Below are 55,881 nucleotides of genomic sequence, written 5' to 3'. Positions count from 1 at the left end.
TCACGGTGACCGCCGCGGTCCACGCCACCGCCCCCGCCTTCGCGGCCGACCTGGCCGATGCCGTCGCCGCCACTCGCGCCAAGGGCCCGGTCGAACTGCCCCCACTCCCGCCCCTGACCCCGGAAACGATCACCCCGGCCCTGATCGCCTCGCTGGCCGAGGGCCTGGGTCTGAGAGGCGGCGACTTCACCCGGATGGCCGCCGTGAACTCGGTCCTGAACGCGGCTCCGCCAGCCCTCCGCGAGGCCCTCCTGACCGGCTTCCTCAGCCTCCTCCAGCGCCCATGACCGGTCCTCTGTGTCACGGGTGATGCGCCTGGGCCGAGAATCGAGTCATGTGTGACGCGAGGCCCTGTACATTAGACAAGTGCTCTTTCCGCTTCCCGAACTGACCGATGCCGACCGGGAGGTCCTGGCCGGCATCGACGAGATGCGTCGGGAATTGCGCTATCAGGTCCAGGACAGGCCCACCAAATGGACATCTGGGCTGAGGAAGTTTCTGACGGCCGACGCTGTCGCGGCGTCGAACTCCATCGAGGGTTTCCGGGTCTCCACCGCCGATGTTCAAGATTTGATGGACGGCGAGCAGGATGTCGATGTCTCGACCGAGAATCGCCAGGAGACCCTCGCTTACCTGGTGTCGATCCACCCGTGGGCCGACGGCAACGGCCGGATGTCCCGCTCGCTGCAGACCTTGATGATCGCGCGGGAGGGAGTGCTCGCGCCCGAGTTCTCGTCGATCGAGGCGTGGCTGGGTCGTCCCGGCAACACCTGGGAGTACTACCGGGAGTTGGAACGGCGCGGCCCGGTTTCTCACCCTGACCAGGATGTCTCCCGTTGGATCAGGTTCAATCTCACGGCGTACCACCAACAGGCGCAGACGGTGCGAGGGCGAATGTCCCGCTCGGCTGCGGTGTGGACGTCGCTCATGTCGTTCGCCGACTCCGCCGGCCTGGACGAGCGGGTCGTGTCCGCGCTGCATGACGTCGCGCTGGTCGGGCGAATCCGCCGGAATCGCTATGAGCAGGCTGAAGGACTGACTCGGCAGCAGTCACAGCGCGACCTGCGGGACCTCACCGCCGCAGGCCTGCTCGAAACGGTCGGCCGCACCCGCGCGCGCTATTACACCGCGGGCCCCCGGTTCCCGGAGGGGGTTCTCGAAGTGGCGCGTACGCCGATGACTTTGAGTCAGCCGTACGCCGATGCGTTAGGTTGACCGGATGGCCGGTCTGCCAGGAGTGCTCGGGGAACCCATCCGGTTCGTGCTGAACTGGGGGCGCCGCTATTCCCTCTGGGTGTTCAATTTCGGACTGGCGTGCTGCGCCATCGAGTTCATCGCGTCCAGCATGGCCCGGCACGACTTCATGCGGCTGGGTGTGATCCCGTTCGCGCACGGGCCGCGTCAGGCTGACCTGATGGTCGTCTCCGGCACGGTCACCGACAAGATGGCTCCGGCGATCAGGCGGCTCTACGACCAGATGCCCGAGCCGAAGTATGTGATCTCGTTCGGTTCCTGCTCGAACTGCGGCGGGCCATACTGGGATTCGTATTCGGTCACCAAGGGCGTCGACCAGATCATTCCGGTGGATGTCTACGTGCCCGGCTGCCCGCCCCGGCCGGAGGCGCTGCTGCACGGCATCCTGCGGCTCCAGGAGAAGATCGCCGCCGAGCAGTCCGGCGTCGGCGGGGTGCACCGCCCCGATCCGCTGGCGCTCACCGCGCCGCTGGTCCGGCCGCCGGCCCCCTAGCCTTCCGTTCGCCGGGGCGATCTGATCGTTCGCCCGTCGTCGTTGCCGAGAGTGGCATCGATCACTGCCGTTCGTGAACCGTGGCGGCAGGTGCGTTCGTCTATCCGGCTGTGAGACACAGTGCCGCTGTGCTGGACTTTCGTCCCGGCACGCTCCCCGCGACCGCCCCGCCCACGCCGTCGGTCACCGCCGTCACCGTCACTGGCTGTATCGGCAGCCTGGTGATGGTGGTGGTCGCCTTCTGCTCGTTCCTGCCGATGCCGGCCGCGGTGGCGCTCGGCGTGACCGGGATGGGCCTGCTCGTGGCCGCGTGGCTGCGGCTGGGCCGTCGGCACCGTCGGCTCCCGGCCCGGTCGCTGTACCGGATCGCCGCGGTCTGGAGTCTCCCGCTGCTCGCCGCCCCTCCGCTGTTCAGCGGCGACGTCTGGAGTTACATCGCGCAGGGCGTGATCGCGGCGACCGGCCAGGACGCCTACGAACTCGGCCCGCTGCAGGCGCTGGGTGCCGACTCCGCCGTGACGGGCCAGGTGAGCCCCTACTGGGTGCGGACGCCGGCGCCGTACGGCCCGGCGTGGATGGCGTTGTCCCGGGCCGTCGCGACGCTGACCGGGGAGCACCTGGTGGCCGGCGTGCTGCTGTATCGGCTGATCGCCCTCGTCGGCGTCGGGCTGGTCGCCTGGGCGCTGCCACGCCTCGCCCGGCGGGCGGGCGCCGAGCCGTCGTCCGCCCTGTGGCTGGGGCTGCTCAACCCGCTGGTGCTCTGGCACCTGGTGGCGGGCGCCCACAACGACGGCATCATGCTCGGCCTGATGCTCTGCGGAATGGAGATCGGGCTGCGTGGAGTGGACCGCGGGCGAGCCGCCGGCCAGCGGCTCGCGGCCGGTCTGACGCTGCTCACGGTCGCGGCGAACATCAAGGTGGTGGCGTTCGCGGCGGTGTGCTGCCTGATCGTCGTGTCGGCCCGCCGACGCGCCCGGCCGGCCGAGACCGCACTCGGCATGGTGCTGGGCGCCGGCGCGGTCACGGCGGGAATCTCGATCGGCACCGGCCTCGGCTTCGGCTGGATCAGCGCGATCAGTTCCAGTACCGCCGTGCACAGCTGGCTGGCGCCGACCAACATCGTCGGTTTTCTCGTCGGCGCCGTCGGCGACGATGCCGGCACGGGCCTCACCGACAGCGCCATCACGGCCTCGGTGACGGCCGGCGCGGCCGTCTGCGCCGCCGTGCTGGCGAGGCTGCTGTGGTCGATGTGGCAGGGCCGGCTCGACCTGGCCCGCGGCGTCGGCCTGGTCTTTGCCGCCGTCGTCCTGTGTGGACCGGTGGTGCAGCCGTGGTACCTGCTCTGGGCGGTGCTGCCCCTCGCCGCGACGGCCCGGAACCGCCGCGACCGGAAGGCCGTCGCCGCCGTCAGCGCGCTGCTCGCGGTGGCGCTGCCGCCGGTCGGCTCCGGCGCCACGCCGCTGGTCACCGGCTATCTCGCCGCGGCCCTGCTGCTCGCGGGCATCCTGCTGGGGCTGCCCCGTATCGCCGATGCGGCCGGGCGTCGAACGCGGAGCGATGCGAATGGCATAGACAGATGTCCGTCAATGGGTTGCGTGTCGTCCGATCCGGTTGAAGTCTGGACGCCGTTCGTGTGAAACGGCGGCTCCATCCCACCGGGGGTACTCATGGCACGTTTCCGCAGACTGCTCGGCGTGGTCATGGCGACCGCGCTCGGGCTGACCGTTCCGGCGGTGCTGACACCGGCCGCGGCCCAGGCCGGCGCCGCCCGTCCCAACGCCGTCGTCACCTGGCACATCCACGCACAGACGGCCATCTACGACACCGCGCGGCAGTCTCCGAACGCCGCCTCCCGCAGCTTCGCGATGGTGCAGGGGGCCGTCTACGACGCGGTCAACGCCATCGAGGGCCGGCCGTACGAGCCGTACCTGATCGCACCGCGGGCCCGCCGGGGAGACTCGGTCCCGGCCGCTGTCGCCGCCGCGGCCCACAACGTGCTGACGTCGCTCTTCCCGGCCCAGGCCGACGCTCTGAGGGCCCGGTACGAGAAGGAGCTCGCCGCGATTCCGGACGGCCGTGCCAAGCGCGGCGGCATCGCCGTCGGCGAGGCCACCGCCGCCGCGATGATCGAGGAGCGCAGCGACGACGGCGCCTTCTCCAGCGCGACATGGCCGGTCGGCACCGCGCCCGGGGAGTACCGGCTGACACCTCCGGGCTTCGTGCAGAGTGGAGCCTGGTACGCCTTCCTCAAACCGTTCGTCGTCCGCGACCCGAGCCGTTACCGCGTTCCCGGCCCGCCGGCTCTGACGAGCGCCGACTACGCACGCCAGCTCAACGAGGTGAGGAATCTCGGCTCGGCCGGCAGCACCGTCCGCACCCCGGATCAGACCGAGGCGGCGATCTGGTGGGACGACTTCCACATGGTGGAGTGGGAGATCCGGCGGGTGCTGGCCGCGAACCAGCGGCTCGGCGACCTGGCGACGGCCCGGCTGTTCGCGCAGACCGACATGGCCACCGTCGACGCGCTGATCTCCTGTTACCAGCAGAAACGACGTTGGAGCCTGTGGCGTCCGGTGACCGCGATCCCGCTGGCCGACACCGACGGCAACCCGGCCACCGTCGCCGACCCGTCGTGGCAGCCGCTGCGGGTGACCGCGCCGTCCCCGGAGTGGCCGTCCGGGCACACCTGCTACACCTCGGCGACCATGGTCAGTTTCCGGGCCTTCTTCGGGCGTGACGACCTGCCGTTCCACGCCTACAGCCCGGCGTCCGGGACGACCCGCCACTACACCAGCTTCGCCACGGCGCAGGCCGAGGTGCAGCGGGCCAGGATCTGGGCGGGTGTGCACTATCGCGGCGCCGGCGTTCTCGGCGACAGGCTGGGCACGGCCGTCACCGGGGAGGTGCTCCGCGAGTTCGCGCAGCCGGTCAGGAGGTGAGACTGGGCTCGCTCATGCGGGGCTCGCTCAGGCTGGGCTCGCTCAAAATCGCCCGTGCGCCCTGGCGAAGCAGGGACGCCGCCACCGATGTGCCGAGAACGACGGGATCGGACGCCCACTCGTGGGCGTCCAGGACCGTCTTGCCGTCCAGGCTGATCACCCGGGCCCGCAGGCTGAGCCGCCCGTCCGGTTCGGTCCGTGCGTAACCACCGATCGGCGAATGGCAGCTGCCCTGCAGGATGTGCAGCATCGTGCGCTCGGCCTCGGTCTCCCGACCGGCGCGCCGGTCGGCGAGCGCCTCCGCGATCTCCAGCGCCGCGAAGTCGTCCTGCCGGCATTGCAGAACCAGCGTGCCGGAGCCGACCGCCGGTACGAACGTGTCCACGTCGATCGGATGGGTGATCCGCCCCGGCTGGCCGATCCGGTGCAGGCCGGAGACCGCGAGGAGCAATGCGTCGTACTCGCCGGCGTCTAGCTTGGCCAGGCGGGAGTTGGCGTTCCCGCGGACCGGCACGGGGGTGAGGTGCGGCCAGTGCAGGGCTAGTTGGGCGATGCGGCGCACCGCCGAGGTCCCGATGCGGGCCCCCGCGGGCAGGGTTTCGATCCGTTTCCCGTCGGGGTGCACCAGGCAGTCCCGCACGTCGTCGCGGGCCAGGTAGGCGGCGAACACCGTGCCGGCCGGCGCGGGCCGGTCACCGGGGACGTCCTTGACGCAGTGCACGGCCAGGTCGGCCCGGCCGTCGAGCAGCGCCTGATCGACCTCCTTGGTGAAGGCGCCCTTGCCACCCAGCTCGGACAGCGCGCCCTGCCAGCGGTCGCCGCTGGTGCTCAGCGGCACCACCTCGACGGAGACCTCGGGCCGCCGCCCGGCGAGCATCCGGCGGACCCTCTCGACCTGGGCGAGCGCCATGGGGGAGGAGCGGGTGCCGATACGCAGCAAGCGGGAAGCGGACATAGCGGAAAGCGTAGCCGCTGCGTGCGGGGAGCTGAGTAGCGTGACCGCCATGGGCTCTCAGTCTCGTGCCGACTTCATCATCGACGTCCTAACCCGCGAGTTCGGCGAGCTGATCGCGCTCGACCCGGCCGCGTTCCGTCGCAAGTTCCGGAAGATGGCGGCCTCGCCGTTCGCCTTCTACCGGGGCAGCGCCTCGCTCTTCTACGCCGACCTCAGCGGCGGCTTCCGCGACGACAGCTTCCTCGACGAGCGGACCAGCCGGGTCTGGATCCACGGCGACCTGCACGCCGAGAACTTCGGCACCTACATGAACTCCTCCGGCCGCCTGGTGTTCAACGTCAACGACTTCGACGAGGCGTACGTCGGCCCGTACACCTGGGATCTGAAGCGGTTCTCGGCAAGCGTCGCGCTGATCGGCTATTCCAAGGCCCTCTCCGACGACAACATCAGCGCGCTGGTCACCGGATTCGCCCGGTCCTACCTGACCGAGTTGCGGGCGATCGCGCGCGGCGGCGAGGAGGCGATCGGCTCGATCACCCTGGAGAACGCGACCGGGGTGCTGCGCCGGGTGCTCCAGGAGGCGCGCCTCAACACCCGGGTCGACCTGCTCCGCCAGCAGACCACGATCGACGACTATGAGCGCCGGTTCTCTCTCGGTGACGGCGTCTACGAGGTCGACATCGACACCCATGCGGCGGTACGGGAGGCGTTCGACCGCTATCTGGACACGCTGCCTGACGCCGGCCGGCCGATCGCGCTGCACATCAAGGACATGAAGCTGCGTAAGGGCGTGGGAATCGGCTCGGCCGGGCTGCCGTCGTACAACGTGCTGCTGGAAGGGCACACCGAGGCCCTGGAGAACGACGTCGTCATCTACATGAAGCAGGCGCAGGTCCCGGCGGTCGCCCGGTGGATCGACGACGACCGGGTCCGCGGCTATTTCAAGCATCAGGGGCACCGGACCGCCGAGTCACAGCGGGCCCTGCAGGCGCACGCCGACCCGTGGCTGGGCTTCACCGAGCTGAACGGGGTGGGCCAGCTGGTCGCGGAGGTCTCGCCGTACGCCGCCGACCTCGACTGGTCGGACGTGAACGAGCCGGACGACCTGTCCGGCGTGGTCGCCGACCTGGGCCGTGCGGTGGCCCGGATGCATTCGGTCGCCGACGACGAGTCCAGCCACGACCTGGTCGACTTCTCCACCGAGGAGGCGATCGTCGCGGTCGTCGACTCCGACGAGGCGGGCTTCGTCCAGCACCTGGTGGACTTCGCGCACAGGTACGGCGACCAGGCCCGCGAGGACCACCAGGACTTCGTCGACGTGTTCCGCAACGGCCGCCTCCCCGGCCTGTGACTCAGTACCGCTCCAGGAACGTGGCCACCGCGCTGCGATGCGCGGCGTCGGCGTCCGGCTCGATGCGGTAGCTCAGGCCCTTCGTCGACGCGGTGTAGGTCACCGACGCGGATCGAGGTGCGTCCGGGGAACAGCGCACGGTGGCTTCGTCCGCCGTCGACGGGTTCGTCCCGTCCGTGCTCGGAGCGACGGAGAGCCGCGCCGTGCCGAAACCGAAACAGATCGCCCGGACCCGGTACCGGCCCGGTTCGATGCTGTTGCCCTCGAACCCGGTGCTGAAGCCGGATTCGGAGACGAAATCCGAACCGGCCCCCACGAAGTCGCCGGTCCGTTCGCCGAGGGCGTTCCTTGCCGTCTCCTGCCATCGGGACTTGTCCGCCTGTGCCAGGTCGGCGACGTAGCCGAAGGCCGCCTGGCCGGGCCCGGCCACATGAGGGGCCACCCGCACAGCCAGCTGCCCGCTGGGCTCCGGCACCACCACCGGCAGGACCCGAACCGTTCCGGCTGTGTCACAGGGCACCGTCTCGACTGCCGTGCCGTTCGCCGTGACATCCATCGAACCGGAGCCGTAGCAGGTCATCCGGATGCTGTAGGAGCCGCCGAGCACCTGCCGCCGGGACTCCCGCGGACCGTTCCCGGTATCGAGGATGATCTCGCTGAGTCCCACCGTCGCATCCTCGACCTTGAGGGTCGCGGTGATCCCGGCCGTCAGCATGTCGTCCGAATATGTCGGTGCCGCCGAGGGCGGTGACACGACGGGCTCCGGTCCGCTGCCCGGTCGGGCCACGGTGATCAGAGCCGCCAGCCCCAGCACGGTGACGGCCGCGGCCACCGAGGTGACGGCCCGTCGCCGGCGGACCGCCCGCCGCAGCGTCTCGGTTCCCGGCGGGCGCACCGTGGGCAGCACTTCGGCGCGGAGGTCCGCGAAGAGTTCCTCGATCTGGTCGGTCATCGCGCACCTCCGGTGCTGTCGGTCGGATCGAGCTGGACGGCGAGCGCGGCACGCCCTCGGTGCAGCCAGGACTTCACGGTGCCGGTGGAGGTGCCTTCCCGCTGAGCGATCTCGGCCACCGGCATGTCGGCCAGGTAGTGCAGCACCATGGCCCGGCGCTGCTTGTCCGGCAGGGTCGCGAGTGCGGCGACCAGGGCGACCCGCTCCGGACCGGGCTCGTCGGACCGTGGCTCGACCCGAGACTGCCGGCCGAGGAAGCTCAGCGCGGTCCGGGCCCGCCGCCACCGGCTGACGGCGAGATTCCAGGCCACTCGCCGGATCCAGGCGACCGGGTCGTCGTACCGGGCGATCCGGTCCCACCGGACGAGCGCGCGGTAGAACGCCTCCTGAACCACGTCGTGCGCGTCCTGTCGATCCCCGAAGTACGCGTAGAGCTGCACGGTCAGGTCCGCGTAGTGCGCGGCGTAGACGTCATCGAAGGAGGGCGGCTCGTGGAGCACGACGATCCGCGTCTCCGTTCGTTGTCTGGCGATGGCTGTCACGGCCACTACACGCCGCTACCCGGCGGCGGGTTGCACCCGGTCGCGAATAGTGCGCCGCCCGGCGGAAGGCCGCAAGGACCGCCCGGATCATAGGATGGCCTGCATGACGCCCGAAGAGGTCGGTGAACGCTTGGTCCACCTGATGGCGACCGACGATCCCGAGAAGGGCATCGTCACCGCCGAGGTGTCCGGCGGCGGCCCCGGCCACGCCCGCGCCGTGGTCGACGTGCCGGTGGCCCGCTGGTGGTTCGCGGCCGAGGTGGCCCGCGACGCCGGTGCGCTCGGCTGCGACTTCTTCGACTGGCTCTCCGCGGTGGACGAGCTGGAGGGCGGCTTCTCGGTGATCGCCCACCTCTGGTCCACCCGCCGCAGGCACGGCGTGCTGCTGCGCACCCGGGTGTCCCGGCAGGACCCGGAGGTGGAGTCGCTGGTCGACCTCTATCCCGGGGCCGAGTGGCACGAGCGGGAGACGTACGAGATGTTCGGCATCGTCTTCGCCCGCCATCCGGGCCTGCGCCCGCTGCTGCTGCCGCCGGAGTTCGAGGGTCACCCGCTGCGTAAGGAATTCGTGCTGGCGTCCCGGGTGGCGAAGCCGTGGCCGGGCGCCAAGGAGCCGGGGGAGTCCGACGGCGGCGCCGCCAAGCGGGCCCCGATCCGCCCGCCGGGCGTCCCCGACCCCAACGAGTGGGGGCCGCTCAAGGGGAAGGTGAACCCGCCGGAGACCCCGGCCCGCCCGGCCCGCCCCGAACGAGCTGCCCGCCCGGCCGGCGAGCGTCCGGCCCGCCCGGCCCGCCCGGCAGCGGAGGCCCGCCCGGCAGCGGAGGCCCGCCCGGCAGCGGAGGTTCGCCCCGCGTCGGAGGCTCGCCCGGCCGCCGAGCCGAAGACCGACGGGGAGCCCTCCTGATGCCGCTCTGGCTGGACCTTCTCATCCGGGTCGCCGCCGTGATGGCCGGCTTCCTCGTCCTCCCGCTCGTGATCGGCCAGGCCGAGCACAAGGTGATGGCGCACATGCAGGGCCGGGTCGGCCCGATGTACGCCGGCGCCTTCCACGGCTGGGCCCAGCTCGTCGCCGACGGGGTGAAATTCGTCCAGAAGGAGGACGTCACCCCGCACGACGCCGACCGGACCGTCTTCCGGCTGGCCCCGATCGTGGCCCTGTTCCCCTACCTGGTGGTCATCCTGACCATCCCGCTCGGCCCGGGCCTGGTCGCGCAGAGCCTGGACATCGGCCTCTTCCTGGTCTTGGCGGTGCTCGGCATCGGCGTGGTCGCGGTCCTGATGTCCGCCTGGGCGTCGGCCAACAAGTACAGCCTGCTCGGTGGTGTCCGCGGCGCCGCCCAGTTGCTCGGTTACGAGTTGCCACTGGTCCTGGCCGCCGCGAGCGTCGCGATGGCCGCCGGCACCCTGAGCCTGTCCGGCATCGTCGAGGCGTGGCGGCCGTGGTGGCTGATCTGGCAGGCTCCGGCCGCGCTGGTGTTCTTCATCGCCGGCCTGGCCGAGATCCGCCGCCCGCCGTTCGACATGCCGATCGCCGACTCGGAGCTGGTCTTCGGCTACATGACCGAGTACACGGGCCTGCGGTTCGCGTTCTTCCTGCTGGCGGAGTACGTCGGGATCGTCGTGATCGCCGGCCTGACCACGGTCCTGTTCCTCGGCGGCTGGCACGGCCCCTTCGAGGAGCAACTCGGCTGGGTCTGGACCCTTCTGAAGATCTTCGCGGTGTCCTTCGTGATCATCTGGCTGCGGGTCACCTATCCCCGCCTCCGCGAGGACCAGCTTCAGCGCCTCTGCTGGCTCGTGCTGGTCCCGCTCGCCCTGGCCCAGCTCGTCCTGACCGTCGCCGTGAAGTCCCTGCTCTAAAGGTTGCGCGGCCGGATCGTGGTCACCGGAATCTCCAGAGGCCACGGTTCGTCGAGTCGAATGGTGTCCGAATCGGTGAAGGTCCCGGTCGGCTGGTAGACGCCGTCCTCCTGGTCGATTCGGTAGGTCGTCACGGTGAGGCCGTTAGCGGTCTCGATCAACCAGTAGAACGGGATTCCAGCTTTCGCGTAGAGCGCGGGCTTCATCACGCGGTCCATGCTTTGCGAGCTGGGGGAGACGATCTCGATGGCCAGCACGACATCGGACGCCTGAAATTTGCCGACCGTCTTGGCCGACTCGAATGTCACGACAAGAAGATCGGGAATGAACTGACGACGCGAACTCAGGATGACATCGTTCGCCTGACTGACGAACAACGCTTCGGGGCAGCCCTCCATCAGGGCGTGTCCCAGCAGAATTACCAATGCCTGGTGAGCAGGCGATGGAGCAGGGGGCGCGTGAAGGACTCCATCGATCAGCTCGCGGCGAACGCCGTCCTCGGGCAAGGCATCAAGATCGTCAACGGTCCAGCCGTCCGCCGGCGGCATGTCACTGATCGCAGCGGTCATCGGGGCCTCCAGAACGGGGTCGCTCAACCCGTTCGTTCACCGTACCGGAGAACTCGCCGGGGCAAGGTCGCGCCGATGGGGCCGAGCGGGCAGGATGGTCCCTTGTGAGTGAGAACGGCGACCGCAACGTGCCCGGCAAGGGCCTGCTCGACGGGCTCGCCGTAACCCTGAAGACCCTGACACGGCGATCCACCACCCAGCAGTACCCCGACGTCGAGCCCGATCTCCCGCCGCGCTCCCGCGGCGTGATCGCGCTGTCCGAGGAGAACTGCACGGTCTGCATGCTCTGTGCCCGCGAGTGCCCCGACTGGTGCATCTACATCGACTCGCACAAGGAGGAGGTCGTCGTTCCCGGCGCGGCGCGCGCCCGGCAGCGCAACGTGCTGGACAAGTTCGACATCGACTTCTCCCTCTGCATGTACTGCGGCATCTGCATCGAGGTCTGCCCGTTCGACGCGCTGCACTGGACGCCCGAGTTCGAGTACGCCGAGACCGACGTCCTCTCCCTGCTGCACGACAAGACCCGGCTGGGCGAGTGGATGCGCACGGTTCCGCCGCCGCCGGCGCACGACGTGCTCGGCGAACCCTCCAAGGAGGAGGCGACCGCCGTGCGCAAGGCGGCCGGCCCGGGCGCGGCCACCGCCGCGAAAACCGCGAGACCAGCGGCGGTACGCCCGTCCCAGCCCTCAACCGCAGCCACGGCCGTCCCGCCGGCGCCGGTCCGGCCGGCCGAACCACGACCCTCGGCCGGGGAACCGAAGTCCGAGCCGAAGCCCGAGCCGAAGCCCTCGCTGAAGCCCGAGCCGAAGCTGGAACCGACGGCGGAGCCGGAATCGGGGCCGAAACCGGAATCCGGGTCGGAGGCCGGTAAGTGACCGTCGCCGACGTGCTGCTGCTGGCGCTCGGTGCCGTCGCCGTCGGCTCCGGCGCCCTGGTCGTCACCAGCTCCCACCTGGTCCGTTCCGGTCTCTACCTGGTCGTCAGCCTGGGTGCGATCGCCGGCCTCTACCTGGTTCTCGGCGCCGAACTGGTCGCCTGGGTGCAGATCCTGGTCTATGTCGGCGCGGTGGTGGTCCTGCTGCTGTTCGCGGTGATGCTGACCCGCGCCCCGATCGGCCCGTCCCCCGACCTGGACCGTCCCGGCCTCCCGGCGGCCCTGATCGGCGGCGGCGTCGGTTTCGGCCTGGCCGTCCTGTTCGCCGACGCCTTCCACTGGGTGCGGTACCCGTATCCGGAGCCCGGCACCGCCGAACGGGTCGGTGAGCAGATCTTCGGCGCCTGGGTGCTGCCGTTCGAGGTGGTCTCGATCCTGCTGCTGTCGGCCCTGGTCGGCGCGATCGTCCTGTCCCGCCCGGACATCGGCGCCCGCCTCGCGCCCGAGCCCACGCCGCCCGCCCCCACACCAGCCGAGCCTCCACCGGCCGGTCCCGAGCAGCCCGGTTCCGAGCGGCCCGGCCCGGACACGGACGATGCGAAGGCGGCCGGCCTCGCGGCGGACGAAACTGAGGCGGACCAGGCCACCGACGCGACGAAGGGGGCGCAGGCCTGATGCACGTCGTCATCCCGTACGTCGTCGGCGCCCTGCTGTTCGGCCTGGGTGTCTACGGCGTTCTGCGCCGCCGCAACGCGATCCTGGTCCTGATGGCCGTCGAGCTGATGCTGAACGCGGTCAACCTGATCCTGGTCACCGCCGACGTCTCGCTGCGTTCCGCGCTCACCGGCGTCGCGATCGAGTCCTGGGCCCGCCCGGGCTCGGCCGCTCCCGGCACCGGCGGCGTCCTCGCCCTCTTCGTGATCGTGTTGGCCGCCGCCGAGGTCGGCGTCGGCCTCGCGATCATCCTGCAGTACTACCGGATGCGTAAGGCGGTCGTGCTCGACGACGTGCGCCTGGACCACGAGGACGAGGAGCGGGTGGCCGGGTGAGCATCGACGTCTCCGGGCCGCTGCTGCCGCTCGTACCCCTGCTCGCCGGTTTGATCGGTCTTCTGCTGCCGCCGGGCGACGGTGGCGCCGCACGCCGGGGGGCCGCCGCCGGTCTCGGTGTGGTGGGCGCCGGCTCGGCCGTGGTGTTCGCGCTCTTCGCCGTCGCCTCTGCGTCGTCGTCGCCCGGGCCGGACAACGATCCGGGCTTCGGCGGGATCGGGTGGGACGGCTCGGGTCCGGCCACCTTCGGCCACCTGACCGTCGGATTCGACCCTCTGGTCGACGCGGCAGCCGCCTACGTCGCCGTCGCCGTGGCCGTGGTCGCGCTCTTCGTGCAGATCTACTCGATCTCCTACCTGCACGACGACCCCCGCTACGCCCCGTACGCCGCCCAGGTCAGCCTCTTCACCGGCGCCATGCTGCTGGTCGTCACCAGCGGCGACCTGATCGTCATGCTGGTCGGCTGGGAGGTGATGGGCGCCTGTTCCTACCTGCTGATCGGCCACGACCGGCGGCTGCCCGAGGCACCGGCCGCCGCGGTGAAGGCGTTCCTGGTCACCCGCGTCGGCGACGTCGGTTTCCTGCTGGGCCTGGCGGTGCTGATCGCCGGGGCGGAGAGCACCCGGCTCGCGACGGTCCTCACGCACGACTACTCGGCGGCCACCCTGACCGCGGCCCTGCTGCTGATCCTGGCCGGTGTCGCAGGCAAGAGCGCCCAGTTCCCGCTGCACACCTGGCTGCCGGACGCGATGGCCGGCCCCACCCCGATCTCCGCGCTGATCCACGCCGCGACGATGGTCGCGGCCGGCGTCTACGTGGTCTTCCGGCTCTACCCGCTCTATGTGCGGTCCCCGGCCGCGCTCGCGGTGCTCGCCGTGATGGCCTCGATCACCATTGTCATCGGCGCGCTGTCGGCGACGGCCCAGGACGACCTGAAGCGTGTGCTGGCCTGGTCGACCGTCTCGCAGATCGGTTACATGACCGGGGCCCTGGCCGTCGGTTCGCCCGCCGCCGCCCTGTTCCACCTGCTCACCCACGCCGCGTTCAAGGCGCTGCTGTTCCTCGCGGCCGGCGCGGTGATCCACGCGGTCGGCACCAACCTGCTGTCCCGGATGGGTGGCCTGCGCCCGCACATGCCGGTCACGTTCTGGTCGTTCGCGATCGGGCTGGGCGCCCTGGCCGGCCTGCCGCCGCTCTCCGGCTTCTGGTCCAAGGAGAACGTGCTGACCGCCGCGGCCCACGCCACCGAGGGTGGCGAGACGGCCCCGGCCTGGGCCGCCTGGCTGGTCTGGCTGGCGGCGTTGCTGTCGGTCGGCGTCACCGCCTGGTACGCGACTCGCCTGTTCCTGCGGGCGTTCTTCGGAGTGTCCCGCGCACACGGCCCGGACGGCCCGCACTGGGAGATCGGCTTCGACGACGCCCGCCACCAGACGCCGGCCACCCCGCACGACCCGCCCGGCCCGATGCGCTGGCCGCTGATCCTGCTCGCGATCCCGGCCGCCCTGCTCGGCCTGGCCGCGTTCGCCCCCGGTTTCCGGACCGCCCTCGAACTCGAAGACCCGCACCTCGGCGTGGCCGTCGCCCTTCCGCTGCTGCTGCTCGCGACCGGCGCCGGCACCGCGTGGTGGCTGTGGTGGGCGGTGCCCGGCGCCGACCCGGCCGACGCCCTGGGCTGGGCCCGTCCGTTCCTGGCCGCCGGGTTCCGCCTCGACGACGTGCAGCACCGTTTCGTGGTCCGTCCGGTCACGGCGCTCGCCAGACTCGCCACCGCCGGAGACACCCGGGTCGTCGACGCCGCCGTGATGGGCGCCGGAACGAGCGCCTCCCGGCTCGGTGAAGCGCTGAAAGAGGCGCACCGGCTGCCCCTGCCCGCCGCCGCGGTCGCCGTCTGCCTCGCCGCCCTGCTGCTCGGTGCCATCGCCTGGTGGGGAGCCATCTGATGTACCGCGATTACCTCGAACCCGCCTGGGCGCTCCCGCAGGTCCTGCTCGTCGCGCTGCTCGCCGTGCCGGCCCTGGGCGCGATCGTGGTCGCCCTGCTCCCGGCGGCCCGGGACCGGCAGGCCCGGCTGGTGGCCACCGGTTTCGCCGCGGTCACCTTCGTGCTCTCGATCGCCACGGTCCTCAGCCGGCAGATGGAGTCCGGCTGGGCCACCTACGGTGACCGCGTCGTGTCACCGCTGCTGCCCTGGGCCGAGGTCGACCTGCCGTGGGTTCCGGCTCTGGGGCTGGAGTTCCACCTCGGCGTGGACGGGGTGTCCTATCCGCTGATCGTGCTGACCGGGCTTCTCACGCTGCTGTGCTGCGCGTACACGGTGAAGAAGGTCCCGGACGGCGGCTCCGGCCGCGCCCTGGCGGCGTTGCTGCTGGTCCTGGAAGTCGGCGTGCTCGGCACCTTCCTCGCCCTGGACCTGATCCTCTTCTTCCTGTTCTTCGAGGTCGTCCTCCTGCCGATGTACGCGGTGATCGCCGGCTGGGGCGGCCCGCGACGCCGGGCGGCGGCCCGCAAGTTCGTCCTCTACACCCTGGCCGGTTCGGTCCTGCTGCTGCTGGGCGTGCTGATCGTCGTCACCGGCGCCGGTACCGGCGACCTGGTCACCCTCACCGGCTCCACCGAGCTCAGCCGGGCCACCCAGTGCACGGTGTTCGCCCTGCTCGCGCTCGCGTTCGCGGTGAAGGCCCCGCTCTGGCCGCTGCACACCTGGCTGCCCGACGCGCACACCGAGGCGCCGACCGTCGGATCGGTGATCCTGGCCGGGGTGCTGCTCAAGATGGGCACCTACGGCCTGATCCGGGTCGGTGTCGGCGTCGCCCCGGAGGGCGCCGAGTGGGCCGCTCCGGTCCTGGGCGCCCTGGCCGTCGCCGCGATCGTCGCCGGCTCGCTGATCTGCCTGCGCCAGACCGAGCTGAAGCGCCTGATCGCCTACTCCAGCGTCGGGCACATGGGCTTCGTGCTGCTCGGCATCGCCACCCTGTCGATCACCGGCATCCAGGCGGCCCTCGTCGGGAACGTCGCGCACGGCCTGATCACCGGACTGCTGTTCTTCCTCGCCGGGACGATCAAGGATCGTACCGGGACCGGCTCGCTGAACCAGCTCAGCGGCCTCCGCGAGACCGCGCCGCGCCTGGCCGGCCTGTTCGCGTTCGCGGCCATCGCCTCCCTGGGGCTGCCCGGCCTGGCCGGTTTCTGGGGCGAGGCGTTCGCGGTGATCGCCGCGGTGCAGCGCGGTGGCCCGCTGTGGATCACGCTGGCCGCGGTCGCCGCCGTCGGCGGCGCGCTCACCGCCGCCTATTTCCTGCGTCTGCTGCGCCAGCTCACCCACGGCCCGGCCACTCCGGCGGTACGGGCGGTCAATCCCGCCATCAGCCGTGTCGAATGGCTGGCCTGGGCGCCGTTGGTCCTGCTCACGCTGGCCGTCGGAGTGGTGCCGGCGCTGGTCCTGGACGGCACTTTCCAGCCCCTGACCACCCTGCTGGGAGTGCGCCCGTGAGAAGTCAGGCCGTCGATCACATCGCGTTGCTGCCGCTGTATGCCGCCGCCGGCACCGCGGTTCTCGCGCTCCTGGCCGACCTGTTCGCCGGCCGGCGGCCGGTGACGGTCGCGGTGACCCTGCTGGGCGCGCTCGCCACCGCGGTCTGCGCGTTCGCGGTCGTCCCTGCGAACCCCACCTTCTGCGCCACCGGCGGCTGCTCCTGGGTGCCGACCTCGTCGGCCGCGGTGGCCGCCGCCCTGTTCGCCGTGCTGACCGCGGGAGTCCTCGCCTTCTCGATGCCGGCGCTCCGCCTGGGCGCCGCCCCGGCCGGCGAGTACTGCTTCCTGCTGGCCTGCTCGATGACCGGTGGCGTGACCGTCTCCTATGCGGGTGACCTGCTCACCCTGATCGTCGGGCTGGAGACGCTCACCCTCCCGCTCTATGTGCTCGCCGGCCTGCGCCGGTTCGCCCCCACCGAGCGTCCCAGCACCCGGCCCGCCGAAGCCGCGGTGACGTTCTTCCTGATCAGCGTCGTTTCCACGGCGATCGCCCTGCTCGGCATAGCCCTCAACTACGCCGCCACCGGAACCGTTCACCTGGCCCTGCTCGGCCCCGCCCCGGTGCCGTTCGCCGCCCTGGCCGGGGTCGGCGCGGCCCTGCTGGTGATCGGTCTCGCGTTCAAGGTCGCCGCGGTTCCGCTGCACGCCTGGGCGCCCAGCACCTACGACGGCGCGCCGATCCCGATCGCCGCCTACCTCTCCACCGCCTCCAAGCTCGGTGGCGTCCTGGCCCTGGCCGCGATCGTCGCCCGTCTCGACACCGGTGCGGTGCTCTCCGCCCTGGCCGTCCTCACCATGACCGTCGGCAACCTGGTCGCGCTCCGCCAGTCCCGCATGGTGCGCCTCCTGGCCTGGTCGTCGGTCGCCCAGGCCGGCTACATCCTGGCCGCCCTGGCCATGGGCGCCACCGGAGTCCCCGCGGCACTCGCCTACGCCGCCTTCTTCGTCGTCCTCGAATTGGTCGCCTTCGGCGTGGTGGTCGCCCTCCGCCCGGCCACCCTCCCCGCCTCCGCGGGCCAGTCGGGTGGGACCTCCGCCGATTTCGACGGCGGCACTTTCGGCGACTACCGGGGTGCTGCCCGCCGCCATCCGTGGCTCGGCGCCGCCTTCGTCCTCGCGTTCGCCGGTCTCGCCGGTCTCCCGCCGGGCCTGGCCGGCCTGTTCGCCAAGGTCTCCGTGGTCGAGGCCCTGGTCGCCGAAGGCTGGATCTGGCTGGCCGCCGTGGTCGTCGTCAACGCGGTGATCGCCTTGGCCTACTACGTCCGAGTGGCCGCGCTGCTCTACACGGTCCCGGCCCAGCCCGGCATCGCGGTGACCGACCCGGCCCTGGTGTACGACGCCACCCACCCCCGCCTCCCGGTCAGCCGCCCGGTGGCCGCCGCGCTCCTGGCCGCCACCGTCGTGGCGGCGATCCTCGGATTCGCCCCGCAGTTGCTCTTCGACGCCCTGACCTGATCGCGTTCGGGCGAACGGAGCGACCGCCTCCCACACCGCAGCAGCCCGGCGGCCGCGCTGCGGCCTTGCTCCGGGAGATGGTCGCGGGGAGCCAGGTGACACGTGGTTGTGGTTGTGGAAGGCCGTCCCCGTACGCCGAAATATCTTGAAGCCGCAACATTTCCGGCCCCTCAGCCGCCGCGGGGTTCAGCGAAGTCACAGCGTGCGCACGGATGAACACGAAGGCAGGCGAGGTTCCTTTGGAGTGCGGGTCACGAGCCCGCAAGCCGAAGGATCCGCCGGCGGGCGAACGGATCCGCTGGTGACGCTCACGACAACGGCGAATATTCGAGAGGCGTGAACCGGCTGCCGACGTTAGCCTCGAAAGGCGTTTCGCTCGTTACCGATCGGCAGCCGGAGGCCAGCTCGTGACCGCATTACGTCAGTACCTTGGCGTGTGGCACCTACCGGGCGCCAAAGTTCTCCTCCCGGTCGGCATCCTGGCCCGGCTCGGCATTGGGATGACCCCGCTGGCCCTGCTCCTGCTGGTCGAGCAGGTCACCGGGCGCTATGCCGCGGCCGGCCTCGCGGGCGGCGTCTACGCCGTGGCCGGCGCCGTGGTCAGCCCGATCGCCGGCCGGCTCGCCGACCGCATCGGGGCCGGCCCGATCCTCGTGGCCACGGCGGTGTTGCATCCGCTCGCGCTGGCCGGTCTGCTGCTCGCCGGCCGGGGCGGTGCGGGCAACCTGGAGTGGATGTTCGTGGCCTCGGCGGCGGCCGGCGCGACGTACCCGCCTCTGACCGCGGCGATCCGCCGCGCCTGGACCGACATGACCGCCCACGGCACCGGCCGCCACGAGTTGCGCTCCGCCGCGATCGCCGCCGAGACCTCGCTGTTCGAGCTGGTGTTCGTGCTCGGCCCGATGCTGGTCGCGGCGTTCATGGTGGTCACCGCCGACCCGGCGTCCGCGCTGATCAGTTCGGCGGTGGCGACGCTCGCCGGCACCGTCTGGATCGCCCGGCTCCCGGTGATGCGGCGTCGCGGAGTCCACGACCCTGAGACCGCGGCCAGGGGCCTCGGCCCGCTGCGGACCGGCGGGTTCCCCGCGGTGCTGCTCTGCGTCGCCGCGCTCGGTGTCGCGTTCGGGTCGGCCGGCGTGATCGTTCCGGCGTACGCCGCCCAGCACGGTGGCGACGAGGCTCTCGGCGGGGTGCTCCTCGGCGTGTGGGGTATCGGCAGCGCGATCGGCGGCATCTGGTTCGGCACCCGCCGCCCGGCGATGAGCCTGTCCCGGCAGTTCGCCTGGCTGCTGGCCGCGGTGTCGGTGAGTTTCCTGGTGCTGGCGTTCATGCCGGGGCCGCTCTGGCTCGGCGCGGCCCTGCTCCTCGGCGGCGCCACCATCGCACCCGCGCTGACCGTGGAGAACAGCCTGGTCGGCCGGATCGCTCCGGCCGGCATGCTGAACGAGGCGTACACCTGGATGATCACTGTCTCGGTCGCCGGCAGCGCGGCCGGCGGCGCCGTGGCCGGGATGATCGTCGACCAGCCGGGTGGTCTGCCCTGGTCGTTCGTGTTCGCGTCCGCAGTGCTGCTGGTCGCCGCGGGGACAGCCGCGATCCCGGAGGGTTCGATGGCCCGCGCCGACCGGCATGCCGCTGAGAGGCTCGCCACCGAGCTGGTTTGAGTTTCGCCGCGATAGCCTGGCGGGAGGGCGTGTATCGAGGGGGTCGGCTTTGTCCAAAGAGGTCGAAAGCATGCGCGCGGCGGACGCGGATCGCCAGCAGATCGCCGACCAGTTGAAAGCCGCTCTCGACGAGGGCCGGCTGTCCCTTCATGAGTACGACGACCGGGTCGGCGCCGCCTACGCCGCGCGGACCTACGCCGAGTTGATGGTCATCGTCCAGGATCTTCCTCGTCCCGGGCTGAGCAATTCCGAGGTGGCCGCCCAGAAACGCCGCGCCGATCGCCGCCTGCCGACCGCCCTGATCGTCCTCTGGACCATCTGGGGCGCTCTCGCCGCGGTGAACGTCGTGATCTACGCCCTGGTCGCGGTCACCGCCGGCCTCGTCTACCCGTGGCCGATCTGGCTGCTGGTGCCCGGCGCCGCGCTCGGCGCGGTGACCGTGGGTGTGCAAGTGATCCGCAACCAGACCCGGAATTGAGCCCCGCATGACCGCACCGACCCGCGTTCCGATCTCCGTTCTCGACCTCGCCACGGTCCGCGAAGGACACGGCAGCGCCGACGCGCTGCGTGGCACGATCGAGATCGCCAAGGCCGCCGACCAGCTGGGCTACTCCCGCTTCTGGGTCGCCGAGCACCACAACATGCCGGCTGTCGCGTCGACCTCTCCGCCGGTGCTGATCAGCGCTGTCGCCGCGCACACCAGCGACATCCGGGTGGGTTCCGGCGGCGTCATGCTGCCCAACCACATGCCGTTCGTGGTGGCCGAGCAGTTCGCCCTGCTGGAGGCCCTCTACCCGGGCCGGGTCGACCTGGGCATCGGCCGTGCGCCCGGCACCGACCAGGCCACCGCGGCCGCGCTGCGGGGCGTCTCGCCCTACCTGACCGTCGAGCAGTTCCCGGACCATCTGCGGACCCTGCTCGGCCTCCTCGGCGACGAGCGGGTCCGGTCCGGCCGTCTCCTGGCCACGCCCGCCGCGGAGACCTTCCCCGAGGTGTGGATGCTCGGTTCGTCGACGTATGGCGCCCAGATCGCGGCCGCGCTCGGCTTGCCGTTCTGCTTCGCCTATCACTTCGCGATGAGCTCCGACGTGGACGGCGCGTTGCGCCTCTACCGTGAGGGCTTCCAGCCCTCGGCCCGGTTTCCCCGGCCGTGGGTGATGGTCAGCGCCTCGGTTCTGGCCGCCGAGACCGCCGAGGAGGCGCACTTCCTGGCCGGTCCCAGCCGGGTGATGGCCCTCAGCCTCCGCACCGGCCGCCTCGGCCCGATGGTCTCGCCGGAAGCGGCCGCCCAGCGCCCGCTCTCCGACCTGGACCGGTCCGTTCTGGAGTCCCTTCCCGGCACCCAGTTCGCCGGCACCGTCGACGAGGTCATCGCCGCCCTCGACGCTCTGGCGGAGCGCACCGGCGCCGACGAACTCCTGCTGGCGGGCGCGGCCTACGATCCGGCCACCCGCGTCGACAGCCTGACTCGCATCGCCAAGGCGTGGGCCGGATGACCTGGCGGCTCACCTCCGACGTCTCGGCTTTCGCCGAGAACGCCGGACCCTTTCTGCGTTCGTCGCCGGTCCGGCACACCGTTCTGCTCACGGTGCTCGCCGCCTTGCGGTCGCGAGGCCCTCACGCGTACGGGGAAGGCGATCCGGTCTTCGGCTGGTGGACCTCCCCCTCGGGGGAGGTGTCCGGTGCCCTGCTGCAGACCCCGCCCTACCCGCTGACCCTGACCGAGGTGCCGCCGGAGGCCGTCCCCGCCGCCGCTACAGCCTTGGCCGCCTACCTGCTACCCGCCAGTTCTTCGGCCGGGCTGCCGCCGACGGCCCCTTTTTCGGCCGTGCCGCCGCTGGCGCCGTCAATCTGCTGGCCGGTGATGTTCCCGCTTTCACCGAGGCGTGGCGGTCTCTGGCCGGGGGAACCGCCGCGCCCGGCAGGCAGACCCGCCCACGGCGGCCTCACCGTCTGGGAGTCGGCTGGCGGTCCGGTCGCGATGGCGGCAACTTCCCGTTCGGAGGCCGGCATGGTTCGTGTCCAGTGCGTCTACACCCCGCCGGAGCACCGCCGTCAGGGTTTCGGCGGTGCCGCGACCAACGCCGCCACCCGTAATGCGCTGGACGCTGGAGCTTCCGAGGTGGTCCTCTTCACGGACTTGTCGAACCCGGCGAGCAACGCCCTGTACCCGAGGCTGGGTTTCCAGCCGATCGAAGACCGAGCGGTGGTGGAGTTCTCCTCATGACCAGCGGCATCGTCCTTTCCCTCAACGTGGGCCGTTCCGAACCGAATCCGGCGAAGGACACCGACGCCACCGGCATCGGCAAACGCCCCGTGGACCACGCCGTGACCGTCCGCCGCCCCGGCCCGAAAACGACAGGCCTGCACAGCGGCGTGGTCGGCGATTTCATCGGCGACACCAAACACCACGGCGGCGACGACCAGGCGGTGTATGCCTACGCCGTCGAGGACTACGCCTGGTGGGCCGCCGAGCTGGGTCGCGACCTGACTCCCGGCCTGTTCGGCGAGAACCTGACCACCGAGGGCCTGGACCTGTACAACGCGGTGCTCGGTGAGCAGTGGCAGGTCGGCGACGGCGTGCTCCTCCAGACGACGTTCGGCCGCATCCCGTGTTCCACGTTCCAGCACCGCATGGCTGAGCCCCGCTGGATCAAGCGTTTCGCCGCCACCAACCGCACCGGCGCCTACCTGCGCATCCTGCAGGAGGGCGAGATCCGCCCCGGCGACCGCATCGAGGTGGTCGACCGTCCCGCACACGGCCTGACTCTCGCCGAGGCGTTCGACATCTACATGCACGCGCCCGAGAACCTGCCGCGTCTCCTGGTCGCCGAGGCCCTCCCGCCGTCCCTCCGCGACGACATCGAGAAGCGCCTGGCCAAGAGTTCCGCCTAGCCCGGCGCACATCGAAAACCGCGCACCCACCGGCGAACGCACCCCGCCCGGCAGCCGGCGACCTGCACCGGCTGCCGTTAGTGATGAACAGCCCGCACGGTGACGTGCCCGAGGGAAAGCGGGCGACGGTCCGCTCGGTCGCTCACGGCTGCCCGAGGAGGAGCCGGCGGAGGCGGGCGCCATCCTCGAGTGCGTCCGCGGGCACGCTCCAGTAGGCCTCGACGGTCACGGTCCGGCCCCGCGCGGTGTAACGGAACGGCGCGGACCCGCTGTCGTGCCACGCCTCACGCTCGGCAACCGGCACCTTCGCGTAGACGGCGTCCATGACGATGCCGACCTGTACCGCGCCGCGCCGCAGCGACCAACCACCGAAGAACCCGGCGAGGTGTACGCCGGACGCCGGCCCGAGCAGGTCGAGCACGTGCTCGGCCGTCGCCCGGGACCCGGTCATCGCCCACCCGCCGGAAGGAACCGGTCGACATGGGCGCGGTAGGCGCCGTGCAGTTCGTCCAGGCGCGCGGCCCCCAGGGCGAGGGGGACTCCGTAGAAGCCGGTAAGGAGCCCGGTCACGGCGGCCTCCTGATCCGGTGTGGCCGGCAGGTGGCCGGCGGCCCGCAGGTGACGGCGGAACAGATCGGCCTGGTCGGTGATCACGACGTCGAGGGCACTCACGTCGTCGAACACCATGAGCCGCTCGGCGGGACTGATCTCCAGCGGTAGGCACACGCCACCACCGCGGGCCACCGCTGCGGTGATCTCGAACCACATCCGCGGACCGGCGACGATGGCGGTGGCGGTCTCGTCGAAGAAGCGTCGCAGGAACGCGGCCCCTTCCGGCGCCTCGGAGGCGACCAGCGTCGTGCCGATCCGCCACATGCAGATGTGGTACGCGAGGAGATCGGCCTTGGACGAGAAGTGTGCGAAGAACGTCGGCTCGGACACCTCCTGGGCCGCCGCGAGCTCGCGCACCGAGATGTCAGCGAACGGAGTGTGCTCGATCCGCTCGCGCACGGCCTGCCACAGCCCGACCCGCAATCTGGCACGTTTGCGCTCGCGCAGCGGCAACGCCGCGAGCCGGTCGGCCGCGGTCATGGCAGCGGCAGCGCTTGCACCAGCGCCTCCGCGACGCCCGCGGACGAGGCCGGATTCTGCCCGGTGATCAGGCGGCCGTCGCGACGCACCGTCGCGGTGAACGGTGCCCCCTCCTCGACGACAGCGCCGAGGGCGGTCAGTCGCTGCTGCAACGAGAACGGAATCACGGTATCCGCCCCGGCCAGAGCCTCTTCGGCGTCGCTGAACGCGGCGACGGTGCGCCCGGCCACCAGTGGCGAGCCGTCGGCCGTGGTGGCTCCGAGGAGGCCGGTCGACCCGTGACAGACCGCGGCGACGATCCCGGTCCGGTACACCGAGCTGACGATCCCGGCGAGGGTGTCGTCGTCCGGGAAGTCCCACATGGTGCCGTGGCCGCCGACCAGGAACACAGCGGCGTAGTCGCCCGGGTCGACGGACTTCAGCGCCGCCGTGTCCGCGAGCAGCGCGTCGAGGTCGGCGACCGCCGAGGTGTCGAAGTCGGCGCTCGCGGGGTCGACCGGAGGCCGCCCACCGCGGACGGAGGCAAGGTCCACCCGAAGGCCGGCCCGCCGGAACGCGAGCACGGGGGTGACCAGCTCCTCAAGCCAGAACCCGGTCTGGCGTCCGGTGGTGCCGAGAAGATCATGGGAGGTGAGCACGGTCAGTACACGCGATGACATGCCTTGACCCTAGACATATTTCTTACCAAACACAAGAAATTTACTGAACCCTGGCGGCTTGGCGCTCCACCGGCCGGCCGTCTGGGTCGTCGAACGGCATCTCGTCCCGGTAGACAACTCACAGCTGGCTGGGCCACTGCCGAAGATTCGAGGACGCCTGACGTACGCCAAGCCGCTGCCGCCGACGACCCTCACCCGGTAGAGACAGGTGCACATGGCACCTCGAGGCGAGCAGCCCGGTCGGCCAGGAGATGCCAGCTGCTCCATGCCAGAGAGGACGCCACTCCATTACCCGACCGACCGCCAGCCCAGCGGGACGTACTGCCTATACCTGGTGTCGGCGGGGAATGACTGGCGCTGTCGGCGGCCGTACCTATCAGCGACGGACGAGAGACCGGGTGTCGAGTTCGAACCGGAACGGATGCTCGGAGGTCAGGTTCGCGCCGGTCTTCACGACGGTTTCCTCGACGTAGTGCTGGTCATCGAGGCGGTTGAGCCGCAGTGTCAGCGAATCCGGCGCCTCATGCTCGACCAGGAGATACCACCCGATGCCAGCAGAAGCGTAGAGCTGCATCTTGAGCACACGATCCATGGCAGCGTTGCTCGGCGAAACGATCTCACCGACCAGGAGTACCCGGGAAGCGTCTGCCGTGACGGCCTCCTCGTCCAGGTCCACCACCGCCAGGTCGGGAATCACGATGCGGCCGGTGTGCAACCGGACGTTGATCGCCTCATATACGAAGAGCCCGGCTGGCGCGGCACCTTCCTCCAGCGCGTTCGCCAGACGGCGGGAAAGGCGCTGGTGGCTCATGTTCGGCGCGGGGCTCACCACCAGGCTCCCATCGATCAGCTCGATCCGGTCCGTCGTCTCGCCGAGCGCAAAATACTCGTCCTCAGTCCATGGACCGACGTGGTCGACCACTTCCAGGCTCATCGACGACGTCACCCCCCAACGGCTCACAAGACAAGAAATGCTCCCCCCACGGTACGGCACCCCAGGCGGCACGGCGTCCCAGGAAAGCGGCATACCGGCCGATTCGCCTGACGCCTACTCCAGGCGGACTCGGCCCGGGATCTCATCGTTGTCCGAGGGCATCTCGGCTGTGCTCATGACTGCGCCAGATCACCGCGAAGTCACCGTCCTCCGGAGTACCGAGACGGGGCGGGGAGCTGCGCCGCTACACGGGTGTGGCCTTGATCTTTTGCGGCTTTGCCCCGCTGATGATGTTCACGGGGCTGGCCTTCAAGATCGGTGAACCCGATTTCCCCCTGGTGCCGGTCCTGGTCGCGGCCCCGTTCATCGTGGTGGGCATCGTCGTGACTGCCATGGGCATCTTCACCAAAGATCCGAAGGGCTCCGCTCGGCGGGTCGGAGCCGGGGCCGCGCTGATCATTCTCGGCGATCTACTGATCTTCGGCATCCGCGCTGCCATCGTCTGAGTCGGCGCTGTCCAGGAGGAAGGTGAACGAGATGACCCTGAAGGTAGAGCCGGAAGCGTGCGGCACTACGGCTTCATGCTGGGCCGGGCACGCGACGACGCCCAGGACTGCAAGGCCTACCTCGCAGCGCAGGTCCCCGAGGTCACCATGGGGATCGAGGGCGGCATCTTCAACCCCATCGGGTACGCGCACACCAGCGTCCGCCGGCAGTGGGGGGAGATGCTGGACCAGATGGTCAACATTCTCGATGCCTCGCAGAAGGCGCTGTTCGACGCGGCGCCCACTACGAGCGCACCGATCAGGATGCGGCCAGTCGCCTGGATCAGGTCCCGAGTGAGACTCAGCGGGACCAACGAGAGAAGCCCCTCACCGCTGTCTCAGCAAGTGAAGGGCTTCTTCGTGCCTGTGGTGGCGGGTAGAGGATTCGAACCTCTGTAGCTTTCGCGACGGATTTACAGTCCGCTCCCATTGGCCGCTCGGGCAACCCGCCTGGGCAACCACCGCAGTCTCCCGCGGCAGCGGACATAAGAATAGCCGTAGCGCGGACCGCATCAACAACCGGGTACGGTCGGCATGTCGCGGGCTGTTGAGGCTCGCTTCAGAGGCATCGACAAGCATCCAGCCGCAGGAGTCTGATCATGGCAGCCAACCCGTCGTTCGACATCGTCAGCAAGGTCGACCGGCAGGAGGTCGACAACGCGTTCAACCAGGCGGAGAAGGAACTCGGCACCCGGTTCGACTTTCGGGGTACGGGCACTTCGGTCGCCAAGTCCGGTGAGGCATTCACGATCACCTCGGAGACGGAGGAGCGGGCCGTCGCCGCTCTCGAGGTTTTCAAGGAGAAGCTGGTGAAGCGCAGCATCTCGCTGAAGTCGCTGGACGCCGGTGAGCCTCGGCAGTCCGGCAAGACGTTCAAGATCGACCTGAAGGTGGTCGAGGGCATCGAGACCGAGAAGGCCAAGGCGATCAGTAAGAAGATCCGGGACGAGGGTCCGAAGGGTGTGCAGGCCCAGATCCAGGGCGACAGCCTCCGGGTGTCCGGCAAGAAGCGGGACGACCTGCAGGCCGTGATCGCACTCCTCAAGCAGGAGGACTTCGGCGTCGCCCTTCAGTTCGACAACTACCGCTGACGGGATCTGCCGGCCTTCCCGGTGACGCCCGCCGCGACCCGATGGCGTTGATATGCGGTCGGCCTTACAGCCGGGCAGTGAAGGCCGGCGGTGTCGCGCCCTGGCAGTGAAGGCCGGCGGTCTCGCGCTCCGGCGCTGAAAGCTGGCTGCCTCGCGCCCCGGAGCTGCTCAAAACCGACGGCTTGGGCCGCGGCCGGGGTGCTGGCAGTGAAGGTCGGCGTCCGGGGCTGCGGCCCGGCGGCCCGCTGGAGTTCCGGTGATCTGGCTGCAGCCCGGTGGCCGCGTTGCGGCCCGGGCCCGGATGGGCCTCGCGTGGATCGCCACGGCTCAGGGTTCGGTAGCCGTACAGATGATGGGTTTCCGCCCGAAGCCTGCCGTGCGGCGCGCAGACTGGGGTGATGAGCACGGCGGCGGCGCTGATCGGGCTGGTGCTGACGGTCTTCGGGGCTCGGATCCTGGTCACTGGTCATGCTCCCGCTCTGATCGCCCGTTCGTTCCGCACGCCGCGGGAGGCGGGTCTCTACCACCTGCTCTTCGGTGTCGCTCTGCTGATCTTCGTGCTGGGCACGACGCAGCTGACTGATGTCGCCGCGATCACGGCGACCGTGATCGCCGTCGGCCTGGTCGCGGTGGCGGTGGTCTACTTCCGCCCGGGAAGCCGAAGCCGCAGCCACCACGTGGACTGAGAAGCCGGACCTGCAGGCGCCGCCCGCTTCTAAGTAAGCCGACGTCACACCGAAGTCGCCGTGTAAGCCAAAGCGGGCGTCACACCGAAGCCGCTGTGCAAACCGCAGCGGACGTCACACCGAAGTCGCCGCGCAAACCGCAGCCGACGTCACACCGGCGTGGGCTGCGCGCGCGATCCCGGACCGGCTAGGAACAAGGCATGGATCTGACCGATGCCGTCCTCTCGTTCGCCGTGCTCGGTGCGCTGCTCACGATCACTCCCGGTCTGGACACCGCGCTCGTCCTGCGTGCCGCGATCACCATGGGCCGGGGCCCGGCTTTCGCGACCGCTCTGGGGGTCGGGGCCGGCGCGCTCGCCTGGGGTGCGGCCGCCGCCGTCGGTGCTTCGGCGTTGCTGGCGGCGTCGAACGTCGGTTACACCGTGCTCCGTGTCGCCGGCGCGATCTACATGATCTACCTGGGCGTGCGGATGATCCGTGATGCTCTCCGCCGTGACCGGGCGAGCCTCGAGGCCGAGGCGGGGCGGGTCGTTGCGACGTTCTGGAGCACGTTCGGGCGTGGGCTGCTCACCAATCTGCTGAATCCCAAGGTGGGCGCTTTCTATCTCGCGGTTCTGCCGCAGTTCGTGCCGGAGGGCGCGGATCCGTTGACCACCGGCCTGCTGCTGGCGCTGGTGCACGACGTCGAGGGCCTGCTCTGGTTCACGATGATCATCCTGGGTGCGCGGGCCGCGCGTGGTTACCTGGCGCGGCGGGCGGTGCGGCGTACCGTCGATGCCGGAACCGGCGTGGTGCTGCTCGGTTTCGGTGTGCGGCTGGGCCTCTCCAGCTCGTAGGAGGCTGTGGTGATCGACCCGGTGGTGGGCATGGCGTGGGTGCGGGACCGTCCGGTGGTGCTCGCCGACGTCCGGTGGTACCTCGACGGCCGTTCCGGCCGGGAAGCCTACGACCGCGGTCACCTGCCCGGTGCGGTCTTCATCGACCTGGACACCGCGCTGGCTCGCCCGGCGTCGCCGGCCGACGGCCGCCATCCGCTGCCGGATCCGGGCGTCTTCGCGGCCGCGATGGCGGCGGCCGGGATCAACGATCAAGATCAGGTGATTGCGTACGACGACGCCGGCGGCGTGGTCGCCGCGAGGCTGGTCTGGATGCTCCGGGCGACCGGCCACGACGCCGCCTTGCTGGACGGAGGTCTGACCGCCTACCGGGGCGAGCTGACCACCGAACTTCCGGATCGCCCGCCGGCGTCCTTCACCGCCCGCCCGTGGCCCGTGGACCGGCTGGCCTCGCTGGCGGAGACAGCACAGAGGGCAGAGAAGGCAGAGACGGCGGCAGTGCCCGGTGTGGTGCTGGACGCGCGGGACCGCCCCCGGTTCCGGGGCGACACCGAGCCGGTCGACCCGCGCCCCGGTCACATTCCGGGTGCCCGCAACCTGCCCTGCCGGGGCAACGTCGACGCGGACGGCAGGTTCCTGCCGGTGGCGGAACTGCGCGAGCGGTTCGCCGCGGTGGGGGTGGACGGGACCGCTGACGTGATCTCGTACTGCGGGTCCGGTGTGACCGCCTGCCACAACCTGATCGCCCTGGAGCACGCCGGTCTCGGTGTCGGCCGCCTGTTTCCGGGTTCCTGGTCGCAGTACAGCCACACGGATCGCCCCGCCGCCACCGGTGACTGATCTCAGTCCGGCTGTCCGGCGAGGCCGCGCGCCTGTGCCTCGGTGACCGGGTCGAGTCCCTGGTAACCGGTGTCGGCGTGCTGGCGGGCCTGGTCGTCGATCCAGCGTTGGTGGGATTCCCAGGCGGCCTGCTTGCTGGTGCCGAGGGCGGCGCCGATGCGGGTCCAGGGGACTCCGGCGGCGCGGGCCGAGCGGATGATGGCCTGTCGCCCGTACCCCGCTTTTCGGGTGATCACCTCGCTGAGGGCGAGCATCTCCAGCGTTTCGGCGGGGGAGAGGGCGGCTTCGTCGTGCGGGTCCATGGCGGCGAGGGCGTCTCGCATGCGGAGTGCGTCGTATCTGATGGTGGCGGTGGTGAGGGTGTGTTGCCGCTCCAGTTCGTCAGGTGTGGTCATACCGGACAGTCTTTCGTCAGGCAGCCTTGACGTCAAGTCGTCCTGACGGCGAGTTCCGAATAGCCCTCATTTCTCCGCTTAAATCGCCTGCAAAGCCGTCAATTCTGTGACAGTGGAGCGGATGCACTGCTCAGCCGTTCGGCCAGGATTTGACAGAGCGGTGCCCCGACCCGCCGCAGAACGCTGCCTGTCGCACAACAGGTGTGGCACCATCATGTGACCCACCACATTGCGAATCACATGTCAGAGGAGCGAGCCATGTCATCAAGGAAGCTGGGCCACTTTGTCGGCTTGGTTTTCGCGCTCGCGGTCGTCTTCGGCGGCGTCAGCGAGGGGATGGTGACCACCGACAGCAGCCAGGCTGAGGTGCTCAACATCCTCAACTGGGACTGGGCCTGAGGCCGCTGTCCCGTTGACGCGCTAGGACGGTTCGTGCCGACCAGAGAGGGTCCTCGATGGTCAAGCGTTCCTCAGCGCAGGCGAGCGCCTCACAGCGGGCTTGGCTGATCACCTATCCGCTGGCCGTCGTCGCGCTCGTCTGCGCCGCCGCGTTCTGGATCGCCGGGCCGTACTGGTACCGGGATTGGCCCGCCGGGCTTCTCTTCTTCCTCATCTATCTCCTCGCCTACCGTGACGTCTTCACCATCGTCATCTGGCGTGGCGCCTTCAACATCGCGGTGACCGACGTGCCGCTGGTGCTGGCCCTGTTCTATCTGCCACCGGTGATGGTCATGGTGGTGGTCAGCGTCGCCACCCTGGTCTTTCAGATCTCGGTGGGTACTTCGGTCACCAAGCTGTCGTTCAACGTCGCCAAGTCGGCGGCGGGGACCTCCGCGGCGCTCCTGCTGCTCGCGGCGCTTCCCAAGGTCACCGAAGCGGGCCCCGCGGCCTGGGCCAGCCTGGCCGCGGCCGCCGGCCTGGCGTCGGTGGTCGAATTCCTCAGCCTCGCCGGTGTCCTGAGCCTGGTGCAGGGCCTGAGGACGGGGATGGGCGCCCTCCGCGCCGGGTGGTCCGGTTTCGCCGTCAACGGCATCAACATCGTCGTCGGCCTGGTCTTCCTCGTCGCGCTCGAAGCCACCAAGTGGTCCGCGATCCTGCTGGCGATCCTCGTCGCGGCCCTGATCCTGATCCTGCGGTCGTACGCGGAGTTCTTCCGCCGCCACCAGACCCTCGCCGACGTCTACGAGCTCACCCAGGCGGTGCGGGACGAGAGTGGCCGCAGCGGTCTGCCGGACGTGCTGCTCGGCCGGGTCCGTTCACTGATGCAGTCCGAGTTCGCGACGCTGTGGCTCGCCCCGCAGGGCCGCCATCCGGAAGTGCTCCTCACCGCGCGGGGCGAGCACAAGGGCTTGCTGGACATCGCGCCCACACCCGAGGCGGTCCGTCAGCGGGCCATCGAGAAACAGGCCGCCACCGGTGTCGGAGCGCGTTTCCCGCAAACCGAGGACCTGCGGGCCAGCCTGCGGGCGGCCAAGGTCAAGGACGCCATCGTGATCCCGCTGCAGTCGGGGCAGGCCATCATCGGAACCCTTGAGGTGGTCAACCGGCTCGGCGACAACCGTACTTTCCGGGAAGCCGACGTGCAGGTGCTCGAGACGATCGCCGCGCACGCCGCGGTCGCCGTGGAGAATTCGCGCCTGGTCGACCGGCTGCGCTACGACGCCTACCACGATCGGCTGACCGGCCTGGCCAACCGCCGCCGGGTGATCGACGCGCTGGCCGAGTCGGTGACGGTGCGGGCCGAGGACGAGGTCGTCGCGATCATGCTCTTCGACGTCGACGGCCAGCGGAACGTGAACGAGTCGATGGGGCACGCCGCGGGCGACAAACTGCTGGTCGAGACCGCCGACCGGATCCGCGGCATCGCTGATCCGGGCGCGCTGGTCGGCCGGGTCGGCGGCGACGAGTTCGTGGTCACTCTGCGGGCTCCGAGCATCGACGCCACCATCGAGATCGCCACCCGGATGCGGGAGCGGCTGCGCGGCCCGATGGCCGTGGGCTCGCTCACCCTCGACGTGAACACCGCGGTCGGTGTCTCGGTCTACCCCGACCACGGCAGCGACCCGGAGAGCCTGCTGCAGCGGGCCGAGCTGGCCGCCAACGCCGCCAAGGTCCTGCCGTACGGCGTGCAGCCCTTCCACCCCGCCCTGGAGTCCCGCGCGGTCCGTCGCCTGGGCATCGCCGCCGACCTGCGCCGGGCCCTCGACAACGACCAGCTCGAGGTCTACTTCCAGCCGCAGGTGACGCTCGCTGACCGGCACGTGGTGGGCGTCGAGTGCCTGGCCCGCTGGGTGCACCCGGCGCACGGCGAGGTCGCCCCGGAGGACTTCGTGGCGGTGGCCGAGCACACCGGCCAGTTGGCCCGGCTCACCGAGGTCGTCCTCGCCGCCGGCCTACGCCGCTGCCGGGCCTGGTCCGACGCGGACCGGCCGCTGGCCATCGCGGTCAACCTGTCGGCCCGGATCCTGCTCGACTCCCGCTTCCCCGAGTTGGTGCGGGAGCTGCTGGAGGAGCACGGGGTCGATCCCGGGCTGGTCACCTTCGAGATCTCCGAACCCGGCATGCTCAGTGACATCGAGCGGGTTCTGCCGTCGCTCTACCGCCTGCGCGACCTGGGCGTGCGCCTGAGTGTGGACGACTTCGGCACCGGCGCCTCGTCGCTGGCCTATCTGCGGCAGTGGCCGGTGCACGAGGTGAAGATCGACGACAGCTTCGTGCAGGGGATGGCGACGGACTCCGGTGATCTCGCGATCGTCCGGGCCGTGATCGGGCTCTCACGCGAGTTCGGTCTCACCGTCGTGGCCGAGGGTGTGGAGAGCGAATTGACCCTGGAGTTGCTCGGCGAGATGGGCTGCGAAATCGGTCAGGGCTACCTCTTCAGCCGCCCTCTGCCGTTCGAGCGTCTGGAGGCCTGGCTGAGCGCTCAGACCGAGCCCGAGTCGACTCCCACGGGCGAGGTGCGCAGGCTCCGAGCCGTCATCTGAGCTGGGCTTTCGGGCGAAAGGGGGTACTGATTTCACCCCCGGTCCGGGGCCGTGTAGTCTTACCTCTGCAGCAAGCGAGAGATCGCGAGCGGCAAGCCCCCTTAGCTCAGTCGGCAGAGCGTCTCCATGGTAAGGAGAAGGTCTACGGTTCGATTCCGTAAGGGGGCTCTACCGGGTTCGTTCCGCCCCTTGCCTGGCGCTGGACAGTGAGCCTGGCTCGGCGGTGTAGCTCAGATGGCAGAGCAAGCGGCTCATAATCGCTGTGTCGCCGGTTCAAGTCCGGCCACCGCTACTTTCCTGTGGACCCCACCCGGGGCCCCACTTTGCGAAGCGGCTGACCGTGCGTCTACGCTGGTTCGTCGTCAGTAAGAAATCCGTTAGCAGGAAGGCACCCCGCCGTGGCCAAGGCGACCGACGTCCGTCCGAAGATCACCCTGGCGTGCACGGAGTGCAAGGACCGGAACTACATCACGAAGAAGAACCGGCGTAACGACCCGGACCGCGTCGAGCTGAAGAAGTTCTGCCCGCGCGACGGGAAGCACACCCTGCACCGCGAGACCCGCTGAGCGTACTGCTCAAAAGATCTTTCCAACGCCGCCCGGATTCATCCGGGCGGCGTTGTGCTGTTTGTGCCCCCGATAATATTTCTGCAGTCGTAGTGCTATTTCTTTGGCCTGGTCGGCGGGTAGTTTGTGGACATGCCTCTGGACCAATCCTTTGTGGGCCGCAGCTGGCCGCCCACCGAGCCCTACCTGGTCGGCCGCGAGAAGATCCGGGAGTTCGCCCGGGCGATCGGCGCCACCGACGCTGAGTACCACGATCCCGAGGCCGCCCGGGCCCTCGGTTACCCGGACGTGGTGGCTCCGCCCACCTTCCCCGTCGCGATCACCATGTCGGCCAGCCGGCAGATCGTCGCCGACCCCGCGCTCGGCCTCGACTACAGCCGGGTCGTGCACGGCGACCAGCGGTTCGCCTACACCCGCCCGGTGGTCGCCGGTGACGCCCTCGTCTGCGTGAACACGGTCGACGAGATCACCAGCCGGGGCGGGCACGACTTCCTCACCACCCGGACCGACGTGACGACCGAGGCCGGTGAGCCGGTCGTGACCGTCTGGTCCAAGCTGGTGCAGCGGGGAGAGGGGCACTGATGACCGACATCCTGGAGCCGCAGACCTTCCGGGTGACCCGGGCCGACCTGGTCCGCTACGCGGGCGCCTCGGGTGACTTCAACCCGATCCACTGGAGCGACCGTGTCGCCACCGGCGTGGGCCTGCCCGGCGTCATCGCCCACGGCATGTTCACCATGGCGCTGGTGGGCCGTGCGGTGACCGTGTGGGCCGGCGCCGCGGACGCGGTCATCGAGTTCGGCGTGCGGTTCAGCCGTCCCGTGCCGGTGCCCGACACCGACGAGGGGACCGAGGTCGTGGTGTCCGCCACGATCAAGGAGGTCACCGGCGAGGGGCACACTCGTCTGAGCCTGACTGCGACATGCAACGGGGACAAGGTACTGTCCATGGCACAGGCGCTTGTCAGGAAGCGGTAAGCCCGGGTTGGGATAACGCCGGGCGTACCCGTACACTGGTGCGCCGTGGGGCACTGAGCCTTCAGACGCTGAGTCTCTTGAGATTCAGAGTCGTGAGGCGACAGGTTCCGCAAAGGGGTGTAGCTCAATTGGCAGAGCAGCGGTCTCCAAAACCGCAGGCTGCAGGTTCAAGTCCTGTCACCCCTGCGCAATCCTCCTCGACGTGCCCGCCCGGTGCGCGGTCCGCACAGCTTCCGCGTTCGGTCGGGCCCTGACAGGATTTCAGGAACCACCGACGACGGAGGTAGGGCGAAGTGGCCGAGAAGAACCGCCCCGGTGACGACGTCCCGGGCGACGACGAGGTCTTCGCCGACGCTGCCGCCGGCGATGAGGTTCCGGACGACGATGCTCGTGTGGGCCGCGACGGTGGGACCGCGTTGGCCGAGCGTTCCACGGACGTGGAGAGCCCGAAAGGCAAGAGGGCCGGTGGCAGGGGCCCCCTCGGTCGGGTGGGTGGCTTCTTCCGCGAGATCGTCTCAGAACTCCGCAAGGTCATCTGGCCGACTCGCAAGGAGCTTCTGACCTACACCGGCGTGGTGATCGTTTTCGTGGTGATCATGACGTCCCTGGTGGCCGGTCTCGACTACGGGTTCGGTAAGGCGATTCTCTGGGCGCTGGGCTGATCCCACGAGGTCGACGCCCGGCGACCCCGCACCGTAGAGACCTATTTGGAAGTGAGCGAGCGTGCCTGAGTACGACGACGAGACCGCGCAGTCTGCTGACGAGCAGTCGTCGCCGGAGACCGACGAGTCGGTAGAGGCGGCCATCGCTGCGGTCGCGGTCCAGGCGCCCGAGGCTGACGAGGATTACGACCCCGTCAAGGAGCTGCGGCAGAAGCTGCGCTACGCCCCCGGCGACTGGTACGTGGTGCACTCCTACGCGGGCTACGAGAACAAGGTCAAGACCAACCTCGAAACCCGGATCACCAGCCTCGACATGGAGGAGTTCATCTTCCAGGTCGAGGTGCCGACCCGCGAAGAGGTCGAGGTCAAGAACGGCAAGCGCAACCAGGTGCAGGCCAAGGTCTTCCCGGGTTACATCCTGGTCCGGATGGACCTGACCCCGGAGTCCTACTCCTGCGTGCGCAACACGCCCGGTGTGACCGGCTTCGTCGGCGCCACCGACCGGGTCGACCGGCCGGCCCCGCTCTCGCTCGACGAGGTGCTGAAGTGGCTGGCCCCGGCCGTCCAGGCCGAGGAGAAGAAGTCGAAGCCCGAGATCAGGGTCCTCGACTTCGAGGTCGGCGACTCGGTCACGGTCACCGACGGCGCGTTCGCTTCGCTGCCGGCCTCGATCAGTGAGATCAACGCCGACCAGCAGAAGCTCAAGGTCCTGGTGTCGATCTTCGGCCGGGAGACCCCGGTCGAGCTGAACTTCAACCAGGTCACCAAGATCTGATCGCCGGAGCCCCGGCGATATCAGTGGGAGGGGCCGCCATCGTGCGGCTCCGCCAACAACCACAGGAGTTACTGAGTAATGGCACAGCGCAGCAAGTCCTACCGGGCCGCCGCCGAGAAGATCGACGCCAACAAGCTCTACGAGCCGAAGGACGCGATCGCCCTCGCGAAGGAGACCAGCCCGGTCAAGTTCGACGCCACCGTCGAGGTCGCCATGCGCCTCGGTGTGGACCCGCGTAAGGCCGACCAGATGGTCCGCGGCGTGGTCAACCTGCCGCACGGCACCGGTAAGACCGCCCGCGTCATCGTCTTCGCCCAGGGCGCCAAGGCCGAAGAGGCCGTCGCGGCCGGCGCCGACGAGGTCGGCACCGACGAGCTCGTCGCCCGGATCCAGGGTGGTTGGCTGGACTTCGACGCCGCGATCGCGACGCCGGACCAGATGGCCAAGATCGGCCGGATCGCCCGGATCCTCGGCCCGCGTGGCCTCATGCCGAACCCGAAGACCGGCACCGTCACCATGGACGTGACCAAGGCCGTCAACGAGATCAAGGGCGGCAAGATCACCTTCCGGGTGGACAAGCACTCCAACCTGCACCTGATCATCGGCAAGGCGTCCTTCTCGGCGGAGCAGCTGATCGACAACTACGCCGCGGTGCTCGACGAGGTCCTCCGGGCCAAGCCGTCCGCCGCCAAGGGCAAGTACCTGAAGAAGGTCACCGTCGCCACCACGATGGGCCCGGGCGTCCAGGTCGACCCGAACGTGCAGAAGAACCTGCGCGGCGAAGCCAACGCCTGATCCACAGCTCGACGAAACCCCCGGGGAGACTTCCCGGGGGTTTTCGCTTTCTCCGCGCGTGCGTCGTGGGCGCCGTCTGTGGGAGGCTTCCGGCCGTGCGTTTCGACAAGGTCTGGTTCCGGTACGCCCGCCGCGCCCCGTGGACTCTGCGCGAGGTGGACGCGACCGTCCGACCCGGCCAGACGATCGTGGTTCTCGGCCGTAACGGCGCGGGCAAGTCCACGCTGCTCCAGTTGGCCGCCGGCGTGCTCCGTCCGGTCCGCGGCGCCATCCACGACCGCCCCGCGACGGTCGGCTGGGTTCCCGAGCGTTTCCCCGCCGCTCAGCCGTTCACCACGCTCGACTACCTGCGCTCGATGGCCGCGATCCGTGGCCTGCCGGCCGCCGCCGCGGACCCGTGGATCGACCGTCTCGGCCTGACCGCCCATGCCGGCACCCCGCTGCCCGACCTGTCCAAGGGCACCGCGCAGAAGGTCGGCCTGGCCCAGGCGCTCCTCACCCCGCCCGGCCTCCTGGTCCTCGACGAGCCGTGGGAGGGCCTCGACGCCCCCTCCCGCGAACTGATCCCGCAGCTTGTCGCCGAGGTCACCGCGGCCGGGGGAGCGGTCCTGGTCAGCGACCACCGGGGCGAGATCGCCAGCCTTCCCGGCGCGGTCCACTGGACAGTCACCGGCCACACTCTCCACCCCACGGCGGATTCCTCCGCGCACCTCCCGCTCACGCCGCCGGGCCGATCGGACGCGGACGACGTGGTGGTCGAGGTCGCGGTGCGACGGCACGAGGCCGCCGAGACGATGGACCGGCTGCGTGCCTCCGGTCACCGTGTCCTCGGCGTCCGGGAGAGAGACCCCGCGCGGGTACGGGCGAACGACCTCGGTGAGGGGCAGGACCGATGATCGCGCTCACCAGGATGCGACTGGCCGGTTTCCTGCGCGGCGGCCGGGCACTGGCGCCCCTGATCACCGTCCTGGCGGTCCTCTCCGTCCTCTACGGCGGCGGCGCCTCCCCCCGCGGCGGCCGCGTACGGCTACTCCGCGGTCTGTCTCTTCCCGGTCCTGGCGTGGCTCACCAAGTCGCTGCTGGACACCGAGCCGGACGCGCAACGCCGGCTGGCCCGCCTGGCCGTCGGCCCGGTCCGGGAGGGCGCCGCCGGCCTGCTGGCCGCCCTCATCCTGGCGGCCGGGGTCTGCGTGCTGGCGATGCTGGCGCCGTGGCCGTTCGGTGGCATCCGCCCGCCGGAGCCGGGTTCCGCCGAACCCGGCCTCGGAACCGGCGTGCTGCTCGGGGTCGTGGCGCACGGCTTGGCGGTCGTCGCCGCGGTGGCGCTGGGCGCGCTGGCCGGCCGGGCCGTCACGCGCCGGGTGCTGCCGGGTGTCACGGTCCTGGTGAGCGGTTCGATCCTGACCATCGTGCTCGGCTTGCGCGACTCGATCGCCCCGTGGCTGGCGCCTCCGGTGATGTCCACCGCACGGGCACTGGGTGAGGGCGCCGTCCCGGCCGCGGGCACTCTGGCGCTGCTCACCGGCTGGACCGTGCTCTGGTGCGCCGCGGTCCTCGCCCTGTACGCGCGTCTTCGCCGGGGGCGGTCCTGACCTTCCCACCAGGGGACGGGAGGGCCGATTTGGTTTCGGCGGCTCGTCCGCGTACGCTTCAGAATCGAAGTTCCACCCATAGACCGCTGGTCGCCGCAACGATCGTCGTCATGACGGACGTCGCGGCCGAAGGTCCCGCTGGGAGCGGGCGACCCGTGTAGGGGAGAACGGTTCGTGATCGTCGGCCGCGTTTGCGCGTGTGTCCGAATCCGCCCCGTGCCCCTGCGCCGGGGCGTTTTGCTTTTGTGCGGACCCTCTCGACCAGTGGCACAGCACTGAGAGAGGAGGGACATGGCGGACAAGCCGGTCCGGGCCGACAAGGCTTCGGCTGTTGCCGAACTCACGGACCACTTCCGTGCTTCGGCGGCCACCGTGTTGACCGAATACCGCGGCCTCACCGTTAAGGAGCTCACTGAGCTCCGGCGGTCGCTGGGCGGCGAGAACAAGTACGCCGTCGCCAAGAACACGCTCGCGAAGCGTGCTGCGAACGACGCGGGTATCGAGGGTCTCGACGCGCTGTTCACCGGTCCTACCGCGCTCGCCTTCGTGAACGGTGACGTGGTCGAGGCGGCCAAGGGCCTTCGTGCCTTCGCCAAGGCCCACCCCGTTCTCGTCATCAAGGGCGGTGTCTTCGAGGGCAAGGCCATCACGGCCGACGAGGTCAACAAGCTTGCTGACCTTGAGTCCCGTGAGGTTCTGCTGGCCAAGCTGGCCGGCGCCATGAAGGCCAACCTCAGCAAGGCCGCTGCCACCTTCCAGGCGCCGCTCACCAAGGTGGTGCGCACGGTGGATGCCCTTCGGGCAGAGCGTGAAACGGCCGGTTCCGCGGAGGCCTGAGGCCACGCGTGAACCGTTAAACGTCAAAAGAACTTAGGAAAGGTTGCCTCACATGGCGAAGCTCAGCACCGAAGACCTGCTCGACGCGTTCAAGGAAATGACCCTGATCGAGCTCTCCGAGTTCGTGAAGCAGTTCGAGGACGTCTTCGACGTCAAGGCCGCCGCCCCCGTCGCGATGGCCGGCCCGGCCGGCCCGGCCGCCACCGAGGCCGAGCCCGAGAAGGACTCCTTCGACGTTGTCCTCGAGGGCGACGGTGGCAAGAAGATCCAGGTCATCAAGGTCGTGCGTGAGCTGACCGGCCTGGGCCTCAAGGAGGCCAAGGACGCCGTCGAGAGCGCCCCGAAGGCGATCCTCGAGGGTGTCAACAAGGAGAAGGCCGAGGCCGCCAAGGCCAAGCTCGAGGGCGAAGGCGCCAAGGTCTCCCTCAAGTGATCTGACGCTCCACCAGCTCCATCCGTCGATGGCGGAGATCCGTTCGGGTCTCCGCCATCGCCGTTTCCGGGTGGCGGTCCGCCCAGCTCAGAGATGCCCGTTCGAGGGGCATGCGCTGCACACGGCAAAGGTGGATATAGCTCACCAAACGTCATCAAAGGGCCGTTTGGTGCGCCGGGTGGATGACCGCGACTGTCCGACCCGCGGCACAGCCCTTGACTGTGTGTCGGCGGACAGGCACGCTGACATCAGCAAGTTTCCGCGCTTGCGACAGCCGCCCTATGGGTAACGGGGACTACCGCCGATACCCATCGGACCGGCACCAGAGGAATAGTCGCCGCGTTTCTGAGCGGCCCCGGCACGACGCAGACCCGCGGATTCGCAGGTCAGCGGCGGCGGGGATACGTTCCGCAGGCAACCTCCGGTGTGGGCTGGACAGCGGTTAGCCGAGCGGCTACACTGCTAGTTTGCGCTGCCTTCTGTCTAGATGCCTGTCGGGATATCCATGTGGATAAATTCCCGGGGGCTCATTGGAGTGCACGCAGACCAGTTGCATCAGCAACTCAGCCGCATAGCAGCACCGGTCCTCGGAAGGACGCATCTTGGCAGCTTCCCGCCCTGCGAAGACCAGCCGTACGTCGAGCGCTTACGCACCCCGCCGGGTCTCTTTCGGCCGGATCACCGAGCAGCTAGAGGTCCCCAACCTCCTCGCCCTCCAGACGGACTCGTTCGACTGGCTGGTCGGTAACGAGGCTTGGCAGGCCCGGACGACGGACGACCCGCACGCCCACTCGGGCCTCGCAGAGATCCTCGAAGAGATCAGTCCCATTGAGGACTTCTCCGGCACCATGTCGCTGTCCTTCTCCGCTCCGCGCTTCGACGAGGTCAAGGCCTCGATCGAGGAGTGCAAGGAGAAGGACCTGACCTACTGTGCCCCGCTGTTCGTGACCGCGGAGTTCACCAACAACACCACTGGCGAGATCAAGAGCCAGACCGTGTTCATGGGTGACTTCCCGATGATGACCCCCAAGGGGACGTTCGTCATCAACGGCACCGAGCGGGTCGTGGTGAGTCAGCTCGTCCGTTCGCCGGGCGTGTACTTCACCAAGGAGCCGGACAAGACCTCCGACCGCGACCTCACCAGCGTCAAGGTCATCCCCAGCCGGGGTGCCTGGCTGGAGTTCGACATCGACAAGCGCGACACGGTCGGTGTCCGCATCGACCGCAAGCGCCGGCAGGCCGTCACCGTCCTGCTCAAGGCCATCGGCTGGTCGGCGGACCAGATCCGTGAGCGGTTCGGCTGGTCCGAGCTGCTCATGACGACGCTCGAGAAGGACCACATCGCCGGGCAGGACGAGGCCCTACTCGACATCTACCGGAAGCTGCGCCCTGGCGAGCCCCCCACCCGGGAGAACGCGCAGACCCTGCTCGACAACCTCTTCTTCAACCCGAAGAGGTATGACGTCGCCAAGGTCGGCCGGTACAAGTTCAACAAGAAGCTCGAGATCGATGTCCCGATCGTTCGGGGCACGCTCTCCGAGGAAGACATCGTCAAGACCGTCGACTACCTGTGCCGGCTGCACGCCGGTGAGGACGGTTACGAAGCGGACGACATCGACCACTTCGGTAACCGGCGTCTGCGGACGGTCGGCGAGCTCATCCAGAACCAGGTCCGCGTGGGCCTGTCCCGGATGGAGCGCGTCGTCCGCGAGCGTATGACGACGCAGGACGTCGAGGCGATCACTCCGCAGACCCTGATCAACATCCGGCCCGTCGTGGCCGCGATCAAGGAGTTCTTCGGTACCTCGCAGCTGTCGCAGTTCATGGACCAGACCAACCCGCTCGCGGGTCTGACCCACCGTCGCCGTCTGTCGGCGCTCGGCCCGGGTGGTCTGTCCCGTGAGCGGGCCGGCTTCGAGGTTCGTGACGTGCACCCGTCGCACTACGGCCGGATGTGCCCGATCGAGACGCCCGAAGGCCCGAACATCGGTCTGATCGGCGCGCTCTCGACGTTCGCGCGGGTCAACCCGTTCGGCTTCATCGAGACGCCGTACCGCAAGGTCGAGGCCGGTGTCGTCACCGACGAGGTGCACTACCTCACGGCCGACGAGGAAGACCGGTTCATCAAGGCCCAGGCGAACGCGGTGCTGTCGAGTGACAACACCTTCGCCGAGGACCGCGTCCTGGTCCGCCGTAAGGGCGGTGAGGTCGACTACGTGCCCGGCACCGAGGTCGACTACATGGACGTCTCGCCGCGACAGATGACCTCGGTCGCGACCGCGATGATCCCCTTCCTCGAGCACGACGACGCGAACCGTGCCCTCATGGGCGCGAACATGCAGCGTCAGGCCGTGCCGCTGGTCAAGGCCGAGTCGCCGCTGGTCGGCACCGGCATGGAGTACCGCGCCGCGGTCGACGCCGGTGACGTTGTCGTCGCCGAGGTCGCCGGTGTGGTCGAGGACCTGTGCGCCGACTACGTGACGGTGCACCAGGACGACGGCCACCGCCGGACCTACCTGCTGCACAAGTTCCGCCGCAGCAACGCCGGCTCCTGCGTCAACCAGAAGCCGGTCGTCTTCGAGGGTGACCGGGTCGAGGCCGGCCAGGTCATCGCCGACGGTCCCTGCACCGACGAGGGCGAGATGGCCCTCGGGCGCAACCTGCTCGTCGCGTTCATGTGCTGGGAAGGCCACAACTACGAGGACGCGATCATCCTGTCGCAGCGCCTCGTGCAGCAGGACGTCCTCACCTCGATCCACATCGAGGAGCACGAGGTCGACGCCCGCGACACCAAGCTGGGCCCGGAAGAGATCACCCGCGACATCCCCAACGTCAGCGAGGAAATGCTCGCCGACCTGGACGAGCGCGGCATCATCCGGATCGGTGCCGAGGTCGTCCCCGGTGACATCCTGGTCGGCAAGGTCACGCCGAAGGGCGAGACCGAGCTGACTCCGGAGGAGCGGCTTCTCCGCGCGATCTTCGGTGAGAAGGCCCGGGAGGTCCGGGACACCTCGCTGAAGGTTCCGCACGGCGAGACCGGCACCGTCATCGGTGTCCGGACGTTCTCCCGCGAGGACGGCGACGAGCTGCCCCCCGGTGTGAACGAGCTGGTCCGGGTCTACGTCGCGCAGAAGCGGAAGATCCAGGACGGCGACAAGCTCGCGGGCCGGCACGGCAACAAGGGCGTCATCTCCAAGATCCTTCCGGTCGAGGACATGCCGTTCCTGGAAGACGGCACCCCCGTCGACATCGTGCTCAACCCGCTCGGTGTCCCCTCGCGTATGAACATCGGCCAGGTCCTGGAGACCCACCTCGGGTGGATCGCCAAGACCGGCTGGTCGGTCGAGGGTGACGACGAGGCTTGGAAGCGTCAGCTCCGCTCGATCGAGGCCCACGAGTCTCCCGCCGACAGCAACGTCGCGACCCCGGTCTTCGACGGCGCCCAGGAAGACGAGATCAAGGGCCTGCTGGAGTCGACGCTGGTCAACCGCGACGGTAAGCGGCTGGTCAACGGCGACGGCAAGGCGCACCTGTTCGACGGTCGTTCCGGTGAGCCGCTGCCGGACCCGATCTCGGTCGGCTACGTCTACATCCTGAAGCTGAACCACCTGGTCGACGACAAGATTCACGCCCGGTCGACCGGCCCGTACTCGATGATCACGCAGCAGCCGCTGGGTGGTAAGGCGCAGTTCGGTGGCCAGCGCTTCGGTGAGATGGAGTGCTGGGCCATGCAGGCCTACGGGGCGGCCTATGCCCTGCAGGAGCTGCTCACCATCAAGTCCGACGACGTCCTGGGCCGCGTGAAGGTCTACGAGGCCATCGTCAAGGGCGAGAACATCCCGGAGCCGGGAATCCCGGAGTCCTTCAAGGTGCTCCTCAAGGAGCTGCAGTCGCTGTGCCTGAACGTCGAGGTGCTGTCCAGCGACGGTGTGGCTCTGGAGATGCGCGAGACGGACGACGAGGTCTTCCGGGCCGCGGAGGAACTCGGCATCGACCTGTCCCGGCGCCCGAACGAGGGCGTCAGCAGCGTCGAAGAGATCTGACGGAGAGCGTCCCCGGCCGGTCCTGATGTGAGTCGGGACCGGCCGGGACGCCCCCGCCGGCCTTGAATTCACCCGAGCAACGAAACACGAGGGATAGTCCAAGTGCTCGACGTCAACTTCTTCGACGAGTTGCGCATCGGCCTTGCTACCGCTGACGACATCCGGCAGTGGTCGCACGGCGAGGTCAAGAAGCCCGAGACGATCAACTACCGCACCCTCAAGCCCGAGAAGGACGGACTCTTCTGCGAGAAGATCTTCGGCCCTCAGCGGGACTGGGAGTGCTACTGCGGCAAGTACAAGCGGGTCCGGTTCAAGGGCATCATCTGTGAGCGCTGCGGCGTCGAGGTGACCCGATCCAAGGTCCGCCGTGAGCGCATGGGTCACATCGAGCTGGCCGCGTCGGTGACCCACATCTGGTACTTCAAGGGTGTCCCGAGCCGGCTCGGCTACCTGCTGGACCTTGCTCCCAAGGACCTCGAGAAGATCATCTACTTCGCCTCGTACGTGATCACGAGCGTTGACGCCGAGTCGCGTCACCGTGACATGTCCACGATCGAGAACGAGATCTTCGCCGAGAAGCGCCAGTCCGAGAACAGCCGCGACTCCGAGATCGAGAAGCGGGCCGCCAAGCTGGAGCAGGACCTCGCGGAGCTTGAAGCCGAGGGTGCCAAGGCCGACGTGCGCCGCAAGGTCAAGGAAGCCGGCGAGCGCGAGATGCGCCAGATCCGGGACAAGGCGCAGCGCGAGATCGACCGCCTCGACGAGGTGCTCGACACCTTCCGCAAGCTCGACTCGAAGCAGCTGGTCACCGACGAGCTGCTCTACCGCGAGCTGCGGGACCGCTTCGGTGAGTACTTCACCGGTGGCATGGGCGCCGAGGCCATCAAGGCTCTGCTCCAGAACATGGACCTGGACGCCGAGGCGGAGAACCTTCGGGAGATCATCCGTTCCGGCAAGGGCCAGCGGAAGATCCGGGCGCTCAAGCGGCTCAAGGTCGTCGCGGCGTTCCTGAACACCCGCAACTCCCCGCTCGGCATGGTCCTGGACTGCGTGCCGGTCATCCCGCCGGACCTGCGCCCGATGGTGCAGCTCGACGGTGGCCGCTTCGCGACCTCCGACCTGAACGACCTGTACCGCCGGGTCATCAACCGGAACAACCGCCTCAAGCGACTGATCGACCTGGGCGCGCCCGAGATCATCGTGAACAACGAGAAGCGGATGCTCCAGGAGGCCGTCGACGCGCTGTTCGACAACGGCCGTCGTGGCCGGCCGGTCACCGGCCCGGGTAACCGCCCGCTGAAGTCGCTCTCCGACATGCTCAAGGGCAAGCAGGGCCGGTTCCGTCAGAACCTGCTCGGCAAGCGGGTCGACTACTCCGGTCGTTCCGTCATCGTCGTCGGCCCCCGGCTCAAGCTGCACCAGTGCGGCCTGCCGAAGCAGATGGCGCTGGAGCTGTTCAAGCCGTTCGTGATGAAGCGCCTGGTCGACCTGAACCACGCGCAGAACATCAAGTCCGCCAAGCGGATGGTCGAGCGGCAGCGCCCGGTCGTGTGGGACGTCCTCGAAGAGGTCATCAGCGAGCACCCGGTTCTGCTGAACCGTGCGCCGACCCTGCACCGCCTCGGCATCCAGGCCTTCGAGCCGCAGCTGGTCGAGGGCAAGGCGATCCAGATCCACCCGCTCGTCTGTACGGCGTTCAACGCCGACTTCGACGGTGACCAGATGGCGGTGCACGTGCCGCTGTCGGCCGAGGCGCAGGCCGAGGCCCGGATCCTGATGCTGTCGTCGAACAACATCCTCAAGCCGGCCGACGGCAAGCCGGTCACCATGCCCACCCAGGACATGGTCATCGGTCTGTACTACCTGACCCACATGACGCCCGGTGCCAAGGGCGAGGGTCGGGTGTTCAGCTCCGACGCCGAGGCGCGGATGGCGTTCGACAACGGCGAACTGCACCTCCAGGCACCGGTCAAGATCCGGCTGCGTGAGGTCGTCGGGGTCGACAACGGCGCCAAGGGCGAGCCGTGGGTCGCGCCCGAGGACTGGGTGGAGGGCGACCAGGTTCTGGTCGAGACCACCCTGGGCCGGGTCATCTTCAACGAGACGCTGCCCCCGGGGTACCGGTACGTCAACTACGAGATCCGCAAGGGTCAGCTGTCGGCGATCGTCAACGACCTCGCCGAGCGTTTCCCGAAGGTCGCCCTGGCCGCGACCCTGGACGCGCTCAAGGAGGCCGGTTTCCACTGGGCCACCTGGTCCGGCGTGACGATCGGTATGGGCGACGTCATCGCCCCGCCGCGCAAGCCGGAGATCCTCGCTCGCTACCAGGGCGAGGCGGACCAGATCGACAAGCAGTACCAGCGTGGTCTGATCACCGTCGAGGAGCGCCGTAGCGAGCTCATCGACATCTGGACCAAGGCGACGAACGACATCTCCAAGGAGATGGAGACCGCGCTGCCGCAGGAGAACCCGCTCTGGGTCATGATCAACTCCGGCGCTCGCGGTAACCTCCTCCAGCTCCGGCAGATCGCCGCGATCCGCGGCCTGGTGGCCAACCCCAAGGGTGAGATCATCCCGCGGCCGATCACCTCGTCGTACCGCGAGGGTCTGACCGTTCTGGAGTACTTCATCTCCACGCACGGTGCCCGTAAGGGTCTGGCCGACACCGCGCTGCGTACCGCCGACTCGGGTTACCTGACCCGTCGTCTGGTGGACGTCTCGCAGGACGTCATCATCCGCGAGGAGGACTGCGGCACCGAGCGCGCGATCCCGATGGCGGTGCTGTTGCCGAACCAGCAGGGTGAGCTCGAGCTGGAGGCGCACGCCGAGACCGGCATCCACGCCCGCACGCTCGCTGACGACATCTTCGACAAGGCCGGCAACCTGGTTGTCGCCCGTGGCGAGGACCTCAACTCGATCCTGGTCGACAAGCTGGTCGCCGCGGGCACCGAGACGGTCCGGGTGCGCAGCGTGCTGACCTGTGAGTCGAAGCTGGGCGTGTGTGCGGCCTGCTACGGCCGGTCGCTGCCGACCGGTAAGGCCGTGGACATCGGCGAGGCGGTCGGCATCATCGCGGCCCAGTCGATCGGTGAGCCGGGTACCCAGCTGACGATGCGTACCTTCCACACCGGTGGTGTGGCGGGTGAGGACATCACGCAGGGTCTGCCGCGTGTCCAGGAGATCTTCGAGGCCCGCGTGCCCAAGGGCAAGGCGCCCATCGCCGACACCCCGGGACGCATCCGCATCGAGGACGGCGAGCGTTCGCGCAAGATCGTCGTGATCCCGGACGACGGCAGCGAGGAGATCGTTTACGACAAGATCTCCAAGCGCGTCAAACTGCGGGCGCACGACGGTGGCCACGTCAAGGTCGGCGAGAAGCTCACCGAGGGCACCATCGACCCGCACGAACTGCTGCGCATCATGGGCCCGCGTGCGGTCCAGGTCCACCTGACCCAGGAGGTCCAGGAGGTCTACCGCTCGCAGGGTGTGCTCATCCACGACAAGCACATCGAGATCATCATTCGCCAGATGCTCAAGCGCGTGACGGTCATCGACTCCGGCGCGACCGAGTTCCTGCCGGGTGTGCTGGTCGACCGCGCCCTCTTCGAGTCGGAGAACCGCCGGCTCGTGGGCGAGGGTGGCGAGCCCGCCGCCGGTCGTCCGGTGCTGATGGGTATCACCAAGGCGTCGCTGGCGACCGACTCCTGGCTCTCGGCGGCCTCCTTCCAGGAGACCACCCGGGTGCTCACCGACGCTGCGATCAACTCGCGCAGCGACTCGCTGGTGGGCCTCAAGGAGAACGTCATCATCGGTAAGCTCATCCCGGCCGGTACCGGTATCTCCAAGTACCGCAACATCCGGGTCGAGCCGACCGAGGAGGCCAAGGCCAAGGTGTACTCGATGACCGGGTACCCCGAGACCGACTACGGCTTCGGGCCGGCCAGCGGGCAGGCTGTGCCGCTGGACGACTTCGACTTCGGGTCGTACCGCTAAGGGTTTCGCAAGGTTCTCTCCGCAGGGCGGTCGCGCATGGCGCGGCCGCCCTGCGGGCGTTTCTAAGATGGGTGGGTGACCCTTCCCACCACTGCGCACACACGCCACCCGATGGACCCGGAACCGGTGCCGTCGACGAAGGCGCGGGCCGTTTTCGCGCTCGGTCTGGTGGGGCTGCTCACCGGCCCGCTCGTGGGAGGCGTGATTCCGGCCACTCTGGCGCTCCTTCTGGCCCGTCAGGCGGCCCGTCAGGCCTATGCGGCCGGCGGGTACCTGACCGGGTCGGCCTGGATCAGACGAGGCCGCAGGCTGGCCTGGGGCGGGCTGGTGCTGGCCCTCACCGCGCTGGTGGTGGTGCTGATCGCCGGATTGCTGCACCTGGCCGTGGCGCCGGGCGGGCAGGACTTCGCGCCAGGGACCAACTGAGCCCGCGCCGGGCGGGGTGCGGCACGGCTCGTACGGGTGACATGCTTTCTGCCATGACGCAACCACTGCGCCCGCCGTATCCGGCGCCGAACGGCCCGCCGCCGCCGGTGCCGTACGGATCGCCCTATGGTTTCGTTCCGCCCCCGCCGATGCCCCGGCCGCCGGTCTCCGCCGGCTGGGAGCCGGAGCGGGTCGACCAGGTGACCGGGACCGACTTCGGCCTGGTGCATCTGCGGGTGGCGCCGATCACGTCGGGCGCGGCCATCGGTTCGCTGGTCGCCGGTATCGCCGCGGTCCTGGTGTCGTTCGCCGCACTCTGCTTCGGGCTCACCGGCGCGGAGGAGGGCTGGGGCGGCTGGGTCGCCGGTGCGTTTACCCTGCTCAGCATCCTGGCGTGCACGGGCGCGGTGGTCACTGCGCTGGTGGCCCGCCGGCAGATCGCCCGGGAGCCGCGGCCTGGCCAGGTCCGATTCACCGGTCGTGGGCTCACGGTCGGCGGCATCGCGTGTGGTCTCAGCGGCGCCGCGCTGGCGGTGCTGGCCCTGGGATTGGGGCTGGTGTTGCAGCTGACATGACCGCTGCGAAGCCTCGGCGAGGGGCCCGGAAAGCGGAGATCTGGCACCGCGAGGATGGCGCGCAGGAGTACCCGGTACACTGGTATACGGAGATGTCCATCGTGGGAGCCTGGGTTCATTTTGACCTGGGTGCGCAGGGTGGGTAGTCTTTCCCCTCGTGCCCGGGCTCGCCCGGGCAACTCGTGCGTGCGCCCGAATCGGAATGTGCGACGGGTCTCAGCAGCACGATGGGCGCAAAGTCTCACGCCGGGTTCTGCCCGGCGGGTGACCGAGCCCTGACACAGACAAAGCCGGAGCGCGTGAACCTTCACGCGTGATGGGACCGTGAGCCGGACGACACGCCCGACCGCGGGTGTCGGACGCTCCCTTCGGGAGTGGCCGCCACACAGAGGCAGACATACACGGTGCGGCCGTATTACAGGAAGCGGCCGAAGGGAGCGGAGAAACCCGGTGCCCACGATCCAGCAGCTGGTCCGCAAGGGCCGCCAGGCGAAGACGAGCAAGACGAAGACGCCGGCGCTGAAGGGAAGTCCTCAGCGGCGCGGCGTGTGCACGCGCGTGTACACCACCACCCCCAAGAAGCCGAACTCTGCGCTGCGCAAGGTCGCTCGTGTGAAGCTCAGCAGCCAGATCGAGGTGACGGCGTACATCCCGGGCGTCGGCCACAACCTGCAGGAGCACTCGATCGTGCTCGTGCGTGGCGGTCGTGTTAAGGACCTTCCGGGCGTCCGCTACAAGATCGTTCGCGGTTCGCTGGACACCCAGGGTGTCCGCAACCGCAAGCAGGCCCGCAGCCGTTACGGCGCGAAGAAGGAGAAGAGCTGATATGCCGCGTAAGGGACCCGCTCCGCGCCACCCTGTGGTCGCTGACCCGGTGTACAACTCCCCGCTGGTGACTCAGCTGGTCAACAAGATCCTCGTCGCCGGCAAGCGCCAGCTCGCCGAGCGCATCGTGTACGGAGCCCTGGAAGGTGCCCGCGAGAAGAGCGGCACCGACCCGGTGGTCATCCTCAAGCGCGCGATGGACAACGTGAAGCCGACCCTCGAGGTCCGCAGCCGCCGCGTCGGTGGCGCGACCTACCAGGTGCCGGTCGAGGTTCGTACCCCGCGTCAGACCACCCTCGGTCTGCGCTGGCTGGTCCAGTACTCCAAGGCCCGCCGCGAGAAGACCATGATCGAGCGCCTCCAGAACGAGCTGCTCGACGCCAGCAACGGTCTCGGCGCCGCGGTCAAGCGTCGCGAGGACACTCACAAGATGGCGGAGTCCAACAAGGCCTTCGCGCACTACCGCTGGTAAGACCCTGCTGCGGGCCCGGCTCCGGCCGGGCCACGGCAGTCGTACCGGTCCACGAGACGACGACGAAGAAAAGTAGGGATGGAAGTGGCCGCCGCAGACGCGCTCGCCAAGGTACGCAACATCGGCATCATGGCGCACATCGACGCTGGTAAGACCACGACGACCGAGCGGATCCTGTTCTACACCGGCATCACGTACAAGATCGGTGAGGTCCACGAGGGCGCCGCCGTCATGGACTGGATGGAGCAGGAGCAGGAACGCGGTATCACCATCACCTCCGCCGCCACGAAGTGCGAGTGGAAGGGCTACACGATTCAGATCATCGACACGCCCGGCCACGTCGACTTCACGGTCGAGGTCGAGCGGTCGCTGCGGGTGCTCGACGGTGCGGTCGCGGTGTACGACGGTGTGGCCGGTGTCGAGCCCCAGACCGAGAACGTGTGGCGCCAGGCGGACAAGTACGACGTCCCCCGGATGTGCTTCGTCAACAAGCTCGACCGGACCGGTGCCGACTTCTTCCGCTGCGTCCAGATGATGATCGACCGGCTCAACGCCACTCCGCTGGTCCTCCAGATCCCGATCGGGCTCGAGGGTGACCACATCGGTGTCGTCGACCTGATCGACATGAAGGCGCTCACCTGGCGTGGGGAGACCCAGAAGGGTGAGGACTACGCGATCGAGGAGATCCCGGCCGACCTGGTCGACTCCGCGAACGAGTGGCGCGAGAAGCTGATCGAGACCCTGGCCGACGTCGATGACGCGGTCATGGAGAAGTACCTCGAGGGCGAAGAGGTCTCGGTCGACGAGATCAGGGCCGCCATCCGGCGCGCCACGATCGCCAGCAAGGCCAACCCGGTCCTGTGTGGCTCGGCGTTCAAGAACAAGGGCGTTCAGCCCATGCTCGACGCCGTCGTCGACTACCTGCCGTCGCCGCTGGACATCCCGGCGATCGAGGGCACGGCCACCGACGGCGAGACGGCGATGCTGCGCAAGCCCTCGAACGACGAGCCGTTCTCCGGTCTGGCCTTCAAGATCCAGACGGACAAGCACCTCGGCAAGCTGACCTACGTCCGGGTCTACTCCGGCACGCTCGACTCCGGTTCCCAGGTGGTCAACTCCACCAAGGACCGTAAAGAGCGGATCGGCAAGATCTACCAGATGCACGCGAACAAGCGTGAGGAGCGCGCCACCGCGCAGGCCGGCGACATCATCGCCGTCCAGGGTCTCAAGCAGACCACCACCGGTGACACGCTCAGCGACCCGGCGAACCCGGTCATCCTGGAGTCGATGACCTTCCCTGAGCCGGTCATCCAGGTCGCCATCGAGCCGAAGACCAAGTCGGACCAGGAGAAGCTGGGCACCGCGATCCAGCGCCTGGCCGAAGAGGACCCGACCTTCCGCGTCTTCAACGACGAGGAGACCGGTCAGACGATCATCGCCGGCATGGGCGAGCTCCACCTGGACATCCTGGTGGACCGCATGCGCCGCGAGTTCAACGTCGAGGCCAACATCGGTAAGCCGCAGGTGGCGTACCGCGAGACGATCCGCGGCACCGTGGAGAAGCTCACGTACGTCCACAAGAAGCAGACCGGTGGTTCGGGCCAGTACGCGAAGGTCGTCGTCACCGTCGGCCCGCTGGAGCTCGGCGCGGACGGGCCCACGTACGAGTTCGTCAACGCGGTGACCGGTGGTCGCATCCCCAAGGAGTTCATCCCCTCGGTGGACGCGGGCGCGCAGGACTCCCTGCAGTACGGCGTCCTCGCCGGTTACCCGCTGGTCGGCGTCAAGTTCACGCTTGTCGACGGTCAGTACCACGAGGTCGACTCGTCTGAGATGGCGTTCAAGATCGCCGGCTCGATGGCGATGAAGGAGGCGGCCCGCAAGGCCGACCCCGCTCTCCTCGAGCCGATGATGGCCGTCGAGGTCACCACCCCTGAGGACAACATGGGTGACGTCATCGGCGACCTCAACTCCCGTCGTGGCATGATCCAGTCGATGGAGGAGCGTCACGGCGCTCGCGTCATCAAGGCTCTGGTGCCGCTCTCGGAGATGTTCGGCTACGTCGGCGACCTGCGGTCGAAGACCGCCGGCCGGGCTAGCTACAGCATGCAGTTCGACTCCTACGCCGAGGTTCCCGCGAGCGTCGCGAAGGAGATCATCGCTAAGGCCACCGGCGCCTGACGCGTTGAGGCACGTGCGGTCCGTCGAGGGCCGCACGTGCACGAGCAGTCGACAGAGTCCTGAGCGCCTTATCGGCGTGCCGGGCGAAAAGTAATGACACAGTCCACAGGAGGACACCAGTGGCGAAGGCGAAGTTCGAGCGGACTAAGCCGCACGTCAACATCGGCACCATTGGTCACATCGACCACGGTAAGACGACGCTGACTGCGGCCATCACGAAGGTCCTGCACGACGAGTTCCCGGACCTGAACCCGTACACCCCGTTCGACGAGATCGACAAGGCGCCTGAAGAGAAGGCCCGTGGTATCACGATCTCGATCGCGCACGTCGAGTACCAGACCGCGTCGCGTCACTACGCGCACGTGGACTGCCCCGGCCACGCTGACTACATCAAGAACATGATCACCGGTGCCGCGCAGATGGACGGCGCGATCCTGGTCGTGGCCGCCACCGACGGCCCGATGCCGCAGACCAAGGAGCACGTGCTCCTGGCCCGCCAGGTCGGCGTTCCGTACATCGTCGTCGCCCTGAACAAGAGCGACATGGTCGAGGACGAGGAGCTCCTGGAGCTCGTCGAGCTCGAGGTCCGCGAGCTGCTCAGCACCTACGAGTTCCCGGGCGACGACCTTCCGGTCGTGCGCGTCTCGGCGCTCAAGGCGCTCGAGGGCGACCCGGAGTGGACCGGCAAGCTCATGGAGCTGATGAACGCGGTCGACACCGCGATCCCGCAGCCCGAGCGTGAGACCGAGAAGCCGTTCCTCATGCCGATCGAGGACGTCTTCACGATCACCGGCCGTGGCACCGTGGTGACCGGTCGCGCCGAGCGTGGCATCCTCAAGCCGAACGAGGAGGTCGAGATCGTCGGTATCCGCGAGAAGTCGACCAAGACCGTCTGCACCGGCATCGAGATGTTCCGCAAGCTGCTCGACGAGGCCCGCGCGGGTGAGAACGTCGGTCTGCTGCTCCGCGGCATCAAGCGCGAGGACGTCGAGCGCGGCATGGTCGTGGTCAAGCCCGGCACGAGCACCCCGCACACGGAGTTCGAGGGCCAGGTCTACATCCTCTCGAAGGAAGAGGGCGGCCGGCACACCCCGTTCTTCCAGAACTACCGCCCGCAGTTCTACTTCCGCACCACGGACGTCACCGGCGTCGTCACGCTGCCCGAGGGCACCGAGATGGTCATGCCGGGCGACTCCACCTCGATGTCGGTCAAGCTGATCCAGCCGATCGCCATGGAGCAGGGCCTGAAGTTCGCGATCCGTGAGGGTGGCCGCACCGTCGGCGCCGGAACGGTCACGAAGATCAACGTCTGATCTGAGAACTGTTCGCGGCGGTGGCTTAGCGTCACGTGACGTCGCGAACAACCCTCAGAGGTGACCCCGATTAGCATTGCCGGATTCAATCCGGCATACTAGTCAGGTTGCGTCCGCGCGGGGTGGGTGGCTGTCTCGTATAGCTACCCACCCTCGCCGGGTGTCCGGGTGTGTTTTGACTTGCCGCCCGGCCCCCAGATCTCCGCGATCGGCGTCTACCCCAGCAGTCAGGGGGCAGGGGCCGACAGCAGAATGCCCAGCATTCTGTGAAGAGGCGCGACACGCCCGACCGCGGGGGTCGGACAACGCAGGATCAACGGTCCTGCGGGCATGCGGAGGCACCGCCTCCGCACGTAGCGGCATCGAGAGAAGGAAACAGAAGCCACCATGGCGGGACAGAAGATCCGCATCCGGCTCAAGGCCTATGACCACGAGGTCGTCGACTCCTCGGCGCGGAAGATCGTCGAGACGGTGACGCGTACCGGGGCGCAGGTCGCGGGCCCGGTGCCGCTGCCCACGGAGATCAACCGTTTCTGCGTGATCCGTTCGCCGCACAAGTACAAGGACTCGCGCGAGCACTTCGAGATGCGCACGCACAAGCGTCTGATCGACATCATCGACCCGACCCCGAAGACGGTCGACTCGCTCATGCGCCTCGACCTGCCGGCTGGCGTCGACATCGAGATCAAGCTGTAGGGACCGGACAATGGACAGGCAAGTTAAGGGGATCCTGGGCGCCAAGCTCGGCATGACCCAGGTCTGGGACAACAACAAGGTTGTCCCGGTGACCGTGGTGCAGGCCGGCCCGTGCGTCGTGACCCAGGTCCGCACCGATGAGAAGGACGGCTACTCCGCGGTCCAGCTGGCTTACGGCGCGATCGACCCGCGGAAGGTCAACAAGCCGGAGAGCGGCCAGTTCGCCAAGGCCGGCGTTTCGCCGCGGCGGCACATCGTGGAGCTGCGCACCACCGACGCCGGCGAGTACGAGCTCGGCCAGGAGGTCACCGTCGAGGCGTTCGCGGCCGGCCAGCCGATCGACGTCACCGGTAAGACCAAGGGCAAGGGCTACGCCGGTGTCATGAAGCGGCACGGCTTCCACGGTCTGCGTGCGAGCCACGGTGTCGAGCGCAAGCACCGCTCGCCGGGTTCGATCGGCGCGTGCGCCACGCCCGGCCGCGTCTTCAAGGGCGTCAAGATGGCCGGTCGCATGGGTGGCAAGCGCTTCACCGTGCAGAACCTGACCATCCAGGCGGTCGACGCTGAGAGCAACATCATCCTGGTGCGGGGCGCGGTGCCCGGTCCCAAGGGCGCGCTGATCCTGGTCCGTACCGCGGCGAAGAAGAAGGGCGGTGCCAAGTGAGCTCGGTTGACGTGATCAACATCGAGGGCGCCAAGGCCGGCTCTGTCGACCTGCCCGCCAGCGTCTTCGACGTGCAGGCGAACATCCCGCTGATGCACCAGGTCGTCGTGGCGCAGCTGGCCGCGGCCCGTCAGGGCACGCACAAGGCCAAGAACCGCGGCGAGGTCGCCGGCGGCGGCAAGAAGCCGTACAAGCAGAAGGGCACCGGCCGGGCTCGTCAGGGCTCGATCCGCGCGCCGCAGTTCACCGGTGGTGGCGTCGTGCACGGCCCCGTGCCGCGCGACTACAGCCAGCGGACTCCCAAGAAGATGAAGGCCGCCGCTCTGCGTGGCGCCCTCTCGGACCGGGCGCGTGACGGTCGCGTGCACGTGGTCGAGTCGTTCGTCAGCGGCGAGAAGCCGTCGACGAAGGCCGCGATCGCGACGCTGCGCAAGGTCGCCCAGACCACCAAGGTCCTGGTCGTTCTGGACAGCCAGGACGAGCTGAACTGGGTTTCGCTGCGCAACGAGCCGACCGTGCACCTCATCGAGTCCGGTCAGCTCAACACCTACGACGTGCTGGTGGCCGACGAGGTCGTCTTCACCAAGGTCGCGCTCGACGAGTTCCTGGGCGGGTCCGAGAAGTCCGAGGAGGGCGACAAGTGAGCACGATCGCCGACCCGCGCGACATCATCGTCGCCCCGGTGGTCTCCGAGAAGAGCTACAGCGTTCTCGACCAGAACTGGTACACGTTCCTCGTCGACCCGGACGCGAACAAGACCCAGATCAAGATCGCGATCCAGCAGATCTTCAACGTCCGCGTGCTGACGGTCAACACCGCGAACCGCGAGGGCAAGCGCAAGCGCACCAAGACCGGTTGGGGTCAGCGCAAGGCGACCAAGCGCGCGATGGTGAAGCTGGCTGACGGTGACCGTATCGAGGCCTTCGGCGGCCCGGTCAGCTAAGGGGTTTGTGAATCATGGCAATCCGTAAGTACAAGCCGACCACGCCGGGCCGTCGTGGCTCCAGCGTCGCCGACTTCGCCGAGATCACCCGGTCGACTCCGGAGAAGTCTCTGCTGGTTCCGCTGCCCAAGAAGGGTGGCCGCAACGTCCACGGCCGGATCACCACCCGGCACCAGGGCGGTGGCCACAAGCGGCAGTACCGGCTGATCGACTTCAAGCGGAACGACAAGGACGGCGTGCCGGCCAAGGTCGCTCACATCGAGTACGACCCCAACCGCACCTCCCGCATCGCTCTGCTGCACTACGCCGACGGTGAGAAGCGCTACATCCTCGCGCCGAAGGACCTGAAGCAGGGCGACCGCGTCGAGTCGGGCGTGGGCTCGGACATCAAGCCGGGGAACAACCTTCCCCTGCGTAACATCCCGGTCGGTACGACGGTCCACGGTGTGGAGCTTCGTCCCGGCGGTGGAGCCAAGCTGGCCCGTTCGGCCGGTGTCGGTATCCAGCTGCTCGGCCGTGAGGGCGCCTACGCCACGCTGCGTATGCCCTCCGGTGAGATCCGGCGTGTCGACATCCGCTGCCGCGCGACGGTCGGCGAGATCGGCAACGCCGAGCAGTCGAACATCAACTGGGGTAAGGCCGGCCGCATGCGCTGGAAGGGCAAGCGC

At 69.1% G+C, this 55,881-nt stretch carries 59 protein-coding genes and 4 tRNA genes (2 of these 63 only partly in view); 53 read left to right on the top strand and 10 right to left on the bottom strand.

Features of this window, described 5'->3' with window-relative positions; all coding sequences use genetic code 11:
* From QLQ12_RS08390 to QLQ12_RS08370, 5 genes are all read left to right on the top strand, one after another.
* Positions 1-287, top strand: partial view of a pyridoxal phosphate-dependent decarboxylase family protein gene (locus tag QLQ12_RS08390; RefSeq protein ID WP_282758382.1) — the 3' portion only. 1,204 nt of this gene lie to the left of the window's left edge; 287 of the gene's 1,491 nt are visible here — the last part of the coding sequence; its start codon lies beyond the left edge, outside the window; its stop codon occupies positions 285-287.
* A 79-nt stretch (positions 288-366) separates the two neighbouring features.
* A complete protein-coding gene (locus QLQ12_RS08385) occupies positions 367-1,215 on the top strand; it encodes a Fic family protein (protein WP_282758380.1) in 849 nt (282 codons plus the stop codon).
* Positions 1,216-1,219: 4 nt separating this feature from the next.
* Positions 1,220-1,747 carry an NADH-quinone oxidoreductase subunit B gene (locus QLQ12_RS08380; RefSeq protein WP_282758378.1) on the top strand — a complete coding sequence of 176 codons (528 nt, stop codon included), beginning with the start codon at positions 1,220-1,222 and terminating at the stop codon, positions 1,745-1,747.
* A gap of 128 nt (positions 1,748-1,875) precedes the next feature.
* Entirely contained in the window at positions 1,876-3,384 is a 1,509-nt protein-coding gene (mptB, locus tag QLQ12_RS08375; protein WP_282758376.1) for a polyprenol phosphomannose-dependent alpha 1,6 mannosyltransferase MptB, read from the top strand.
* A 30-nt stretch (positions 3,385-3,414) separates the two neighbouring features.
* Entirely contained in the window at positions 3,415-4,686 is a 1,272-nt protein-coding gene (locus QLQ12_RS08370) for a vanadium-dependent haloperoxidase (protein ID WP_282758374.1), read from the top strand.
* Here the strand turns inward: QLQ12_RS08370 and hemC are convergent.
* The gene (hemC, locus tag QLQ12_RS08365) at positions 4,676-5,641 is read right to left on the bottom strand and encodes a hydroxymethylbilane synthase (protein ID WP_282758372.1); all 966 of its coding nucleotides are present in this window, start codon (positions 5,639-5,641) and stop codon (positions 4,676-4,678) included. The two genes, QLQ12_RS08370 and hemC, sit on opposite strands and share 11 nt — an antisense overlap.
* Positions 5,642-5,690: 49 nt before the next feature.
* Here hemC and QLQ12_RS08360 point away from each other — a divergent pair, with 49 nt between their 5' ends.
* A complete protein-coding gene (locus QLQ12_RS08360) occupies positions 5,691-6,992 on the top strand; it encodes a DUF2252 domain-containing protein (RefSeq protein ID WP_282758370.1) in 1,302 nt (433 codons plus the stop codon).
* Between the two features lies 1 nt (position 6,993).
* On the opposite strand, the gene QLQ12_RS08355 is transcribed toward QLQ12_RS08360, so the two are convergent.
* Positions 6,994-7,944, bottom strand: a complete 951-nt coding sequence (locus tag QLQ12_RS08355) for a hypothetical protein (RefSeq protein ID WP_282758368.1) — start codon at positions 7,942-7,944, stop codon at positions 6,994-6,996.
* Positions 7,941-8,486, bottom strand: coding sequence for an RNA polymerase sigma factor (locus QLQ12_RS08350; RefSeq protein ID WP_407651434.1), 546 nt, complete (start codon positions 8,484-8,486; stop codon positions 7,941-7,943). The genes QLQ12_RS08355 and QLQ12_RS08350 overlap by 4 nt, the downstream gene beginning before the upstream one ends.
* A 103-nt stretch (positions 8,487-8,589) precedes the next feature.
* On the opposite strand from QLQ12_RS08350, the gene QLQ12_RS08345 reads away from it, so the two are divergent.
* The gene (locus QLQ12_RS08345; protein ID WP_282758366.1) at positions 8,590-9,390 is read left to right on the top strand and encodes an NADH-quinone oxidoreductase subunit C; all 801 of its coding nucleotides are present in this window, start codon (positions 8,590-8,592) and stop codon (positions 9,388-9,390) included.
* The gene (gene nuoH, locus QLQ12_RS08340) at positions 9,390-10,346 is read left to right on the top strand and encodes an NADH-quinone oxidoreductase subunit NuoH (protein WP_282758364.1); all 957 of its coding nucleotides are present in this window, start codon (positions 9,390-9,392) and stop codon (positions 10,344-10,346) included. Before QLQ12_RS08345 ends, nuoH begins: the two co-directional genes overlap by 1 nt.
* Here nuoH and QLQ12_RS08335 read toward each other — a convergent pair.
* Entirely contained in the window at positions 10,343-10,915 is a 573-nt protein-coding gene (locus tag QLQ12_RS08335; protein ID WP_282758362.1) for a Uma2 family endonuclease, read from the bottom strand. The genes nuoH and QLQ12_RS08335 overlap by 4 nt on opposite strands.
* 104 nt (positions 10,916-11,019) lie before the next feature.
* Here QLQ12_RS08335 and QLQ12_RS08330 point away from each other — a divergent pair, with 104 nt between their 5' ends.
* The 11 genes from QLQ12_RS08330 (at position 11,020) to QLQ12_RS08280 (ending at position 22,383) form a co-directional block, all read left to right on the top strand.
* Complete coding sequence (locus QLQ12_RS08330; RefSeq protein ID WP_282758360.1) at positions 11,020-11,790, top strand: NuoI/complex I 23 kDa subunit family protein; 771 nt, start codon at positions 11,020-11,022, stop codon at positions 11,788-11,790.
* Positions 11,787-12,464, top strand: coding sequence for an NADH-quinone oxidoreductase subunit J family protein (locus QLQ12_RS08325; protein WP_282758358.1), 678 nt, complete (start codon positions 11,787-11,789; stop codon positions 12,462-12,464). The genes QLQ12_RS08330 and QLQ12_RS08325 overlap by 4 nt, the downstream gene beginning before the upstream one ends.
* Positions 12,464-12,838 (top strand): NADH-quinone oxidoreductase subunit NuoK, encoded by a 375-nt coding sequence (gene nuoK, locus QLQ12_RS08320; protein ID WP_282758357.1) that lies wholly within the window; start codon positions 12,464-12,466, stop codon positions 12,836-12,838. The genes QLQ12_RS08325 and nuoK overlap by 1 nt, the downstream gene beginning before the upstream one ends.
* Positions 12,835-14,778: an NADH-quinone oxidoreductase subunit 5 family protein gene (locus QLQ12_RS08315; RefSeq protein WP_282758355.1), complete on the top strand. Its 1,944-nt coding sequence runs from the start codon at positions 12,835-12,837 to the stop codon at positions 14,776-14,778. The genes nuoK and QLQ12_RS08315 overlap by 4 nt, the downstream gene beginning before the upstream one ends.
* Entirely contained in the window at positions 14,778-16,328 is a 1,551-nt protein-coding gene (locus QLQ12_RS08310; RefSeq protein ID WP_282758353.1) for a complex I subunit 4 family protein, read from the top strand. Before QLQ12_RS08315 ends, QLQ12_RS08310 begins: the two co-directional genes overlap by 1 nt.
* A complete protein-coding gene (locus QLQ12_RS08305; RefSeq protein WP_282758351.1) occupies positions 16,325-17,824 on the top strand; it encodes an NADH-quinone oxidoreductase subunit N in 1,500 nt (499 codons plus the stop codon). Before QLQ12_RS08310 ends, QLQ12_RS08305 begins: the two co-directional genes overlap by 4 nt.
* A gap of 407 nt (positions 17,825-18,231) precedes the next feature.
* Positions 18,232-19,488: an MFS transporter gene (locus QLQ12_RS08300; RefSeq protein ID WP_282758349.1), complete on the top strand. Its 1,257-nt coding sequence runs from the start codon at positions 18,232-18,234 to the stop codon at positions 19,486-19,488.
* Between the two features lie 70 nt (positions 19,489-19,558).
* Positions 19,559-19,966 carry a DUF1707 SHOCT-like domain-containing protein gene (locus QLQ12_RS08295; RefSeq protein WP_282758347.1) on the top strand — a complete coding sequence of 136 codons (408 nt, stop codon included), beginning with the start codon at positions 19,559-19,561 and terminating at the stop codon, positions 19,964-19,966.
* Positions 19,967-19,973: 7 nt separating this feature from the next.
* Complete coding sequence (locus tag QLQ12_RS08290; protein ID WP_282758345.1) at positions 19,974-20,984, top strand: LLM class flavin-dependent oxidoreductase; 1,011 nt, start codon at positions 19,974-19,976, stop codon at positions 20,982-20,984.
* Positions 20,981-21,715, top strand: coding sequence for a GNAT family N-acetyltransferase (locus QLQ12_RS08285; RefSeq protein WP_282758343.1), 735 nt, complete (start codon positions 20,981-20,983; stop codon positions 21,713-21,715). The genes QLQ12_RS08290 and QLQ12_RS08285 overlap by 4 nt, the downstream gene beginning before the upstream one ends.
* Positions 21,712-22,383, top strand: coding sequence for an MOSC domain-containing protein (locus QLQ12_RS08280; protein WP_282758341.1), 672 nt, complete (start codon positions 21,712-21,714; stop codon positions 22,381-22,383). The genes QLQ12_RS08285 and QLQ12_RS08280 overlap by 4 nt, the downstream gene beginning before the upstream one ends.
* Positions 22,384-22,525: 142 nt before the next feature.
* On the opposite strand, the gene QLQ12_RS08275 is transcribed toward QLQ12_RS08280, so the two are convergent.
* The 4 genes from QLQ12_RS08275 to QLQ12_RS08260 form a co-directional block, all read right to left on the bottom strand.
* On the bottom strand, positions 22,526-22,834 hold the full coding sequence (locus tag QLQ12_RS08275) for a TfoX/Sxy family protein (protein ID WP_282758339.1): 309 nt from the start codon (positions 22,832-22,834) through the stop codon (positions 22,526-22,528).
* Positions 22,831-23,475, bottom strand: a complete 645-nt coding sequence (locus QLQ12_RS08270) for a TetR/AcrR family transcriptional regulator (RefSeq protein WP_282758337.1) — start codon at positions 23,473-23,475, stop codon at positions 22,831-22,833. The genes QLQ12_RS08275 and QLQ12_RS08270 overlap by 4 nt, the downstream gene beginning before the upstream one ends.
* Positions 23,472-24,134: a type 1 glutamine amidotransferase domain-containing protein gene (locus QLQ12_RS08265; RefSeq protein ID WP_282758335.1), complete on the bottom strand. Its 663-nt coding sequence runs from the start codon at positions 24,132-24,134 to the stop codon at positions 23,472-23,474. The genes QLQ12_RS08270 and QLQ12_RS08265 overlap by 4 nt, the downstream gene beginning before the upstream one ends.
* 376 nt (positions 24,135-24,510) lie before the next feature.
* Positions 24,511-25,068, bottom strand: coding sequence for a Uma2 family endonuclease (locus tag QLQ12_RS08260; RefSeq protein WP_282758333.1), 558 nt, complete (start codon positions 25,066-25,068; stop codon positions 24,511-24,513).
* 254 nt (positions 25,069-25,322) lie between these two features.
* On the opposite strand from QLQ12_RS08260, the gene QLQ12_RS08255 reads away from it, so the two are divergent.
* Complete coding sequence (locus QLQ12_RS08255) at positions 25,323-25,574, top strand: hypothetical protein (protein ID WP_282758331.1); 252 nt, start codon at positions 25,323-25,325, stop codon at positions 25,572-25,574.
* A gap of 57 nt (positions 25,575-25,631) precedes the next feature.
* Positions 25,632-26,012 carry a hypothetical protein gene (locus QLQ12_RS08250; RefSeq protein WP_282758330.1) on the top strand — a complete coding sequence of 127 codons (381 nt, stop codon included), beginning with the start codon at positions 25,632-25,634 and terminating at the stop codon, positions 26,010-26,012.
* On the opposite strand, the gene QLQ12_RS08245 is transcribed toward QLQ12_RS08250, so the two are convergent.
* Positions 25,981-26,064, bottom strand: a tRNA-Tyr gene (locus QLQ12_RS08245). The two genes, QLQ12_RS08250 and QLQ12_RS08245, sit on opposite strands and share 32 nt — an antisense overlap.
* A gap of 148 nt (positions 26,065-26,212) precedes the next feature.
* On the opposite strand from QLQ12_RS08245, the gene QLQ12_RS08240 reads away from it, so the two are divergent.
* From QLQ12_RS08240 to QLQ12_RS08225, 4 genes are all read left to right on the top strand, one after another.
* Positions 26,213-26,704 carry a YajQ family cyclic di-GMP-binding protein gene (locus QLQ12_RS08240; protein WP_282758329.1) on the top strand — a complete coding sequence of 164 codons (492 nt, stop codon included), beginning with the start codon at positions 26,213-26,215 and terminating at the stop codon, positions 26,702-26,704.
* A gap of 398 nt (positions 26,705-27,102) precedes the next feature.
* The gene (locus QLQ12_RS08235) at positions 27,103-27,390 is read left to right on the top strand and encodes a hypothetical protein (RefSeq protein WP_282758327.1); all 288 of its coding nucleotides are present in this window, start codon (positions 27,103-27,105) and stop codon (positions 27,388-27,390) included.
* 200 nt (positions 27,391-27,590) lie between these two features.
* Positions 27,591-28,226: a LysE family translocator gene (locus QLQ12_RS08230; RefSeq protein ID WP_282758325.1), complete on the top strand. Its 636-nt coding sequence runs from the start codon at positions 27,591-27,593 to the stop codon at positions 28,224-28,226.
* A 9-nt stretch (positions 28,227-28,235) separates the two neighbouring features.
* Positions 28,236-29,066 carry a sulfurtransferase gene (locus QLQ12_RS08225; protein ID WP_282758323.1) on the top strand — a complete coding sequence of 277 codons (831 nt, stop codon included), beginning with the start codon at positions 28,236-28,238 and terminating at the stop codon, positions 29,064-29,066.
* A gap of 2 nt (positions 29,067-29,068) precedes the next feature.
* Here QLQ12_RS08225 and QLQ12_RS08220 read toward each other — a convergent pair whose 3' ends face one another.
* Entirely contained in the window at positions 29,069-29,461 is a 393-nt protein-coding gene (locus QLQ12_RS08220) for a hypothetical protein (RefSeq protein WP_282758321.1), read from the bottom strand.
* 258 nt (positions 29,462-29,719) lie between these two features.
* Between QLQ12_RS08220 and QLQ12_RS08215 the strand changes: the two genes are divergently transcribed.
* The 28 genes from QLQ12_RS08215 to rplB all read left to right on the top strand — a co-directional run.
* Entirely contained in the window at positions 29,720-29,860 is a 141-nt protein-coding gene (locus QLQ12_RS08215; protein WP_282758319.1) for a hypothetical protein, read from the top strand.
* Positions 29,861-29,916: 56 nt separating this feature from the next.
* Positions 29,917-32,445 carry a putative bifunctional diguanylate cyclase/phosphodiesterase gene (locus QLQ12_RS08210; protein WP_282758318.1) on the top strand — a complete coding sequence of 843 codons (2,529 nt, stop codon included), beginning with the start codon at positions 29,917-29,919 and terminating at the stop codon, positions 32,443-32,445.
* Between the two features lie 95 nt (positions 32,446-32,540).
* Positions 32,541-32,613, top strand: a tRNA-Thr gene (locus QLQ12_RS08205).
* A 51-nt stretch (positions 32,614-32,664) separates the two neighbouring features.
* A tRNA-Met gene (locus QLQ12_RS08200) sits at positions 32,665-32,737 on the top strand.
* A 106-nt stretch (positions 32,738-32,843) separates the two neighbouring features.
* Complete coding sequence (gene rpmG, locus QLQ12_RS08195) at positions 32,844-33,011, top strand: 50S ribosomal protein L33 (RefSeq protein ID WP_014687739.1); 168 nt, start codon at positions 32,844-32,846, stop codon at positions 33,009-33,011.
* Between the two features lie 132 nt (positions 33,012-33,143).
* Positions 33,144-33,593 (top strand): MaoC family dehydratase N-terminal domain-containing protein, encoded by a 450-nt coding sequence (locus QLQ12_RS08190; RefSeq protein ID WP_282758314.1) that lies wholly within the window; start codon positions 33,144-33,146, stop codon positions 33,591-33,593.
* A complete protein-coding gene (locus QLQ12_RS08185; RefSeq protein WP_282758312.1) occupies positions 33,593-33,988 on the top strand; it encodes a MaoC/PaaZ C-terminal domain-containing protein in 396 nt (131 codons plus the stop codon). Before QLQ12_RS08190 ends, QLQ12_RS08185 begins: the two co-directional genes overlap by 1 nt.
* 113 nt (positions 33,989-34,101) lie before the next feature.
* A tRNA-Trp gene (locus QLQ12_RS08180) sits at positions 34,102-34,174 on the top strand.
* Positions 34,175-34,281: 107 nt separating this feature from the next.
* The gene (gene secE / locus QLQ12_RS08175) at positions 34,282-34,650 is read left to right on the top strand and encodes a preprotein translocase subunit SecE (protein ID WP_282758310.1); all 369 of its coding nucleotides are present in this window, start codon (positions 34,282-34,284) and stop codon (positions 34,648-34,650) included.
* A 61-nt stretch (positions 34,651-34,711) separates the two neighbouring features.
* A complete protein-coding gene (gene nusG / locus QLQ12_RS08170; RefSeq protein WP_282758308.1) occupies positions 34,712-35,425 on the top strand; it encodes a transcription termination/antitermination protein NusG in 714 nt (237 codons plus the stop codon).
* Positions 35,426-35,503: 78 nt separating this feature from the next.
* Positions 35,504-36,220, top strand: coding sequence for a 50S ribosomal protein L1 (rplA, locus tag QLQ12_RS08165; RefSeq protein ID WP_282758306.1), 717 nt, complete (start codon positions 35,504-35,506; stop codon positions 36,218-36,220).
* A gap of 95 nt (positions 36,221-36,315) precedes the next feature.
* A complete protein-coding gene (locus QLQ12_RS08160) occupies positions 36,316-37,116 on the top strand; it encodes an ABC transporter ATP-binding protein (RefSeq protein WP_282758304.1) in 801 nt (266 codons plus the stop codon).
* 294 nt (positions 37,117-37,410) lie between these two features.
* A complete protein-coding gene (locus QLQ12_RS46870; protein ID WP_328518268.1) occupies positions 37,411-37,812 on the top strand; it encodes a hypothetical protein in 402 nt (133 codons plus the stop codon).
* A 291-nt stretch (positions 37,813-38,103) separates the two neighbouring features.
* Positions 38,104-38,649: a 50S ribosomal protein L10 gene (gene rplJ / locus QLQ12_RS08150; RefSeq protein ID WP_282758302.1), complete on the top strand. Its 546-nt coding sequence runs from the start codon at positions 38,104-38,106 to the stop codon at positions 38,647-38,649.
* A gap of 52 nt (positions 38,650-38,701) precedes the next feature.
* Positions 38,702-39,082, top strand: a complete 381-nt coding sequence (gene rplL, locus QLQ12_RS08145) for a 50S ribosomal protein L7/L12 (protein WP_282758300.1) — start codon at positions 38,702-38,704, stop codon at positions 39,080-39,082.
* 602 nt (positions 39,083-39,684) lie between these two features.
* Positions 39,685-43,125, top strand: coding sequence for a DNA-directed RNA polymerase subunit beta (rpoB, locus tag QLQ12_RS08140; RefSeq protein WP_282758298.1), 3,441 nt, complete (start codon positions 39,685-39,687; stop codon positions 43,123-43,125).
* Between the two features lie 102 nt (positions 43,126-43,227).
* On the top strand, positions 43,228-47,118 hold the full coding sequence (locus QLQ12_RS08135; RefSeq protein ID WP_282758296.1) for a DNA-directed RNA polymerase subunit beta': 3,891 nt from the start codon (positions 43,228-43,230) through the stop codon (positions 47,116-47,118).
* 111 nt (positions 47,119-47,229) lie between these two features.
* Positions 47,230-47,544, top strand: coding sequence for a hypothetical protein (locus QLQ12_RS08130; RefSeq protein ID WP_282758500.1), 315 nt, complete (start codon positions 47,230-47,232; stop codon positions 47,542-47,544).
* Between the two features lie 53 nt (positions 47,545-47,597).
* Positions 47,598-48,119 (top strand): hypothetical protein, encoded by a 522-nt coding sequence (locus QLQ12_RS08125; protein ID WP_282758294.1) that lies wholly within the window; start codon positions 47,598-47,600, stop codon positions 48,117-48,119.
* Between the two features lie 450 nt (positions 48,120-48,569).
* On the top strand, positions 48,570-48,944 hold the full coding sequence (gene rpsL / locus QLQ12_RS08120) for a 30S ribosomal protein S12 (protein ID WP_014440718.1): 375 nt from the start codon (positions 48,570-48,572) through the stop codon (positions 48,942-48,944).
* A gap of 1 nt (position 48,945) precedes the next feature.
* Positions 48,946-49,416 (top strand): 30S ribosomal protein S7, encoded by a 471-nt coding sequence (gene rpsG, locus QLQ12_RS08115; protein WP_045745030.1) that lies wholly within the window; start codon positions 48,946-48,948, stop codon positions 49,414-49,416.
* A gap of 84 nt (positions 49,417-49,500) precedes the next feature.
* Complete coding sequence (gene fusA / locus QLQ12_RS08110; protein ID WP_328518267.1) at positions 49,501-51,597, top strand: elongation factor G; 2,097 nt, start codon at positions 49,501-49,503, stop codon at positions 51,595-51,597.
* Positions 51,598-51,716: 119 nt separating this feature from the next.
* The gene (gene tuf, locus QLQ12_RS08105) at positions 51,717-52,910 is read left to right on the top strand and encodes an elongation factor Tu (protein ID WP_282758285.1); all 1,194 of its coding nucleotides are present in this window, start codon (positions 51,717-51,719) and stop codon (positions 52,908-52,910) included.
* Between the two features lie 387 nt (positions 52,911-53,297).
* Complete coding sequence (gene rpsJ, locus QLQ12_RS08100; protein WP_007073037.1) at positions 53,298-53,606, top strand: 30S ribosomal protein S10; 309 nt, start codon at positions 53,298-53,300, stop codon at positions 53,604-53,606.
* Between the two features lie 10 nt (positions 53,607-53,616).
* A complete protein-coding gene (rplC, locus tag QLQ12_RS08095; RefSeq protein WP_282758278.1) occupies positions 53,617-54,270 on the top strand; it encodes a 50S ribosomal protein L3 in 654 nt (217 codons plus the stop codon).
* On the top strand, positions 54,267-54,914 hold the full coding sequence (rplD, locus tag QLQ12_RS08090) for a 50S ribosomal protein L4 (RefSeq protein ID WP_282758277.1): 648 nt from the start codon (positions 54,267-54,269) through the stop codon (positions 54,912-54,914). Before rplC ends, rplD begins: the two co-directional genes overlap by 4 nt.
* Complete coding sequence (gene rplW / locus QLQ12_RS08085; RefSeq protein WP_282758276.1) at positions 54,911-55,213, top strand: 50S ribosomal protein L23; 303 nt, start codon at positions 54,911-54,913, stop codon at positions 55,211-55,213. Before rplD ends, rplW begins: the two co-directional genes overlap by 4 nt.
* A 14-nt stretch (positions 55,214-55,227) precedes the next feature.
* On the top strand, positions 55,228-55,881 hold the 5' portion of the coding sequence (gene rplB / locus QLQ12_RS08080; RefSeq protein ID WP_282758275.1) for a 50S ribosomal protein L2. 186 nt of this gene lie beyond the right edge of the window; the window shows 654 of its 840 coding nt (coding positions 1-654); it begins with the start codon at positions 55,228-55,230; its stop codon lies off the right edge, out of view.

The sequence above is a fragment of the Actinoplanes sandaracinus genome (assembly GCF_030009775.1).
Taxonomy (GTDB): Bacteria; Actinomycetota; Actinomycetes; order Mycobacteriales; family Micromonosporaceae; genus Actinoplanes; species Actinoplanes sandaracinus.
Note: the sequence above shows the minus strand (reverse complement) of the source record. Positions and strands in the feature narration are given on the sequence as shown.

Coding starts and splice junctions, on each gene's coding strand:
- QLQ12_RS08215 (WP_282758319.1), top strand. CDS start 29,720: ATGTCATCAAGGAAGCTGGGCCACTTTGTCGGCTTGGTTTTCGCGCTC.
- nuoK (WP_282758357.1), top strand. CDS start 12,464: ATGCACGTCGTCATCCCGTACGTCGTCGGCGCCCTGCTGTTCGGCCTG.
- QLQ12_RS08240 (WP_282758329.1), top strand. CDS start 26,213: ATGGCAGCCAACCCGTCGTTCGACATCGTCAGCAAGGTCGACCGGCAG.
- QLQ12_RS08335 (WP_282758362.1), bottom strand. CDS start 10,915: ATGACCGCTGCGATCAGTGACATGCCGCCGGCGGACGGCTGGACCGTT.
- nuoH (WP_282758364.1), top strand. CDS start 9,390: ATGCCGCTCTGGCTGGACCTTCTCATCCGGGTCGCCGCCGTGATGGCC.
- QLQ12_RS08360 (WP_282758370.1), top strand. CDS start 5,691: ATGGGCTCTCAGTCTCGTGCCGACTTCATCATCGACGTCCTAACCCGC.
- QLQ12_RS08235 (WP_282758327.1), top strand. CDS start 27,103: ATGAGCACGGCGGCGGCGCTGATCGGGCTGGTGCTGACGGTCTTCGGG.
- QLQ12_RS08220 (WP_282758321.1), bottom strand. CDS start 29,461: ATGACCACACCTGACGAACTGGAGCGGCAACACACCCTCACCACCGCC.
- QLQ12_RS08280 (WP_282758341.1), top strand. CDS start 21,712: ATGACCAGCGGCATCGTCCTTTCCCTCAACGTGGGCCGTTCCGAACCG.
- rplJ (WP_282758302.1), top strand. CDS start 38,104: ATGGCGGACAAGCCGGTCCGGGCCGACAAGGCTTCGGCTGTTGCCGAA.
- QLQ12_RS08290 (WP_282758345.1), top strand. CDS start 19,974: ATGACCGCACCGACCCGCGTTCCGATCTCCGTTCTCGACCTCGCCACG.
- QLQ12_RS08260 (WP_282758333.1), bottom strand. CDS start 25,068: ATGAGCCTGGAAGTGGTCGACCACGTCGGTCCATGGACTGAGGACGAG.
- QLQ12_RS08370 (WP_282758374.1), top strand. CDS start 3,415: ATGGCACGTTTCCGCAGACTGCTCGGCGTGGTCATGGCGACCGCGCTC.
- QLQ12_RS08275 (WP_282758339.1), bottom strand. CDS start 22,834: ATGACCGGGTCCCGGGCGACGGCCGAGCACGTGCTCGACCTGCTCGGG.
- rplC (WP_282758278.1), top strand. CDS start 53,617: ATGGACAGGCAAGTTAAGGGGATCCTGGGCGCCAAGCTCGGCATGACC.
- rplA (WP_282758306.1), top strand. CDS start 35,504: ATGGCACAGCGCAGCAAGTCCTACCGGGCCGCCGCCGAGAAGATCGAC.
- QLQ12_RS08285 (WP_282758343.1), top strand. CDS start 20,981: ATGACCTGGCGGCTCACCTCCGACGTCTCGGCTTTCGCCGAGAACGCC.
- QLQ12_RS08355 (WP_282758368.1), bottom strand. CDS start 7,944: ATGACCGACCAGATCGAGGAACTCTTCGCGGACCTCCGCGCCGAAGTG.
- QLQ12_RS08380 (WP_282758378.1), top strand. CDS start 1,220: ATGGCCGGTCTGCCAGGAGTGCTCGGGGAACCCATCCGGTTCGTGCTG.
- QLQ12_RS08265 (WP_282758335.1), bottom strand. CDS start 24,134: ATGTCATCGCGTGTACTGACCGTGCTCACCTCCCATGATCTTCTCGGC.
- QLQ12_RS08310 (WP_282758353.1), top strand. CDS start 14,778: ATGTACCGCGATTACCTCGAACCCGCCTGGGCGCTCCCGCAGGTCCTG.
- QLQ12_RS08295 (WP_282758347.1), top strand. CDS start 19,559: ATGCGCGCGGCGGACGCGGATCGCCAGCAGATCGCCGACCAGTTGAAA.
- QLQ12_RS08345 (WP_282758366.1), top strand. CDS start 8,590: ATGACGCCCGAAGAGGTCGGTGAACGCTTGGTCCACCTGATGGCGACC.
- rplL (WP_282758300.1), top strand. CDS start 38,702: ATGGCGAAGCTCAGCACCGAAGACCTGCTCGACGCGTTCAAGGAAATG.
- rpsG (WP_045745030.1), top strand. CDS start 48,946: ATGCCGCGTAAGGGACCCGCTCCGCGCCACCCTGTGGTCGCTGACCCG.
- QLQ12_RS08210 (WP_282758318.1), top strand. CDS start 29,917: ATGGTCAAGCGTTCCTCAGCGCAGGCGAGCGCCTCACAGCGGGCTTGG.
- QLQ12_RS08230 (WP_282758325.1), top strand. CDS start 27,591: ATGGATCTGACCGATGCCGTCCTCTCGTTCGCCGTGCTCGGTGCGCTG.
- QLQ12_RS08270 (WP_282758337.1), bottom strand. CDS start 23,475: ATGACCGCGGCCGACCGGCTCGCGGCGTTGCCGCTGCGCGAGCGCAAA.
- QLQ12_RS08190 (WP_282758314.1), top strand. CDS start 33,144: ATGCCTCTGGACCAATCCTTTGTGGGCCGCAGCTGGCCGCCCACCGAG.
- hemC (WP_282758372.1), bottom strand. CDS start 5,641: ATGTCCGCTTCCCGCTTGCTGCGTATCGGCACCCGCTCCTCCCCCATG.
- QLQ12_RS08130 (WP_282758500.1), top strand. CDS start 47,230: ATGGACCCGGAACCGGTGCCGTCGACGAAGGCGCGGGCCGTTTTCGCG.
- QLQ12_RS08185 (WP_282758312.1), top strand. CDS start 33,593: ATGACCGACATCCTGGAGCCGCAGACCTTCCGGGTGACCCGGGCCGAC.
- QLQ12_RS08125 (WP_282758294.1), top strand. CDS start 47,598: ATGACGCAACCACTGCGCCCGCCGTATCCGGCGCCGAACGGCCCGCCG.
- rpsJ (WP_007073037.1), top strand. CDS start 53,298: ATGGCGGGACAGAAGATCCGCATCCGGCTCAAGGCCTATGACCACGAG.